The organism is Antrihabitans cavernicola (assembly GCF_008297975.1).
GTDB lineage: Bacteria > Actinomycetota > Actinomycetes > Mycobacteriales > Mycobacteriaceae > Antrihabitans > Antrihabitans cavernicola.
Genome location: NZ_VLNY01000008.1, coordinates 114170 through 170357 on the forward strand (window position 1 = coordinate 114170; position 56188 = coordinate 170357).

Here is a 56188-nt window from a genome sequence, read left to right on the forward strand (position 1 = left end):
GACTTACTGACGCATCGGCCGAGACGGCGCGCACAGAAACTCCGTGATCAGCGAGTGTGGGGTGGTGCGACCTGGCCGTTGGTGCTAAATTCTGACCATGCGGCCAGAAAATATGACGGATGGCCAGAAGGGGTCGTTCATCGAGGAAGCCAGGCGACGCCAGATCATCGCGTCAGCGGTGGAGGTGATTGCCGAAACCGGTTATGCCGGTGCGACTCTGGCGCGCATCGCGAAGCATGCAGGCATTTCGAAGGGTGTCATTTCCTACCATTTCGACGGTAAGGACGACCTGATGACCCAGTTGGTCGTCCAACTGTTCGTCTCGGGTGCCGAGTACATGGGACCGCTGATCGCGCAGGCCGAGGGCTCCCGGAACCAGCTGATGGTCTACATCCAGTCGAATCTCGACTTCATCGCCACCAACAAGAAGTACGTGGCTGCATTGAACAACGTCGTGCTGAACCTGCGCGTCCCCGACGGCAGGCTCAAGTTCGTGGCCGAGAGCGACGAGGCCGCGATCATCGGTCCGCTGATCGACATGCTGGAGCGTGGCCAGAAAGACGGCTCCTTCGGCGACTTCGACGCGCGGATCATGGCGATGCTCATCAGGGACGCGGTCGACGGCATCGCCCATCGGGTCTCGCGCGACCTCGGGTTCGATATCTCGCTTTACACCGAGCAGATGAAACGCGTCTTCGACTTCGCAACCAGGCGGGAGGCCTGACATGACCACGACTGTGGAAACAACTACCCGACAACATGATTCGACAAGCCTGCCACCCTTTGCAACAGCCGGGGTTTCGGTGATCGCGGCGGTGTCCGCGTTGGCATTGCTGCTCACCATGGGCAATTACGGGTATTTCGGCGACGAGCTGTACTTCCTCGCCGGTGGCCGCCGACTCGCGTTCGGCTACGCCGATCAGGGTCCGGCACTCCCGCTGATCGCGCATGTGATGGACCTGCTCGCGCCGGATTCGTACTTCGCGCTGCGTATTCCAGCAACGATCGCCACCATCGCCTGTGTGGTCGTCAGCGCGTTGATCGCCCGCGAGCTCGACGGTGGCCGCGGTGCCCAGCTGCTCACCGCGGGCGCGTACGCGACGTCGCCGTTCCTGCTCGTGCAAGGCACGTCCTTCGCGACCAATACCTTCGACACCGCGCTCTGGGTGCTGATCACCTGGCTGCTGATCCGCTGGGTGCGTACTCGATCGGACGTCCTGCTGATCTGGGCCGGCGTCGCTACCGCAGCGGACATGCAGGTCAAGTGGCTGATCCCGTTCCTCTGGATCTGTCTCGGCATCAGCGTGCTCGCCTTCGGTCCACGTGATCTGCTTCGACGGCCGCAGCTGTGGATCGGTGCGGCGATCGCCGTGGTGGTGACGATTCCCAGCCTGCTGTGGCAAGCCGACCACGACTGGCCACAGCTGGCGATGGCGGGAGTGGTGAGCGGCGAGCAGCAGTACACCGGCGGTCGTGGGGTCTTCGTTCCGCTCGCGATCGCGCTCGCCGGACTGCTCGGCGCGATTCTGCTGATCTACGGCACCTGGCGTCTGTTTCGCGCAGAAGCGTTGCGGCCGTATCGATTTCTCGGCTTGACGCTGATCCTGCTCGTCCTCGCGTTCATCGTGACGGGTGGGCGCGCGTACTACGCCGCAGGCATGTACGCGGCCATCATGGCGGCCGGAGCTGTCGAACTGACGCGACGCGACGCCAAGAGCTGGGCGAAGTGGCTACTGGCACCCGTTGCCGCGATCTCGGTTGCCATCGTCGTCTGGTCGCTGCCCTGGCAACCGGAGTCGAAGATCCCGCCGACCGCGGACACTGCCGAGGAGGCAGGCGCCGACCTCGTGCTGTACGGCCATTTCGGCTGGCCTGAGTTGGTATCCGGCGTCGCCGACGCCTACCGACAGCTCACGCCCGCGGAGCAGACGAAGGCCGTGATCGTCACGGACTCGTACTGGAAGGCCGCCGCCGTCGACCAACTCGGCGGTAAATACGATCTACCGCGCGTCTACAGCCCCATCCGTGGCTTCGGCTACTTCGGCACACCACCTGATTCGGCGACCACCGTCGTCTACGTCGGCGACAACCCCGGCGACATCTGCCGCACTGTGCAGAAGCTCGGCCGCGTGGATGCGCGGCTCGGATTTCCTGGCGCCACCAAGGGCGTCGATATCTGGAAGTGTTCGAACCTGACGGAGCCGTGGTCGCAGGCGTGGCCCGGCATGTTGAAAATGAGCTGAGGTCTGACCCTCTACTACTTCACGAATGTCGGGCACGTGCGAAAACTCTAGAGGACGTGCGTCGGAACCCTGGGCTTGCTGTCGGCGCGCTGGACGGTGACCAGCGATTCCGGCGCCTTGGCGGCGATGGCACCCGAGAGCGCCATCACGACCAGCGCGCCGAACGTAATCGTCATGGTGAGCATGATCTGCACTCCTTCTGTTGATGCGATAGGTCCAGTCTCGCGACCGGATGTGGCACCTTGCTGAGCGCAAAGCATGAAAACCCTGTGAATGTCAGCGCACCAGCCTGCCGAGTAGCGACGACGCCGTTGCGATCCCGATTCCCGCGGCAAGGACGAGCACGCCGAAGTCCAGCAGAAGGTGCGACGACGTGCCGATCAGCAGTCCGCGCAGCGCGTCAACCTCGTAGCTGAGTGGGTTGACGTGGCTGATCACCTTCAACCAACCGGGCATCAAATCGATCGGGTACAACGCGTTCGAGGCGAAGAACAGCGGCATGGTGATGGCCTGCCCGATGCCCATCAGCCGGTCACGCATGCGGACCAGTCCGGCGATCGTCATCGACAGGCAGGCGAAGAACGCCGCGCCGAGCATCACCGCAACGATTGCGGCGAGAATCTTCAGCGGATTCAACGTCATCCCGACACCCATCAGCAACGACACGACGACGATCACCAACACCTGCGCGATCGAACGCAGCCCTGCCGCAAACGATTTACCGGTGATCAGCGCAGAGCGTGGCGTGGGTGTCACCAACAGCTTGTTGAGGATGCCTGCGTCGCGATCCCAGATGATCTGGATGCCGTAGAAGATTGCGATGAACAGTGCGGACTGGGCGATGATGCCTGGCGCGAGGAAGTCGAGGTACGGCACCGAACCGGTGGGAATGGTGTGCAACCGCGAGAACGTGGTTCCGAAGATCACCATCCACAGCACGGGTTGCACTGCGCGCGTGACCAGTTCGGTGCGGTCGTGTCGCAACTTCTGTAGTTCGACGATCGAGAACGTGACGATTCGAGACGCAAGCGCTTTCGCGCGTTGGGCGCCTCGCGGCGCACGCATCAGCGGTGCGGGTTCAGCCCATGCGTTGGGCCGACCGGCGAGTGCTTCTGACACCGCGTAGACCTCCTTCGTTGCTCTGTTCGGCGAGGTCTGCGCCCGCGTAGTGGCGGAACACATCCTCGAGGCTGGCGTCGGGGCCGATTGCGGACTTCAATTCGCTTGGGGCACCGACTGTTTGCAGCACGCCCTTGTGCAGCAGTGCGACGCGGTCGCACAGGATGTCCGCTTCTTCCATGTAGTGCGTGGTGAGAAGCACTGTCATGCCATAGGTTTCACGCATGTCCTGCACGCGCTCCCACACGCTGTCGCGAGCGATCGGGTCAAGGCCGACGGTGGGCTCGTCGAGAACAAGCAGGGCAGGCCTGTTCACCAGCGCCTGCGCCAATTCGAGCCTGCGGACCATGCCCCCGGAGTACGTTCCGGCGAGTTCGTCGGCGACGTCGAGCAAGTTCATCGCACCGAGTGCGTCGTCGACGCGTGCCTTGCGTTCGTTGCGCGGGACGTCGAAGAGCCGAGCGAACCAGGCGACGTTCTGCCGACCGGTCAGAGCGGCCTCGATGGAAAGCTGTTGCGGCACATAGCCCAGGTTGTAGCGGACATCCATGGCCTGGGTGGTCACGTCGAATCCGAAGATCTGCACCGAGCCGGTCTGGACGGGCATCAGCGTGTTCAACAGGCGGATAGTGGTGGTCTTGCCCGCACCGTTCGGACCGAGCAGGCCGAACACTTCGCCGCGCTCGATGGTGAGGGTGAGATCGGCCACGACGGTGTGATCGCCGTAGGCGTGGGTGAGGTTGCGACACTCGACGGCCGGTGTCATTTTTCGCTCTCTTCCTGTTCGTGAAGGATGTCGGTCAGCTTGGCCAGCACGCGAACGCCGCGATCCAAGTCGGAGCGCTCGTCCTCGGACAGTGAGTTCAAGGCGAACGACAACAGTTCGTGGCGGCGTTGCCGTGTTTCGTCGGCGACGCGCTGGGCGTCGACGGTGAGGGTGAGGCGCCCCACCCGTCGGTCGTCCGGATCTTTCTGCCTGACAAGCAGATCGGCGCCTGCGAGGGTGGTCACGAAGGTGGACACACTGTTGGCGACGAGGCCCAACTCGGCGGCTGCCTCCTTCACGGAGATGCCGGGATTGCGACCGATCAGCCGCAGAAACTCGGCCTGCGAGCCACTGAGATTCGACTGTTCGAACGAGCCCCCGGCCAGTCTGCGCACCTGACGGCGAAACCGACCGAGCGATCCGAACAGATTGCTGATCAGATCGCCGTGCTGGAGTTCGGGCATGATTCGACAATAGCTCTGTTACAGAGGTAATTGCAACGAATGGGCTGCTACCTGTACGTTTTGCCCATGTCCCTCCTCGACTTTCTGCTCATTGTCGTCGCGGGATTCTTCGCAGGCCTGATCGGATTCATCACCGGAATGGCGTCGCTGGTGTCGTATCCGGCGCTGTTGGCGATCGGGCTCGGACCGGTCGCCGCAAACGTGACCAACACGGTCGGCATGGTTGCGGTCGGCCTCGGCGCGCTTGCCAACTCGGGTCGCGCCCTTGCCGACACCGGGCCCAAGCTCCGGCGCTGGGCCGCCGCCGCTGCACTGGGCGGCGTGGTGGGAGCCGTCCTGTTGCTGGTCGGTTCGGATGGCGCCTTCGAGGCGATCGTGCCGTACCTCGTCGCCATGGCGGCCATCGCCGTTCTGCTGCAACCGAAGCTCCGCGCGCTTGCGGGCGAAGCAGAGTTCGCTAGAGCGGTCCCCATCGGTGTGTTCGCGGTTGCGGTGTACGGCGGCTATTTCGGGGCAGGTGCAGGAGTGATCTTTCTGGCGCTGTTCCTGATCAGCACGTCCGAGAGCATGTGGCGCGCGTCGATCTTGAAGAGCTTTCTGCTCGGCATCGCCAATCTGGTTGCCGCGATCGGATTCGCGATATTCGGACCCGTGCACTGGTTGGCGGCGCTGGCCATGGCGATCGGGGCGTTCGCAGGTGGCTGGTGCGGGCCACCGACAGTCAAAGTGATTCCGCCACAAGTGCTCCGGATCAGCGTCGGCATCCTCGGCCTCGGGTTGGCCGGCTGGCTCGGCCTGCACTGACGGCTATCCTCGAACGGATGAGCCCGGCAGCAGATCCGACCAGCGCGCGTGTCGACGCGTGGACCTGGGCGGTCCGCTTGTTCAAGACCCGGTCCGCTGCCGCGACGGCGTGCCGCGCCGGTCATGTTCGGGTCAACGGGGTGTCGGTGAAGGCGGCTCATCCAGTGCGACCGGGCGACGAGATTCGCATGCGGATCGGCGGGCTGGAGCGGATCGTCGTTGTGGAGAAGCTGGTCACCAAACGCGTCGGGGCTGTGATCGCGGCCGGTTGCCTGATCGACAAGAGTCCGCCGCCGCCGTCCAAGGAGGTGCTCGCGTCGATTCCGCAGCGCGATCGTGGCGCAGGGCGGCCGACCAAGCGGGATCGGCGTGAGATCGATCGGTTGCGCGGAACGCTCGAGTGACTGTGCGCACGCACAAAGCGTGCGCACGCTTACGAGGGCAGCAGCTGCACCGCTCGCAGGCCGACGTACAGCTCGGCGGAATGCACCGGATCGGCGAAGTCGCGACCGGTCAGGTCATGGATCCGGCGCAGCCGATAGAGCACCGTGTTGCGGTGGAAATGCAGCTCGTCGGCCGCTGCAGCGGTCGATCCATGGCAGCGAAACCACGCGTCGAGGGTGGTCAGCAGGCTCTGCTGCTCGTCGGCCTGCAACGCGAGGACGGGCCCGAGGACCTGCTGGGCAGCCTGGCGTCCGGCCTCGCTCTGCTGAACGAGCAGCAGCGGCACGGGTGCCGTCTCGAACCGGGTGGCTCGGTTCGACCCTGGGGGCGCGCAGCGCAGCGCGAGCCGCGCTTGGTCGACGGCGGGCGCGGTGTCGACCGGTCTGCGAAAGATCGAACTGACCCCGATTCGCCCGACGTACAACTTGCCGAGCACCGCGATCGCGGTGGCGACGTCCATGGTTCCCGGCAGGCACAGCAATCCGATGTGCCCATCGATCTGGGTGTCCCACATCGATCGGATCCCAACGGCGAGCAGCGCATCACGCGTGTTGTCCGACAACGCCGTTCGCGGTGCCGATACTTCGGCAGACACCACGACGAAGGTGCCGTGCTCGGGAAGTTGAAAGGCGCGCAACGCATCCCGCACGCGGACGGCATCCGGTTTGTGATCCTCGAAGAGCGTGCGCACCAACTGGCGCAGCGATTCGGCGTCTTCGCGGGCGCGATTGTCGGCGGTTTCGCGGTACGACTCGGCCGCCACGTCCGAACACAGATCCACGAGGTCCCACAGCTCGGCGGCGGTGTCGAGGAGGGCATGAGTGCCGTTGCCGTCTGCCCGCTGCATCAGGTGTTCCCAGATCAGCCGTCCGCCCAGTCGAAAAGCATGCAGGAGAGCGGCCAGCGGAACGCCACGCTCGGCCTTCAACCGACCCGCCGCCTTAGCTGCGTCGAGTTGTAGCGGCACAGTTCCGGCCAGGCGGCCAAGCATGGCGGCGAGGTTGTCGTGGCAGGTCGTGTAAAGCTGCTCCTTGGTGAGCAGGGTCGATTTCAGGTACAGGCTCTCGGCGACGACGATGCGCTCGGTGAGCTCTTCGCTGAGCTCCGGCAACGATCGCAGCAGGTCGGCGGCCAGTTCGGCCGGTGAGAGCGCCTCGTGCTGGGCCGTCGTCGACATAGCCGAAGGATAGCCCACCTTCGGTGACCCACACCACAGCGCGATTGTGCCGCTGCACAACTATCGCGCGCGCATCGTCAGCGTGCGCCTATGGCTCAGCCCACTCGAATGCGACGAGAATCGAAAGTCACACCGATGTGTACCGAGTGGAGAAGACAGTGACTGCCAACGAAAAGTTCGCTCCCGCGACCGACGAACCAGCGACCAACGCCGAAGTCGACGCGGCTCTCGCCGACTTGGTCGAGGGCGAGAAGCGGTGGGCGGCCCTGCCACTGCCCGGCCGCATCGCGCTGCTGAACCAAGTGCACCAGTTGATCGTCGAGAATGCCCAGGCCTGGGTCGATGCCGCGATAGTTATCAAGCGGCTCGACAAGGATTCAGCGCTGGTGGGTGAGGAATGGATCTCGGGTCCGTACTCGACGGCCGGTGGTGCGGGCGCACTGTCCGCAAGCCTCGCGAAACTCGTTGCCGGTGAGAGCCCGCTCGGAAAAGCCCGCTTCGGCACGACGCCCAGCAACGGCACGTCCGTTCGGGTGCTGCCGTCCAACATCTTCGATTCGCTCCTGCTCAGCGGATTCACCGCCGATGTGTGGCTGCAACCGGGCATCGATTCGGCGACCGCCATCCGCGATGCCGGCTTGGGTCAGCGGGATCCGTCGGCGACGCAGGGCATCGGCGTCGTGCTCGGGGCCGGCAACATCACCTCGATCGCACCGCTCGACACCCTCTACGAGTTGTTCGCGCAGAACCGTGTTGTCGCGCTCAAGTTGAACCCGGTGACCGACCCGCTGCTGCCGGTGCTGACCAAGGTGTTCGCACCGTTCATTTCGATCGGAGCGGTGCGCATCCTCACCGGTGGCGCCGAGGTCGGCACCTATCTGGTGAATCACAAGCTGGTCGACCACGTTCACATGACCGGCAGCTCGATCACACACGACGCCATCGTTTTCGGGCCGGGTGAAGAGGGCGCGCGCCGCAAAGCCGCCAACCAGCCGATCCTCGACAAGCCGATGACCAGCGAACTCGGCGGCGTCTCGCCCGTCATCGTCGTCCCGGGCAAGTGGAGCGCCGCCGATATCAAGTTCCAGGCCGAACATGTTGCGACACAACGACTCCACAATGGCGGCTACAACTGCGTTGCGGCACAGGTTGCGGTGATCTCGTCGGACTGGGATCAGAAGCAGGAATTTCTCGACGCCCTCCGCAACGCGATCGACTCTGCGCCGGAACGGCCCGCGTATTACCCCGGCAGTGATCAGCGGGTGGCGAGTGCGCGCGATTCTTTCCCGGCCGCCGAACAGTTGGGTGCGCACGACGAGCGGGTACTGGTCTGCGGCCTGAACCCCGGTGAGTACGCGCCGCTGCTCGAGACCGAGTACTTCTCGCCCGTATTCGGCGTCATCGAGCTGCCGAACAGCGGCGCCGACTTCCTCGCCAAGGCCGTCGACGTTGCCAACGACGAGTTCGTCGGCACGCTGGGCGTCAACATCATCGCCCACCCGCGCACCATCAAGACCCTTGGCGGAGCACTGGATTCGGCGATCGAGAAGCTGCGCTACGGCACCGTTGCGGTCAACGCCTGGACAGCGGTCGGCTACCTCACACCGTCGGCTACCTGGGGTGCGTTCCCCGGCCACACCATCGACGACGTGCAGAGCGGAATCGGCGTGGTGCACAACGCGCTGCTGATCGATCGCCCGGAACGCACTGTGGTGCGTGGGCCGTTCCGGCCTGCTCCGCGCTCGGTGCTGAACGGCGAGATGACGCTGACGCCGAAACCGCCGTGGTTCGTCAACAACCGCACTGCCGCCAAGACCGGCAAGCTGCTGACCCGGTTCGCGGGCAAGCCGTCCTGGGCCAAGCTGCCCGCCATTTTCGCGTCCGCGCTGCGCGGCTGAAGGAAGCAACTTTCATGACAAACGATGTGACGGTCGCAGATTACGTTGTCGTCGGAACCGGTTCTGCTGGTTCGGTTCTCGCGGGCAGGCTCAGTGAGGACGCTTCGCAGGAAGTGGTGGTTCTCGAGGCCGGACCAGAGGACAAGAACAAGTTCGTCCACATCCCCGCGGGCTTTGCGCAGCTGTTCCGCAGCGACGTCGACTGGGACTACCTGACCGAGCCGCAAGCCCAACTCGGAGGACGTTCGATCTATTGGCCGCGGGGAAAGATGCTCGGCGGATCGTCGTCGATGAACGCGATGATGTGGGTGCGCGGTTACGCCGCCGACTACGACGAGTGGGCCGAGCACGCCGGCGAGGACTGGTCGTTTCCCGAGGTGGCAAAGTACTTCGCCAAGATCGAAACCATCGAGGGCGCAACAGAATCCGACGAAGGTACTTCCGGGCCGTTGCAGGTCAGTGCGCAGCGCAGCCCGCGCCGTATCACCGATCATTACCTCAAAGCCGCTGCCGAAGTGGGTTACCCGGGTGAGCGCGCCAACAAGCCGCAGCCCGAAGGCTTCACGCAGACAATGGTCACCCAGAAGCGCGGCTCCCGGTGGAGCGCCGCGGACGCGTACCTGAAGCCGGCCCGCAAGCGCTCCAATCTGACGGTCCTCACCGAAGCCCTTGCCACCCGGGTGATCTTCGAGGGCTCGCGGGCCGTCGGCGTCGAGTACCGCCGCAATGGCGCGGTGCATACGGTCCGCGCTCGCAAGGAGATCGTGCTTTCCGGTGGCGCGATCAATTCGCCGCAGTTGTTGATGCTCTCCGGTATCGGCGATCAGGAGCAGTTGAAGCAGCACGGAATCGCCGTGCAGCACCACCTGCCCGCCGTCGGTGAAAACCTGCTCGATCACTTGGTGTCGCTGCTGGGTTACAGCGTCGAATCCGACTCGCTCTTCGCTGCCGAGAAGATTCCGGAGCTGGTCAACTATCTGGCCCGGCGCCGCGGGATGCTGACGTCGAATGTCGGCGAGGCATACGGATTCGTCCGCAGCCGTGCGGATTTGGCGTTCCCCGACCTGGAATTGATCTTCGCGCCTGCCCCGTTCTTCGACGAAGGCCTGATTCCGCACCCGGCGCACGCGGTCGGATTGGGAACGATCCTGTTGAAGCCGGAGAGCACGGGCAAGATTTCGTTGCGATCGGCGGACCCAACCGACAAGCCGATCATCGACCCGCGCTACCTCAGCGATTCGGGTGGCGTCGACCGCGCTGCGATGTTGGAGGGGCTGCGAATCTGTACCACCATCGCGTCGGCTCCCTCGTTGAAGAAAGAGCTGGGAGATCTTGTGCGCCCGGCTGTCTCGCCGCAGACGTCCGCCGAAGACATGCTGGCCGAGGCGTTGGAGAAGTTGTCGCACACGCTCTATCACCCGGTCGGAACCTGCCGAATGGGCACCGACCCCGCCAGCGTCGTCACGCCCGAGTTGCGGGTACGCGGAGTGGAAGGTCTTCGCGTCGCGGATGCCTCCGTGATGCCGACGATCATCCGCGGCCACACCCATGCGCCGTCGATGGTGATCGGAGCCAAGGCGGCAGATCTGATCGCCCGCTCGCGTTAGAGTTGTCGGCGATGACCGCCGATCAGAATCTCGTCACTGTGCAGCGGACGATCGCTGCGCCGCCGGACGCCATCTTCGCTCTGCTGGTCGATCCACGACGGCATCGCGAGTTCGATGGCTCCGGCGCTGTGCGCTCGCCCAAGGGCGCCTCGACGCCGCTCACGCTCGGCAGCCGCTTCGGCATGTCGATGTACGCCGGTGTGCCCTACTCGATGGTGAGCACCGTGGTGGAGTTCGAGCTGGACCGCACCATCGCCTGGCAAACCAACGGACCGACTGCGTTCGGTAAATTCGTTGCAGGTCGCATCTGGCGGTATCGGCTGGAGCCTGTCGCGGGTGGCACCGCGGTCAGTGAAACTTGGGACATCTCGCAGGAATCACGGCTGACCAAGCCGATCATCAGAGGTCAGGGGCCTCAGCGCGCCAAAGATATGGCCGCCACGCTGGAGCGAATCGAATCAATCGTGACGCGCTGACCGCGTCGTTGTCGCTCGACTGCGCCATCCGCGATCAATCAGCTATCATCAAAACCAACCACGAGTTCGATTAAACGGTTGCTTTCCACATGGATGATTGTTTAGGCTTCCAGAACAGGTTGCCTGGTTTTAAAGGAAAGTAGCTCATCAGTTGAAATATCAACTTTTTGAGTGCCAGGCAATCGGCTGATCGGCTGTCAACTGTTCTCCAACAAGGATATTCGCGGGAGGGGTACACCATTTCGTCGGAATCTTGGCCACGACGTCGACTGCTGGCGCTCCTGCGTGGAGCTGATCATCCGCTCGGCGCACAAGAACTGGCCGAATTGACAGGTCAGCACGTCACCACCGTTCGGTTCCACCTGGACGTGCTGACGAAGGACTCGCTGGTCCGCCAGCTCCAGCAACCACCGCGCGGTCGTGGTCGACCGCGTATCGGTTACACGGCGATTCAGCGGTCCGTCGGGTACCAAGAACTCGCTCAGGTACTCGCGGAGCGCCTCGGTGCCGATCCGCGCCGTCGCCTCGACGCTTCTGTCACCGCAGGTCGGGCGTGGGGAGCGAAGGTAGACGATTGCGAACGTCCGGTCGAGACGCTCGACGACGCCCGCGAAGTGGCGACGACGCTGTCCGCGGAACTTGGCTTCGCGCCGGAGCAGGGCGGCATCACGTCCGACGAGGACGAGACCGCCACCATTCGGTTCACCGCGTGCCCGCTGCGCGAGTTGGCCCGGACGCACTCCGAAGTGGTGTGCGGTGTGCACCTCGGCATGCTGCGCGAGGTGCTGGATCGTTCGGGTAAGCCGGGCGCCATCACGGCAAGCCTGCACCCGTTCGTCGAACCGGAACTCTGTCTTGCACGCCTCAGCACAACGGCGACCATCCGGGAACGGACGCCGACCGCCGCAACCGGTTAGCCGATCGACACCAATTCGGTGACATCGTCCTTGGGGAGTTCGCCATCGACGGTCGCCTGCACCCACGCGTAATTCATGAAGATGCCGCCGCCATGGTTGTCGAGGAAGGCGGTATCCGCCGCGTCGCGACCGGTGGCAATGCGGACCAGTGTCGAACGCGGCGCGAGCGCGGTGGAATCGACCACGCGCCACTGGCCGTCGACGAATGCCTCGGCGACGGCGTGAAAGTCCATCGGCCTGCAGCCGGGCGCGTACACCGCCACCATCCGTGCGGGCACCTTGACCGCGCGCAGCAGCGCGACGACGAGGTGGGTGTAGTCGCGGCACACGCCGGTGCCCGCCAGCAGAGTGTCGGTGGCGCCGTCGATGGGATCGCTGCTCCCCGGTAGGTAGCGCAATCGCGACCCCACCCACGAGCTGACCTTCTCGAGCAGCAGCGGCCCGCCGACATAGCTGCCGAATTCCGTTGCAGCGAAACCGAAGAACTTGTCCGACTCGGCGTATCGGCTGGGCCGCAGATACTGCGACTGGTCCTGCTCTGTCACAGGGGCGGGTTCGGCCCGGCCCACGACGGTGGCCTTGTAATCGACCTTCACCATGCCCTTGTCGACGTCGAGAAGGTGAATGCGAGTGCCGTGGCTGCCGCTGATCTCCCGGGCTTCGACCGGCTTACCGTCCAGCTCCACGGACAGGGTCTCGGTTACCTCGGCACCCGGATGCGGTGCGACGGCGATCTGGAATTCGAGTCGCGTCGCCGCCAGCACGTTGACACCGATCTGGCATGCCACATCACGCTTCATCTATTTGCCTTCAGGTTGTTCGATCCGAGGATTGCGGGCGACCCCACTTCGGGCCGAAGGCCTCACGCGGGAAAATGCCCGATTTCATGATCGTGCCACCGATCGGTCGGTACAGCTCCGCGAGCCGTCGCAGACCGTCGTCGCCCAGTTCCGACCACGGTGCCAAGGCGAGATCGTCGGTGAGGTCTTCGGCGGCGTTGCGGATCTCCGTGCCGAGCTCGGTCAGCGAGCCCGAGCCGTCGAGGATGTCGCGGTCGCGCAATCCCGCCACTGCATCGTTCCACTGCTCGTCCGACCAGCCCCGCAGGGTCTTTGCGGTTTGTTCGGTGAAGCCGGCGCCTGTCGCGGAGTGCGTGATAAGTGCTTCGATCCCGCCCAGCCCGACGGCGAGTAGGGCTGCGAGGTGACCGTCGCCGCGGAATTCCCGCAGCAGGGTGAACGAATGCCACAGCGACATGTGCGGTTCGGACGGCCTGGGAAGCTGGGCGTGAGCCGCGTAGAGCGATCGTCCCTCGGGGGTGGCGGCGTCCGCCGCGATGGCCGCGATCTCCGCGGCTTCGGCGAGGTCCGGAGACGCGATGTGGTCCGGTCCGAGCACTCGGCGCAGGGCGGCATCGATACCGGCGTAGCGGGCTTCGGTAATTGCCTGCGGTGTCGCGAAGGTCCAGGCATCGGGTATCGACTTCGCGACGAGATCCGGGTTGAAGTTGTAGAAGGTCGCTGCAACGACGCCGGCACCCACCGCGCCCATCGGTGCCGAACGCGATGCGAAATAGCACATTCGGCTGCCGCGCAATCCCGCCGCGATCAAGTGCTCCGCGACCTCGGGCGCAAAATAGCCGAGCGCGTGATACGACTCGAAGGCTCGGGCATGCTTGCCTGCGTACTGAGCGTCCATGCACCGCACGGTACCGCGACCGGGTATTCGGCACTCGCTCACAGCCTCTCGGTACACAGAGTGTGCGCGTAGTGTTCGACGAAACCGACCCCGGAGGTGCGATGATCGAGGCAGTTCGAGCGTTGTACCGCCCCGTGCGCAACTACTTCGTCGCAGCTCCGGCCACCCTCGTCTACCTCTTTTCGCTGCTGGTCAACTGGGTGACGCTGCGCGGCGCCGACCAGCGGGTGACTCACCGGCTGATCGTCAGCGCGTCGACCAACCTCGACAACATGCGCAAGGAACCGTTGCAGGTACTCATCGCCTCGGCATTCTGGTCCGACTCCACCGCGTTTCCGTGGCTGCTGATCCTGGAATTCTTGGTGGTGCTCGCTGCGGCCGAGCGCGCGTTGGGAACGCGACGTGCGATAGCGATCTTCGCTGCTGGCCATGTCGGTGCGACGCTGATCACCGTCACCGGAATCGCCTACGCGGTGAAGCACGAGATGATTCCCGAGCGGATCGCGCGGACATCCGATGTCGGCACCAGCTACGGATTCTTCGCTGTCACCGCAGCTTTCGTCTCGACGATGCCCAAAGTTCCTCGGGTGGTGCTGAGCGCCGGGTTGGTGATCTATCTGGTGATCGCTGCGTGGCGAGGGCAGGGATTCACCGACTACGGCCACTTGGCCGCATTGGCAATCGGTTTCTCCGCATATCCTGTGGGAAGGCTGGCAGTCCGGCTGTTTCGGCGTCGGTCCACGGAAGCGGTGCACACGGTGGAGGCAGTGGGATGAATTCGATCGTGGAGCGGGTGCTCGACGTATCGCCGATATGGGTGTTCCTCGTCGTCGGCGCGATCGTGTTCGCCGAGGACGCGCTGTTCGTCGGCTTCGTGCTGCCGGGTGAGACGGCCGCGATCATCGGCGGTGTCGACGCGTCCCGCGGGCATGTCAACCTGATCGCGATGATCGTGGTGGTGGTCGCGGCGGCGATCATCGGCGATACCGTCGGATACGAGGTCGGTAAGCACGGCGGGCCTCGGATCATGGAGATGTCGGTGTTGGACAAACACCGTGACCGCCTGGAGAAGGCGCAGGACATGCTCGCTCGACGCGGCGGAATCGCTGTATTCCTGGGCAGATTCACCGCGTTCTTCCGTGCCGTGATGCCTGCATTGGCCGGTCTGTCCCGCATGCCATATCGGCGGTTCGTCACCTACAACGCGCTCGGCGGACTGACCTGGGGCATCGGTTGCGTGCTGCTGGGATTCGCCGCAGGCAACTCCTACGAGGCCGTTGCGAAGACCGCAGGGCGAGTCAGCGCACTGGTGGTCGCCGCCATCGTGGTGATCGGGATCGTGATCTGGCAGGTGCGCAAGCGGAGAAGCGACACCGAGTCCGTCTAGCGGATCGGCGTTGCAGGGGGGCATGTGGTTGCGGTAACCGGTCTGTACTACTACCCGGTGAAAGGGTGTGTGGCAGTAGCGGCGTCGTCGCTCGCGGTGTCGGCGACAGGACCGCGGCACGATCGCTCGTTCATGGTGGTCGATCGCGACGGCGTGTTCCGGAGCCAGCGCGGACTACCGGCGCTGGCCGTGATCGAACCCGAGATCGGTTCGGCTGGTGACCGATTGGTGCTTCGTGCGCCGGGCGCCACGGACCTGGCGATCGATGTTCGGTCCGATGGCGACACCTGTGGTGTCGAACTGTTCGGCGCACCGTTTCCCGCGATCGATCAGGGTGACGATGTTGCCGACTGGCTCACCGACGTTCTCGGCGAACCGAGCAGATTGGTGCGTGTGCCACCGGATCATCACCGCGTGTCTGCTGGTTACGTCTCCGGCAGTGCGGGATTCGCCGACAGCGGGGCACTCACGCTGCTGTCGGAGTCGTCACTCGCGCTGCTGGATCGGCAAATCCGGGCGGGCAATGGCGAGCCGGTGCCGATGAATCGATTCCGCGGAAACATCGTGGTCGAGGGTTGGCCGGAGGCGCATGCGGAGGACCGAATCCGCGAACTGACGATCGGCGACGCGCGATTGGGCTTTCTGAAGCTCGATATCCGTTGTGCCGTAACGGTTGTGGATCAGCGGACGGGTCGACGATCCGGTCCGGAACCGCTGAAGACGCTGGCGCGATATCGACGCGTCGAGCAGGGCGGTGTAACGTTCGGGATCAAGCTGTCGGTGATCGCAGGCGGGACCATCTCGGTGGGCGACGAATTGCTGGTGGAGCAGTGGGAGTCAGTCAGCGGGTAGTTCGGTACCGTCCGTGGCCGACTTTTCCGCAACTGCCTCGGGAAAGATGTTGCGGTACAAGAAGAGATCGCGTCCCAGATTCCAGTCGGGTGCCAGTTCGACCGCGTAGCGCTCGAAGTAGCCGATCTGCTTGCCCAGCAGTACCAGTGCCTCGGGGCTGGACATGTTCCATTGCCGACCGATCTCGATCAGCCCCATGATCAGCCCGGTGATCTTCATGCTCGCCAGATCGCTTGCGATCAGCGGGGCGAGCGCCGCTTGCAGGTCGTTGCCGAATCGGTCGTCGCCGATGTCGATACCCCTCGCGTAGCCGAGGTCGCGCATGCCTTTCGCGACCCGACTGAAGTCGCCGTCGATCGCGTTGGCGTAGAACAGGTCCCGCATGATTTTGCGCCACACCTGCGGCAGTTCGCCGACGATGCCGAAGTCCAGGAGGGCGAGTCTGCCGTCGTCGAGCACCCACAGATTGCCTGCATGGACGTCACCGTGGAACGGGCCGTGCACGATCACCGATTCGAGCCACGCCTTCACACCACGCCTGATCAACATCTCGGTATCGAGGTCGCGGCCGATCAGTTCCTCGAACCGATCGAGCGGAATGCCGAACATGCGCTCCATGCAAATCGTGCGCGGACCGCAGTAGTCCCAATAGATTTCAGGTGCCGTGACGCCGGTGTTGTCGCCGAAGACGCCGAAGTTGGCGCGGATCTGGTCTTGTCGCGTTGCCTCGACCGCACTGTTCAGCTCGGTCATGGTTGCGTGGTGCAGATCGCGAATGATGGCGGTGGCATTGGCAATTCGGAAGAACTCGAAGTGGCGCTCCAACGACCTGGCGATCCGATAGGCGGCGCGTAGGTCGACCACCATGCGGCGCGCGATGTCGGGTCGTTGCACCTTGATCACGGCTTGGCGGCCGTCGTCGAGCACGCACGCATGCACCTGTGCAACCGATGCGGCGGAGAGTGGAACGTCGTCGAATTCCTTGAACAGCTTCGATATCGGGTGTCCGAGGTCGGCTTCGATCATCTTTCGCGCTTGCGCCGCGCGGAACGGCGGCACCTCGTCGAGACATCGCAGACACGCGTCGGCCAATGGGCGCGGGAAGACGCCAGACGACGAGGCCATCAACTGACCCATCTTGACGAAGGTGGGCCCGAGCCTCATCAGGCCGTCCACCACGCCCTCGGACGCCGCGTCCGCAATGCCGCGATCGCCGCGGCGGAAGATCCACTTCGCGGTCGACAGAGCCGTTGTGGTTGTCAGGGTCGCGCAGGCGACGGCCACGCGGGTGAGTTCGGTGAGCCCGAAGACTGCCAGCGCCGGTTCGCGTACCACCAAGGCTTCCGGCGGTGGACCTCCAGCGAACGGTCCGAGAGCGCGTGGGACGAGCTGGATCGGTCGGGTGCGGCGTCCGGACCGCGTGGCGGAACCCCGCGGCGACATTGCCGAAGATGGGGACTCGCTCATCTACTCTCCCGTGACGTCCTGGTTGTCAGGTCGGTCCTGCCCACCATCGTGACAGATTCAACGAGATTGCTACAGACCAGGTTTCCGGTTTGCAGAGCCGTGCAACTACTACTGCTTGTCGTTTACGACGCCGTCTGCGACAAGTCCAGCGTAGATGGCCTCGCTGACAGTGGTGACGGCCGACAGTGGCCGAATCATCACCGTGAAGGTGGAGATCTTTCCCGCGTCGTCGAGCTGGATCAGGTCCATGCCCTCCACCGCCTTGCCGTTGACCTTGGTCCGGAAATGCAGCATGTGACTCTCCGTCACGGGCCCGCCGTCGCCCTCTTCGCCCGTGCCTGCGAGCTGCCCGACGTAGCGAAAACCCTCGAACGTGCGCAGCAGCACCCGAAACACCGCGGCCGTGACCGCCTTGCCTTCGAACGGTCGGAACTTCACCGGGCTGTAGAAGCGAACGTCGTCGGCGAACAGCGCGGTGATGGCGTCGTGATCGACGGTTTCGACGGCGGTGCGGAACTCGTCGGCGGTGCTCATCAGCGGAGTCCCGGATGTTGCTTGGCGAGCACCGGAATGAGCAGCTTGTTCGGCACGAATTGCACCAACTTCGATGCGGCTCGGTTGACCAACCCGGGGATGGCGACCAGCTGCCCCTTGTCCAGGCCGTCGATGCCGACCTTGGCTACCGCTTCCGGCGTCAACCACATGACGCTGGGCAGGGCCGCTTCGGCGTCCTCCTTGGCGAAGCCGGCGCGCTCACCGAATCCGGTGTCGACCGGACCCGGGCACAGCACGGTCGTCGATACGCCGGTGCCGCGCAGCTCGCCAGCCAGGCTCTGCGTGTACGAGAGCACGAACGCCTTGCCCGCGCCGTAGCCCGCCTGACCGGGCAGCGGCTGGAATGCACCGGTGGACCCCACGTTGAGGACCGCTCCCGAGCGGCGCGCGACCATCCCCGGGAGGAAGCGGCTGCACAGGTCGGCGACCGCAACCACGTCCACCTCGATCATGTTGATCTCGGCCTCGGGATCCGATTTGTGGACCGGTCCGAGCGTCGACAGGCCTGCGCAGTTGACCAGGATGCTCGGCGTCAAGCTCAGGTCTTCGACGCGTCGCAGCAGGTCGGCGCGCTCGGTCCGGTCGGACAGGTCCGCGGCAAGCACATCCGCACGGACGCCGGATGCGTTGATCTCGTCCGCGAGATCCGTCAGTTTCTCGGCGTTGCGTGACACCAGGGTCACCTGCTGTCGACGGCTCGCGAGTTCGCGTGCGATAGCAACGCCGATCCCGGACGAGGCTCCGGTGACGACGGCGGTGCGGCCGGGTGCTGCGGCTGGAAGGCTCATGCCGCCAGCCTAAGCGGAAGCTCGGTCAGCGGCTGCGTACGACCGCCTTGTAGAGCACCAACAAGATCACCGCGCCGACGATCGCACCGAGGAAGGCGTGCTGCACCGGCGGATGAACGCTGAACTTGTGTGGCGCGAAGACCAGACTCCCCAGAGTGCCGCCGACGTATCCGCCGACGACACCCAGCACGATCGTCCATATCCATCCGAAGTTCTCTTTGCCGGGCACCAATAGCCGGGCGATGGCTCCTGCGATGATGCCGATGACCAGCATCGAAATGATCCCCATGACCTGATGATCCCTTCGTGTCGACGGTGTATGGATTCAGCGTAGGGCGTCGAAGGCCGACTTAGGAGCTTCCGGTGAAGGGCATCGGTGCGGGTGGCGGTGGAGGCGGCAGCGGGTGGCAGCGAGGACGCCACCATTCGTGGCGCACCTGGCAGTGCCAGTAGTACCAGGCGTCGTAGCCGGCGAGGTGAGTCGTCGACCCGTCGAGCGGACTCACCGCGGACACGGACGGGGCCGCCACCGGATCAGCGGCTGCTGTGCCCGCTGCGACGACCGGTGCGGCGACGACCGCCGCGGCAAGGATCGTGCGTATCGCAATCCGCCGAATGGGTGTTCCAACATCAGGTTTCATTTCCTAGCTCCTTTCAGGGCTGATTCGAGTCAACTCCCACCGGTCAGCGTGCGGTAGTGGTCGGCGGCCATCTTCAGGCGATCTTCAGTCGTCGGCGACCGGCTACCATCGCCGCATGGCCGACCCCTATGCGCGCGTGTATTTCGGTGATCGTTTCGTCGACGCAGCCGAGGCAAATCTCGGCGTCGCAACGTCGGCAGTGCTCTACGGACTCAGCGTGTACACCGTCTTTCCTGTGCACGTGGACGGTGATCAGCGCACCGCGTTCCGCCTGGCCGATCACTTCCAGCGCATGATCGAATCGTGCAAGATCATCGGTCTCGATCACTTCGCGCGCGAGTGGGACTTCGACAGGTTCGTCGAGGTCGCGCGGCAGCTGGTCGCGGAGAACGCCCCGACGTCCGATGTGTTCGTCCGCGCGACGGTGCATGTGGATGCCTCCATCCCCGGCACCCGCGTGCGGGGGCTGCACACGACGGTCAGCATGTTCGTCTACGACGCCGTGCCGATCGTGCCGCAGGACGGCATGCGGCTGAAGACCAGCACGTGGCGGCGCATCCCGGACGACGCGATTCCATCGCGCGCGAAGGTGAACGGGGCGTACGTCAACTCGGTGTTGGCTAAGCAGGACGCCATCGACAGCGGCTACGACGACTGCATCTTCCTCGACGGCAGCGGGCACGTCTGTGAACTGAGTGCCGCCAACATCTTCCTGGTTCGCAACGGCACGCTGATCACCCCCGACGCGTCCTGCGACATCCTCGACGGGATCAACCGCCGCACCGTCCTGACGCTCGCCGAGGAAGACGGCATCCCGATCGATCAGCGGACGGTCGACCTCACCGAGCTCTACATCGCGGACGAAGTGTTCGTCACCGGCACCTCGGCAGGCGTCGCGCCGGTCACCGAGGTGGATGGTCGGCTGGTCGGCGACGGCGTTCCCGGTCCGATCGGCGATGGGTTGCGGAAGCGCCACGACGCTGCACTGCGCACCGACGACTTGCGGGGCTGGGTTACTCGGCTGGTCTAGCCCTTCGATCGAGCCGAATTGCGTCGCGCGGGCGCAATTGTGGTCGCAGCGCGCAAATTCGGCCGCAGCGCAGAGATAGACCGTCCCCATGCCTGCTGCGAAACCTAGACTTGCCACATGATTCTGGTGACGGGTGCGACCGGTCAGGCGGGCGGTGCGGTGGTGCGGGGGCTCCTCGACCGCGGGCTGGAAGTTCGGGCGGTGGCGTCGGCCCGTAGTGCCGCGAAGGTGGACCCGCGCGCCGAGGTAGCGGTAGCCGACCTCGGTGACGCCGACAGCGTGCAGGCATGCCTCGACGGTGTCACCGCCGCGTTCCTGCACAGCGGCTACGCCGGGATCGACGAATCCCAGGCCGCGATGCGTGAGCGCGGTGTGCAGCGTGTCGTGCTGCTCTCGTCGTCGGCCGTGCCGTCCGGCGATCTGACCAATGCCGTTGGGGCATATCACATCCGATCCGAACAGGCCGTCCGCGACCACGGTCCGAGCTGGACGTTTCTGCGGCCCTACAGCCTGATGAGCAACACGCTGCGGTGGCTCGACCAGTTGGCGGACGGCGAGATCGTTCGGCTCCCCTTCCCCGACGTTGCCGTTGCAACGCTGCACCCGGACGATCTCGCTGCCGTTGCCGCGGTGTGCCTGACGAGCGACGACCACACCGGCCGCGCGTACCCGGTGTCCGGACCGGCGGCGTTACGGCCGGCCGAGCAGGTAGAGATCGTGGCCGCCGCGACGGGACGTGCCATGCGTTTCGACGGTATCCCCGACGATCAAGCACGCGCCCAACTCGGCAAATCCATGCCGCCGCAGTACGTCGACGCGTTCTACCGCCTGTTCGTCGAGGGAGACGCGGACGAGACGACGGTCGTGCCGACGGTGCGCGAGCTCACCGGTGCCGAGCCGCGCACGCTCGCGGACTGGGCGACCACGCATGCGTCGGCGTTCGCCCTACCCAGCTGACTGCGCCCTGATCGGATGGCGGCTCAGAATCGATACCCGATTGAATGCGTTGATGGTCACGGCAGCCCAAATGGCAACCGACAGTTGATCTTCGGTCAGATCCTTCGCGGCCGTGCTGTACGCGTCGTCGTCGATGTGTTCGCCGTCGACGGTGGTGACGGCTTCGGCGAGCACCAGCGCGGCCCGCTCGTCGGCGTCGAACAGCGTGGTCTCGCGCCAGGCCGGTAGCACCATCAGCCGCTGCATGGTGTCGCCCGCCTCCAATGCCCGCTGGCTGTGCAGGTTCAGGCAGAATACGCACCGGTTGATCTGGGACACCCGAACGTTGATGAGCTCCAACAGGATTCGGCTCAGCCCTGCGTCGTCGGCGGCCGAACGTACCGCGACGGCTACCGAATTCATCGCCTTGTAGACGTCCGGGGTCTGCTTGTCGATGAAGATTCGTCGGGCGTCGAGCTGCTGCTGCTCCATCGGTAAGACCCTAGGCCATCTGCGCGTTGGTGATCTTGGCCGTACGATCCGGACAGTCGATCGAGTCGAGTGAGCAGGGGACACAGTGAGCGGTACCAAAGTATTGGTGGCGGGCGCGAGCATCGCGGGACCGGCGTTGGCGCACTGGCTCGATCGCCGCGGGGCCGAGGTGACCGTGGTGGAGCGGACTCCCGGATTGCGTCCCGGTGGGCAGGCGGTGGACGCGCGCGGTATAGCCAAAGAGGCCATCGTCCGGATGGGGCTGGACGCGCAGGTGCGCGCGGCTCGCACCGACACGGCAGGTGCGTACAACGTCGACGCCGACGGGAACGTGCTCGAGACATTCCGCGCCGACGACGACGGTGGCGACGGCTACATCTCGGAGATCGAGATCTTGCGCGGAGACTTGTCCCGCGTGTTGCACGACGACACCAGAGACGGCGTCGAATACGTCTTCGGCGATCGGATCGTCGAACTCACCCAGGATGCCGATGGCGTCGACGTGGTCTTCGACGGCGGCGACCGCAGGCGCTTCGATCTGGTGATCGGGGCCGACGGGCTGCACTCGGCAACGCGAGCGATGGTCTTCGGGCCGCGGGAGCAGTTCATTCGCCACCTGGGAATGGTGCTGGCTTTCTACACCGTGCCCAACGAGTTCGGGGTGGACCGTTGGCTGCTCGACTACCAGGAGGCCGGGCGCTCGGCCGGTCTGCGGCCCATCGGGGACGACGCCAAAGCAATGGCTATGTTGTCTTTCCCCGCAGCCGACTTCGAGGTCGACTACCGCGATATCGAGGCCCAGAAGCGCCTGCTGCGTGAGCAGATGGCCGACTTCGGCTGGTTGACCCCGCGCATCCTTGCGCACCTCGACGACGCCCCCGATTTCTACCTCGACCAGGTGGCCCAGGTGGTGATGGACCGCTGGTCGAGCGGGCGTGTCGGTCTGATCGGAGATGCCGCGTTCAGTGCGTCGCCGATGTCCGGCGCGGGTACCGGATTGGCCCTCGTCGGCGCATACCTGCTGGCAGGCGAGCTGGCCGCTGCCAACTGGGACCCGGAGGTCGGGTTCGCCGCCTACGAGGCGCAGATGCGCCCGTACGTCGAGGCAAATCAGGAGATCGGCCGGTTGCACGTGCACAGCCGTGAGGCCTCCGAACCGGACGCCGAACCGACCGTCGATTTCGAGAGCCCCTATTTCACCGAACTGATCGGCCGCGCGATCAACGGAGTCGAGTTGCCCGACTATGCAGGGGTGCCCGATTCCCGGTCGAGGGTCTAGCCCAGATCCAGTTCCGGTTTAGTGCAGGGCGTCCCCGCGGGGACGTGAGTGTGTCGGACCCCGTCGATATGATTCGAACAATCATTCGATAGTCGGGGGGCGATTGTGGGTAACGAATCCGAGAGCAGTGAAGTGCAGAGCAGTGAACTCGGGTCCAGCGCGGTCGAGCGAGCAGCGCTCGAGGCGATGGAAGTGGAGATCTGTTCGCTGGCGGGCCAGATCGCGGCGGCGACTGCACGATTTCTGCAGGTGCTTGCGAAGTTCGACGAACTGGGCGGGTGGGCAGGCCCAGGGATACATTCGTGCGCGCATTGGTTGTCGTGGAAATGCGGGATGAGTCTGCACACCGGCCGCGAGCACGTCCGTGTCGCGCGGGCGCTGAAGCCGCTACCCGTTGTGCGGTCAGCGTTCGAGAAGGGCCGTGTGTCGTATTCGAAGGTCCGCTCACTGACTCGGGTGGCAACGCCCGAGAACGAGCAGCGGCTCGTCGATATTGCCTTGACGGCGCCCGCCGCTCACCTGGATCGGCTCGTCGCCGGGATGAAGAAGGTCACGAGCGAACCGGCGCCGAAGGAGTCGCGATTCGTGGTGCGTTGGCGGTGGGACGTGGCGACTGGGGACTTCGTCTTGTCCGGTCGACTGTCTGCGCAGGACGGCGCACTGCTGCTTGCAGGCTTGGAACGTGCTGAACGGGAACGCAATCGAACCATCGCCGATGGTGCGGACAACGAGGTTCCACGTCCCCTCGGGGACGTCGGCCCCGCGATGGTCGCCATGGCCGAGATAGCCAACGGCGCCGAGTCGCCAGTCGTCGGTAGGCCCTCGGAGGTGATCTTCCTGCACGAGGACGGCGCGACTCGCGTGCACCAAGGGCCCGCTCTCGAGGACGCCGGTGCGGCCGAAACGTTGTGCGATACGCAGGTGCGCCGGGGTAAGACCAGGAAGGGCGCTGTCCTCGACTTCGGACGCACGCGGCGCATCACTACTCCGAAGCAGATGTTGGCCTTGATCACGCGGGACAAATGCTGTCGGACGCCGGATGCGGGCGAACGAGGTTCCTGCATGCCCATCACGTCAAGTTCTGGGGTGCCGGCGGGAAGACGGATCTGGACAACTTGATCTTGCTCTGCGGAACGTGTCATCGGGCCCTGCACAAGGGCTGGTTTCGCGTCGTCGCGCTGGGGGATCAGCAATTCGAGTTCCGAGACTCGCGCGACAGGGTGATGGAGCCTGCACCGTCGATACATGGGCGCGCGGACAAGATGTGGGATCCGCTGATCGCGCCGAACGCCATAGTGCCGGGATGGGACGGCGACCCACTCCGCACCGAGTACGCGGTATCGCTCCTGCTCGACGAGAGCCACCGAACGGCCGCGTGACCGAACTGGCCGGCCCCGAGCAGCGAACGGCGCTGATGGCGTTGGTGCGAGCTCCGCGCCAGGCGACTGGTCGACGCACTCGGTAGCGATGCTAAATTCGGACAGCGCATCGCGCCGGTCCTTAGGGGGAACATGTCGAAACAGCTTGTTGCCGCTGTTGCCGCGGTCCTGATAGGCGCATCCGTCGTGGTGTTCTCCGACGGTGCCGACGCAGGTGCGGCGCCCAACGCCCCTGCTCCCGTCGCCGGCACCGGCCCCTGTTCGACCGAGCCTGCGCCGACGCACGAAGGTCTGGCCCCGAAGACACCCGAGTTCTCGGTTCCCTATCCGGCCATCACCGTGGTTCCGAATCCGCCACCCGCGCCGCCGGCACCGGTGCGGACCACGCAGAAGCTGCCCGACAATCCGTGCTCGGATCCGTGCCCCGACCTCACCGACGAGCAGCCGAGCGGTGGCAGCGGATCGTCGAGCGTGCTGCCGAAGCTGATCATCCGGCCGCAGCCGTTCTACTTCGGCATCCCCGTCCCAGGGCAGAATCCAGCCCCGACGCCGCCCAAGCCGCAGGCGGTCAATCCGCCGATCGAGCCTGCGCCGGTATCGGCGAAGCACGCGACGCCGAACGTCAGCAACGTCACCGAGGTGTCCAAGCAGACCGGTGCACATTCGATCAACCGGACCGACAAGCGGTGGCAGGTGCAAGGCACCGATCTGGGCATCATGTGGGAAAGCGCGCCGGGCGAGATCGCGACCGCGTTCGGCGACACGATTGGCAAGAACCTGCATCCGCCGGGCGGCATGGGCGACGACTGGCGCAGCAACGTCCTCGCATTCAGTACCGACAAGAACCTGGCCGACGGCACCACCTACGACAGCATGGTGCAGGACAGTCGTTGCCACGCAGCGGAATTGCTGAGCAGCCAGAAGCTGGACAACATCGAGATCACCACGATCCCCACCTCCGGCTTCGCGATCGGCAAGCGTCAGTACATGAGCTACATGTCGATCAGGACGTGGAACAGCGTGCCCGGCACCTGGTTCACCAACTACGGCGGCATCGCATACTCCGACGATCACGGCCAGACATGGACCAAGGATCCGAATGCCAAATGGGACAACATCTTCGGACTCGCCAACTTCCAGGTGACGGCGATGGTTCCGCAGGGCGACTACGTCTACATGTTCGGTACCCGCAACACACGGCTCGGTGACATCGGTCTTGCACGCGTTCCGAAAGACAAGGTGCTCAACAAGACCGCGTACCAGTACTGGGCGAACGGCAGTTGGACGGCTGTCGGTGGCGAGGGCTCCGCATCACCTATCGTTCCGGGCACCGCCGCCGAACTGTCGGTCCGGTACAACGCCGATCGCAAGGTCTGGCAGATGAGCTACCTGGACACCACCAAGGCGGCAATCGTTCTCCGCGAATCGGATTCGCCGCAGGGTGTGTGGTCCGAGGGCGCGCCGCTGGTGGGTGTCGACAAGTACCCGGAGCTCTACGGCGGCTTCATGCATCCGTGGTCGACGGGTGACGACCTGTACTTCAACATCAGTACGTGGTCCGACTACAACGTCTATCAGATGCACGCGAAGGTCAACTGACGTTCTGGTTGAGCCGGAACATGTTCGACGGGTCGTAAGCGGACTTCAGTTCGACCAGCCGGTCGTAGTCGTCGTAGGCGTCGTCGATCGGATCCTTGACGGGGTCGCCACGGTAGACGAAGTTGATGTTGCGCCCGAGCGTCCACGGCGCGAGCGCGGTGAACAAGGAGCGATGCAAGGCGCGTGCCTCGTCGATGTCGTCGTCGACCATCGAGATGACCCGCACGACGAACTCGGCATCGCGATGACCGACTGCACTGGGCGCCTGCGGTTTCCGTGCCATCGCTCCGCCCAGGTGACGGATCTCGACCACGCAGTCGATCGGTGCTTCGGGCCCGACGATCTCGAACACATCCGCGATGGCCGCGGGATCGAGTTCGCGCAGCATCGCGTTGTTGCCGGTGTAGGAATGCGGAAACGGCGGATCGCTGTAGATGGAACCGCAATCGGTGTAAGGCATTTCGGCGAGAGTATCGAGCAATATCGGCCCGACCTCGCGGAGCGGGCGCACCAATTGCTCGCCCTCGGCCGCCGATCCCGTGTACGCAATCCGCACGTGCGCAACGTATTTGCCACGGATCGGCTCGGGAAATGCCGGAATGTCAGGAATGGGAATCAGCGCGACTGCCGAGGTGAGCTCGTCCGGCACCGTCGCGGTCCAGGTGCGATAGGTCTCGAGCAGCTCGGGAATCAGGTCGATGTCGAAGTACAGTCCGCCGCCGTAAAGCCTTGTGATTTCGAGTAACTCGATCTCGATCGCGGTGACGATGCCGAAGTTGTCGCGCCCACCCCGTAGCGCCCAGAACAGGTCGGGATCGCTTTCGGCCGTGACGTGGTGGAATTCGCCGTCGGCGGTCACCACATCGATGCTGCGCACCAGATCGCATGCGTAGCCGAACTCGCGCGACAGAATCCCGAAGCCGCCGCCGAGCGTGTAGCCGACGACGCCGACGCCCGGAGCGCTGCCGGACAACGGTGCCAAACCATGTTCCGCGGCGGCCGTGATGACGTCTTTCCACAGGGCGCCCGCACCGGCCGTGACCGTGCGCGTTGTGGGGTCGATGCGCACGTCGGCCATCGCGCCGGTGGCGATGAGCACCCCACCGTCCGCCGCCGTCGCCAAGCCGTGGCCGCTGGATTGGACGGCGACAGGAAGGCCGTCGGCGGCGGCGAATCGAACCGCCGACTGAACATCGGTGCTGTTGCGTGCTTCGACGATCACGTCCGGTCGATGCGGCCTGTACGTCTGGAATCCAGTACGGACGGCGTCGTAGCGATCGTCGTCGGGCGTGAGGACGGGAAGGTCGAGGTCTTTCGTTGCTGCGGTCATGTTTCGAGCTTTGCCTTCATCAACTTAGAAGTCCAAGTAATACTTGGTCTTACTTCTATACGATGTAGTTATGGAACTACGTCAGCTCGAGTATTTTGTCGCGGTCGCCGAAGAATCGAGTTTCACCAAGGGAGCGGCCCGTGTGCATGTCGCTCAGCCCGGCGTGAGCGCGCAGATCCGCAGATTGGAACGTGAACTCGGCCAACCGTTGTTCGACCGGTCCGAGCGAACAGTCCGGCTCACCTCTGTGGGTGCCGCTGTACTTCCCCGCGCACGGGCAGCTCTGGCAGCGGTCGGCACGGTGCAGTCGACGGTCGACGATTTCACCGGCCTGATCAGGGGGCATGTGACGGTCGGGACGGTGTCGTCCACGACGTCGGGCGATGTGGATCTGCCCGAATTGCTAGCCGACTTCCATCGCGAGCACCCCGGCATCGCGATCGCCCTTGCCGAAGACAAGGCTGCTGGGCTGATCGATGCGTTGCTGGCGGGTCGTATCGACGTGGCATTCGTGGCCGTCGGTGCCGACGATCCGATCGGGCTCGGCACGGCGACCGTCCGCAACGAAGTGCTGGTGGCTGCCGTCGCGCTCGACGATCCGCTCGCGGACGCCGCGACGATCACCCTCGCCGAACTGGTGGAGCGAGCCTTGATCACCCTGCCGCGCGGTTCCGGAATTCGGGCGATCCTCGACGACGCATGTGCCGCCGCCGGGCTCACCCCGAAGGTGGCGTTCGAGGCGAGCAATCCGCTGGTGGTCGCACAACTCGCCGCGGGTGGGCTCGGCGTTGCCGTGGTGCCTGGGACGGCCGTCGAAGACGATCCGAACGTGCACGTCCTCGAGCTGATCGAACCGTGCATGACCGGACGGATCGTCTTGGCGTGGCGGACCGGCGCCGACACCAGCCCGGCCGCCAGAGCGTTCCTCGCCCGCGCCCGTCTCGCGCATTCCTAGCGATGTCTAGGGTTTTCGAAAGAGTCGCATAGATCGGCATACGATCCCGCGGCGATAGCCGTCGATAGCGATCTCTAGGACACGCCCTAGATGAGCCGAGAATTCGCTATGGACGCTGTTATCTTCGATTTCCATGGACCCCGTGCGTAATCCCTACGCCCCCGGCGCAGGCCAGCGCCCGCCCGAATTGGCAGGCCGCGACAAGCAACTCGACGCATTCGACGTGGTTCTCGAACGTGTCGCGCGCAGCCGTCCGGAGCGCAGCGTCATGCTCACCGGGCTGCGTGGCGTCGGAAAGACGGTGCTGCTCAACCAACTTCGCTCGGCTGCGGTCAGTCGCGGTTGGGGCACAGGCAAAATCGAGGCGCGCCCCGATCAAGAGCTGCGCCGCCCGTTGTCGTCGGCGTTGCACATGGCGATCCGGGCGATAGCGAGCGCGCACCGCGATCCCGAACGAGTCGACGACTTCCTCGGCGTACTCAAGGCTTTCGCGCTGCGGGCGTCGGCGGACAAGGGTATGCGCGAGCGCTGGCAACCGGGCATCGATGTCCCTGCCGTGACCGGTCGCGCCGATTCCGGCGACATCGAGATCGATCTGGTCGAGCTGCTGTTGGACGCGTCGTCGTTGGCGCGCGATGTCGGTGTGGGGCTGGCGATCTTCATCGACGAGATGCAGGACATCGGGCCTGCCGACATCTCGGCGATCTGCGGTGCCTGCCATGAGCTGAGTCAGGACGGCGCACCGCTGATCGTGGTCGGCGCCGGTCTCCCCCATCTGCCTGCGGTGTTGTCCGCGTCAAAGAGCTACTCGGAGCGGCTGTTCAGCTATCACCGCATCGATCGGTTGGACCGGGACGCCGCCGATCAAGCACTGATCGCGCCGGCCGAGCGGGAGGACGTGAAGTTCACCGACCAAGCGCTCGACGCGCTGTACACGGCGGCCGACGGCTACCCGTATTTCGTGCAGGCCTACGGCAAGGCGACCTGGGATCTGGCGCCGGAAAGTCCGATCACCGCCGAGGATGTCCGGGTCGCGGCACCGACTGCGGAAGAGGAGTTGGCGGTCGGCTTCTTCGGGTCACGCTACGAGCGTGCGACACCGGCCGAGCGCGAATACATGCGCGCGATGGCCGATCTGTCCGGCGACGACGGCCCGGTTGCCACGTCTGCTGTCGCTACCGAGCTGGCGCGCAAACCCGCGTCGCTGTCGCCTGCGCGCGACGGGCTGATCAAGAAGGGTCTTATCTACTCGGCGGAACGCGGGACCATCGGTTTCACGGTTCCCCACTTCGGCAGATACCTTCGCTCCCAAACGGATTGACGGTTCGGGTCAACGCTCACGTAGTTCGCGCTTGAGGATCTTGCCGGTCGCGTTCTTCGGCAACTCGTAGAGGAAGATCACGTCGCGTGGTTTCTTGAACGAGGCGAGTCGGTCTCGGCAGTGCTGGATCAGCTGGTCGGGCGTCACCTGATCGGCGACGACGAAGGCCCGGATCGATTCGCCCCATTCCGGATCGGGCATGCCGACGACGGCGGCTTCGTGGACCGCGGGGTGGGTCAGCAGCACCTCTTCGACCTCGCGGGGGTAGACGTTCGATCCGCCGGTGACGATCACGTCCTTGGCGCGATCGGTGAGATACAGGTACCCGTCGGCAAGGTGACCGATGTCGCCGGTGTGCAGCCAGCCATCGACCAGCGTGGTCGCGGTGGCGTCGGGGTTCTCCCAATAGCCCTGCATGACAACGTCACTGCGGACGAGGATTTCACCGTCGGCGTCGTCGGCAACAGGTCGACCACTGCTGTCTGCGATGCGGATCTCGACGCCGTGAAACGCCCGACCGCACGAGCCGGGATGATCGAGTGCCTCGCCGGCAGGCATCACGGCGATGGTCATCGGGGTCTCCCCCTGTCCGTACATCTCGGACACGATCGGTCCGAACACCTCGATGGCCGCGCGCAGATCCCCCGGGTAGAGCGCTGCTCCGCCGATGACGATGCTGCGTAGGTGCGGAAGGCTGCGACCGCGGGCAGCGTCGACCACGCGCCGCAGCATCGTCGGCGCGAGAAAGGCGGCGTGTGTCACCTGATGCCGGTCGAGCAGCTCGACGAAATCCGTTGCCGAGAAACTGATTCCGGGCGCGATGATCTGGGTCGCGCACCGCGCGGTCGAGGGCAGCAGATACAGGCCGCTGCCGTGGGTGAGCGGTGCGGCATGGAGGTAAATGCTGTCGGGCGCAACCGGATCGACATCGTCGAAATAGGCCTGTGTCATCGCCGCAAGGTTGCGGTGGGTCAGCTTGGCGCCCTTGGGTTTTCCGGTGGTACCGGAGGTGTAGAACAGCCATGCGGGGTCGTCGAGTGCGGTCTCGATCATCGGCGCCGGGGCGTCGGCGAGCAGCTGATCGAGTTGTTCCACGTGCAGCACCTGGACGGTCGTGGGCAGGTTGCGCGCGGCAGCGGCGGTGTCGTCGCTGACGGCGATGGCGCTCGCACCGCTGTGGTCGACGATGTAGGCGATCTCGTCGGGGTGGAGATGCCAGTTGACCGGGACGGCAACGAACCCGCCGTGAAAGGCCGCCCACAGCAACTCGACCAGCTCGGACCTGTTGGGCACGACATGCACGATGCGATCACCGGGGCGCAACCCGAGGTCGGTGAGCCCCGCCGCGAGCCGACCGACCCGATCGCCCAGTTCTCGGTAGCTGAGTTCGCGGGCGCCATCCATCAGGGCGGGCCTGTCACGGGCACGATCGACCGCGCCGGTGAGCAGGCCTGCGATGTTCACCCTTCTTCGACCTTGGGCAGGATCTCCTCCTTGATCCGTTTCAGGTCGTCGATGGTCTTCGCGACCGGCACGTCGTTGAACGGCGGCCAGATCATCGGCATGGTGAGCCCGGCCTCCTTGTACGCCTTGAGCCGATCGGTGACCTGCCCGGCGGTGCCGACCAACAGGTTGGTGACCTTGCCCGCAGGCGACTGATCGACCTCCTCGTCGGTGATGACGGTCCAGATCATAGAGCTGATCTCGAGGTCGTCGACCGACTTGGGTGTATCGAGCTGATCGAGTTCCTGCTGGATGGCCGTCCGCCAGTTCTTGATGTCCTCGGGTGAGTCCTGGATGCCGATCCAGCCCGACAGGTTGTATTTCGCGATGCGCGCCGCCGACCGTTTCGGGTCCTTGAGACCGGAGAAGAAGATCGGTGGGCCGGGCTTCTGGAGGGGTTTGACGCCGAATCCGCACTTGTCGAAATCGGCGAACTCGCCGTGGAACTCGAAGTGCTCGTTCTCCCAGATGCCCTGCATGATCTCGATCGTCTCGCGCACGTGCTTGTGACGCCGCGGGAAGATGTCGGTCGCGCTGGCAGCGGCGAATTCCTCAGGCATCCAGCCGGAGCCGACGCCGACGTTGAGTCGCCCCTTCGAGAGATGATCGATGGTGGCCAACTCGGTGGCGAGGACGCCCGGCGATCGGAACGGGGTGTCGATGATGCTCATGCCGATCCGCACCTTCGACGTCTTCGCCGCCAGCCACGGAATCAGCGGATAGCCTGGAACCATTCGCCGTTCGATGCCACCGGCAGGGCCTTCGGCAGGTCCGCCATCATGCCGAACGAGTACTGCAACTCCGCACGATCGGACGCCTCGGGCACGACGATCCGATCGAGGGTCCAGACGGAATCGAAGTCGAGATTCTCCGCGAGCTCGGTGAGATCTTCCAGCTCCTGGAGCGTGACCTTGGTGCGAAAGTTCGGCAGGTACAGGGCAAGTTTCATACCTGCGACGCTAGGCGCGATGACCTGTGGTGCAGAAGCGTTCGCTGCACCAGCGACGACTGGTGCATTCGCACCATCTCTTGCCCTGTTCGACCACCTACCGTGCTGATAGGAGAAAGGTTTGCGTGATGGACGTGATTGCCGTGGACGACGACGATGCGGGCCGCGAGTTGCTACGCATGGTGCTGGAGTCTGCCGGGCATCGGGTTCGCACGAGCGGCGACGTCGCGGGCGGCCTGCGGCTGATGGCCGAACAGCCCGCGCCTGCCGCCGTCGTCACCGATCTGCTGATGGGCCTCGATCGGGCAGGTGGCTACCGGTTGATCAGCAAGATTCGCTCCGATCCCGCGCACGACGCCGTCGCAGTTGTTGCGCTGACTGGTGTGACCAGTGCCGAGGATCTGGAACGCGCTCGGTCGGCGGGCGCCGATGCCTGCCTGACCAAACCGATCGACGTTGCGGAGTTCCTCGAGGTCCTGACGCAGGTCAGCTCGGCGCGGGCACAGCCAACTGCCGACTGATCGCCCCGAGGACCTCCTCGATCACCAACGGCTTGCCGAAGACCTCCACGCAGAAAAGGTCGGGTGGAGCAACTTGCGAGCCTGCTGTCACAACGATTGCCCGGTGCTGCCGATCGGCCAACTCGCGCAACAGTTCCCAGCCGTTGCCGTCGGGAAGCTCGACGTCGATCACCAGCAGATCGGCCGGCCGCTCGGCGAGCAGTGAACGCGCCTGCGCGCACGTCTGCGCGAGGTCGAGCGACACCGCGGGCCAGCGGGAGAGCGCCGCGGACAGCAGCTGCCTGCTCGCCGGATCGTCTTCGATGTACAGCACGCGGCCGCCAGGCATTGCCGCCGGGACATCGGCGGCGGCCTGCGATGTATCCGGTGCGGGCGCACACGCCGCCAGCTCCACGCGGAAGCTGCTGCCGATGCCCACCTCGCTCGACACCGTGAGCTGCCCACCCATGGCGGTGGTAAGCCGTTGCGACAGAGCAAGACCCAGCCCCGACCCTTCGGCACCGGTGTCGCTGGCCCGGTGAAACGGAGTGAAGAGTGTGCCGAGCTGATCGGAGTCGATGCCGGGGCCGGTGTCGGTCACCACCACCGCTCCCCGCTCGATGCCGACGTTCACCGTTCCGCCTGCGGGCGTGAACTTGATGCCGTTCCCGATCAGGTTGAGCAGCACCTGCAGCAGCCGTTGCCGATCGGCGAGTACCCACTCGCCCGCGGTGTCGTCGGGTGTGTGCAAGGCGACGAGTCGCTCCTGCGCCAAGCCGTCGACGATCTGCAGTGCCTCGCCGACGACCTCGGACAGTGCGACACGCGCGGTCGCGAGTCGCAGCTGCCCGGTCTCCGCGCCGGTCAGGTCGATCAGGTCGTTGATCAGGCGCAGCAGATGACGACCGGCACCGAGGATGTGGTCGATGCCGTCATGTTGCTGCTGTTCGGTGAGTTGCGCAGTGCCGAGCAACTGAGCGAAGCCGATGACGGCGTTGAGCGGTGTCCGCAGCTCGTGACTGACCAACGCGAGCAGGTCGCTCTTGGCGTAGTTGGCGGCTTCCGCTACCGCCCGCTCACGTCTGGCCTGCGCAACCCGTCGTCGCTCGGTCAGGTCGAACAGCTCGATACAGAAGTGGCGGGGATCGCCGTCGCGGCCGCGAATCAGTGACCCACTCAGCTCGGCCCACAACGGTTCGACACGGCCTGCGACCCACACCCGAACCTCGGACGGCGGCAGCCGGTCGATGGCTGCCGACATCGCCGTCTCGAGTTCGCGCGCATCGTCGGGATCGACGACGTCGGTCAGCCGCAGGCCGGTCACACGCCGTCCGGCCATGACCGCGACGGCGGCGTTCGCCTGCTGGATGCGACCATCCAGGTCGACCAGTGCAATCCCCATCCCGGTGTTGTCGAACGTGCTGCGAAATCGCGCTTCGCTCTCGACGAGCTGCTCGTGCAGTTCGGCCGTCCCGATCGCAACCGCCGCGATGTGTGTCAGGCGTTGCACCAGCTCGATCGCCGGCGTGTCGGGCGACCAGCTCGTAGCGTGGTACACGGCGAAGGTGCCGACGACGATTCCGCGGTCGACGTCCAAAATCGGTGTGGACCAACATGATCCGAGCCCGTGATGCAGAGCGACGTCACGGTAGTCGGCCCAGCGTAGATCGGTGGTGATGTCTGTTGCGATCACCTCGCTGCGCGTGAATGCGGCAGTGCCGCACGATCCGGCAAACGGTCCGATACGCACACCGTCGATGGCTGCGCGGTAGAGCTGCGGCAGGTGCTGCCCGGCGCCGTGACGCAGCGTCGCGCCTTCCTGATCGAGCAACAGGATCGAGCAGATACTGCCCGGCAGGCGTTGCTCCATCGCGGTGACTAGCGCTTCGAGACTTCGGTCGAGCGGGTCGCGCCGCGCGATGCCTTCGAGAATTCGGGCGATCAACCAGTCGGCCTGCGGAATTGGATCGGTTTGCGGTGCGCGCACGGCTGCAGCGGGCAGCTGCATCCGAACCAGGCAGCCCGGAGTGTCGGTCCGGGACTCGATCGTCAGCGAGCCGCCGTGATCGTCTGCGAATTCGGCAGCCTCGGTCAGTCGTAGGCCATCGCCTGCCACCGCCCATCCGGTGGTGAACGGTCGCAGCGCCGCGCCCGACTCCCAGCTTTCGGGCAGACCGTGACCGTTGTCGGTGACCGTAATCTCGACCAGTCCCGGAAGATCGCGGATCACCACGGTGATCGATGTGCTGCCCGCTCGGCGCGCGTTGTCCAACACGCTGGTCACCGACCGTGCGAACCGCACCCGGTCGACCACCGCGTAGGCCTCGACGCACTCGTCCTCGACGATCGGCACCACATCGCCGGATCGTGTGCCGCGGCAGACCGCTCGCACCGCCGTGACAACATCCAGCGGTTCCAACGGTCCGCTACCCGAACGCGCGGCACGTCCTGCGCGCCAAGCCAATTCGGCTCCCTGCGCTGCCAACGACTGCAGTTGCCCGGATCGTCGTGGCTCTGCGGCGGCAAGCAGTTGAGCCGCCATGGCCACCGCCGAGGCATTGCCCGCGACCTCGTGCGCGGCGCGTCGGGTCTCTTCACGCGCAACCGCGGCACGACCGGCCAGCACCCGCGCCGCGGCACATGCGGCGGCCAGATTCTCCTGCGACGGCGTCTGCCCGTCGGTGCACGGCAACACCACGTCGGCGCCCGCCAGCTGCGCCGAGATGATGTCCTCCGGAGCGCTCGACCGAGCAAGTGCGACGATGGCACGATCGGGTGAAGACCGACGCACGGATGCGACCTCACCCGCCCCCACTATCCGGACCCCGTCCAGGTCGGGGCCGAGGACTTCGTGCATCGCATTCCACCTCGTCGTGAAAGGCACAGCGTGTCGCAGATGGGCCCGCCGACCACTCACGTCAACCTAACACCGGCCGCCGCGCCCACGGTCCTGATCGTCGACGACCATCACATCTTCAGCGAGCTCCTCGGCGATGCCTTGGCTGCCAACGGGATGCATGTGGTCGGCCGGTGCGCCACCCTCGCCGCTGCGTTGGAATCCGTCGCGGCCTTCCGACCCGACGTGGTCGTTCTCGATCACAATCTGCCCGCGGGCAACGGAATCGGCGGCGTCGCGACAATAAAAAGGACATCGCCCCACACCCGGGTGTTGATGCTCACCGCGATCGAACAGCGCAGCGTCGTGCAGGAGGCCATGGACGCAGGCTGCGATGGGTTCGTGACGAAGCGGCACAGCTTGGCCGACGTCATCGCAGCCGTCGAATCCGTTGTGCGCGGCGAGACCCCGATCTCGCCCGACGTGGCCGGTAGCTTGCTCGGCAGGCGCTCGCCCGTCGTCGGCGGCGACCTGAGCCGTCGTGAAGCCGACATTTTGCAGTTGATCGGTGCAGGCTTGACCAACAACGACATTGCAGGCCAGCTACGAATCAGCGTCAACACCGTTCGCAACCACGTGCAGCACGTATTGACCAAGCTCGACGCCCACTCCAAGCTCGAAGCGGTCGCAATCGCCGCCCGCCATGGACTGCTGACATCCGATCGGGCAAATCCTGGGCCACAGTGAAACTGTCCGCCCCCAGAATTCGGGGTGCGGCGGGTGCTGTCCCGCAGGTCGTCGATGCGGCAGTATTAAAAGGAATGGGTAGAAAAACCCCATAGGGCCGGGGGCCGAGGATCGATCGAAGAACGGAAAGGCACCACGTGACTTACCAACGCACGGCGGCCAAAGCGGTCATGGCACTTGCGATCACGATTCCCCTCACCACTCTGGCGGCACCGATCGCCAACGCCGACACCGGATCTGGCACCGGCTCCGCAACCGGATCTGCCAGTGGGTCTGCTGCGACGGCGAATACGCTGCTCTGCCAATTCTCGTGGGGACTGTTTCGTCTGCTGAACCCCACCGCGCCGACGCCGACCAGTTGCCCGCAGATCGGAAGTTAGGCCAGCGGTCGCCACAGTTGAGTGCACAACTGTACACTCAACACCGTGACTGACGTAGATGCTCGACGCCGTGCCGAGGCTCGCGCTCTTGCTGAATTGGCATTGGTGGAACTGGGCGGCGCGGTCGGCGGTATCCATAACGTGCACCGCGCGGTCTCGGATCGAATTTTCAAGGGCGTCGGACTTGGACTTCCTCGCGCTGCGCGGCCGGCGAAGCTCATCCACGACACGATTGCCGACGGCATCTACAAGGCGGTCGGCACCACGGCCAAGGGTGCCGGGCAGGTCGCTGGGCAGACCGTCGACGTGCGGCTCGACGGTGGAAAGCTTTTGTCGGAAACCTCACGCGGCGCGGCGCTGATGTCGATCGTTGCCGGGCTGCGCGGCGACGTTCTGGAGACCGAAGGCTCTCCCCTGGTAAGTCCGATGGCGGTACGGGTCGACGGTGTGGTCGTGCCGCCGGAATCGACGGCGCTGGCCGCCGCATTCCCGCAAGCCACCGGTCGGCTTGTCGTGTTTCTGCACGGTTTGATGGAAACCGAGATGGCATGGCGGCTGGGTGGCCGCGCGTCGTACGGCGAACTGCTCATCGACGAGTTGGGCGTCACCCCCGTTTTCCTTCGCTACAACTCCGGTCGGCGGGTGTCGGCGAACGGCCGGTCGTTGAGCGAGTTGCTCGAGCAGCTTGTCGCGGCGTGGCCCGTTCCGGTGGAAGAGATTGCGCTGGTTGGTCATTCGATGGGTGGCCTGATCTCGCGCAGTGCGGCTTATCAGGCCGATTCCGACGGCAAGTACTGGGTGCGCCGGGTGCACCATCTGATCTGCCTCGCCTCGCCGCACATGGGCGCGCCACTCGAGCAGTTGGTCCACTTCGCCAGCGCGGGGCTGAACGTGCTGCCGGAGACTCGTCCGTTCGGCCGGCTGCTGCGGCGTCGCAGCGTTGGAATCCGCGATTTGCGGCAGGGCTCCCTGGTCGACGGCGACTGGGACGGCCGCGAGGTCGACGCGTTGAGCAAGGCAGTGCTGCAGGATGTTCCGCTGCTCGACGGTGTGATGCACTGCTTTGTCACCGCGCAGATCAGCCGAAGCCCGAGCCGTCCGCTCGGCAAGCTGATCGGCGACGGGTTGGTCCTGATGCCCAGCGGATCCGGGCGCAGCAAACGGCGCATCATCGGCTTCCGTGAAGAGGACGGGTTGCACGTATCGTCGGCCAATCACTTGTCGTTGCTGAACCATCCAGCGGTCTACGACAAGCTGGTCGTATGGCTGTCGACAGCTCCGATAGCAATATCTAAGTAACTCTACTGTTATCGCTAGTCATCGATAGATCGCCCTAGCGGCCGCCAAACGACGGGTGAATGCCACTTTCGTTCGATCTGAGCGAACGAATGTGCCATTCACCCAGGCTACTTCTTGGGTGGACGGGGGAGGAAGTAGCTGGTTCGCTTTTGGTATTCGGGATAGCCCGGACGCTGGGACATCGATTTCTCCAGTAGCCGCGCGCCTGTTGCGAATACCAGGAAATAGGTCATCACGACTGGCGAAAGCACCGTCAGAATTCCTGGCCACGCACTTGCCGCTATCAGCCACAGGCCCCACCAGACGCTGGCATCGCCGAAGTAGTTGGGATGACGGGTCCACGCCCATAGGCCGACGTCCATCACCTTGCCCTTGTTGGCAGGGTTCGCCTTGAAGGCGGCGAGCTGACGATCGCCGATCGTCTCGAACGCGATCCCGACCAGTGCCAGCAGCACGCCCACCAACAGGATCAGCTGCGGAAAGCCGTGTGTTGGATGCGTTGCCGCGGACACCTGAAGCGGCAACGAGACGAACCATTGCGCAATGCCCTGTGTCAGAAAGATTTTGCGCAGCACCAGGGCGGCCGACGGGTCGGGGCCGAGCAACTCGTCGTAGCGCGGGTCTTCGCCCTTGCCCTTCGACTTCTGCACCATGTGCCAGCTCAGTCGCAGCCCCCACACCGCGACCAACACCAGGATCAGCGTCGACCTGACGCTGCCGCCCAGCACGGCTGCGACCAGTGCGACGAGCACGAAACCGAGACCCCAGATCACATCGACCACGTTGAAGCGACCGATCCGCTTGCCCACCGCGTACGTGACGATCTGCAGAATGCCGAGCACGACGGCGCTGGTGATGCTGACGGCCGCGAATGTGCCCCAATCGAATCCGGTCATCGGAGCGCCGCGGTCGGAACCGTGCTGACCCGCAGCGACGCTCTTCCCCCCAGTGACGCAGCGCCGACGCTCGACGGCTTCACCGACAGAATCTGATCGACGCCCATTCGACCTTGCTCGAAGCTGAGTCCGCCGCCCACCAGGTACAGCCGCCACACGCGAGCCATCTCCGCGCCGACCATCGAAACCACGTCGTCCCAACGGGATTCGAACGTCTGCAGCCATGCCTCGACTGTCCACACGTAGTGCTCGCGCATCGCCTGCACGTCGCGCACCTCGAGCCCGGCGCGCTCGAGGTAGTTCACCGTCTCGCCGACGGGCCGCATCGTCATGTCGGGAACGATGAACGATTCGATGAACGGCCCGCCGCCGGGATGCTTACCCGAGCGCGACATCTGCTGAATCAACACGCCTGCTCCGGGTGCGGCGTTGTCGAACAACGCCTGTGCATAGACGGCGTAGTTCTTCTCCCCGACATGCTCGCCCATCTCCAACGACGCGACGGCATCGAAGGGACCGTCGGTGATCTCGCGGTAATCCTGCAGCCGGATCTCGACGCGGTCGGCGAGGCCGCGCTCTGCGATGCGGGCGTCGATGAACTTCTTCTGCTCCGCCGAAATGGTGATACCCACGACCTGCGCGCCGAAATGTTCGGCCGCATGCAAACTCAAAGAGCCCCAACCACATCCGACGTCGAGGAATCGCATCCCCGGTCTGCCGAGGCCCACCTTGCGGCACACCAGGTCCAGCTTGTCGCGCTGTGCATCGACGATGCCGTAGTCGGCGTCGTCCGGCGTCCCGGGCACACCGCGCGTGAAATACGCACACGAGTACGCCATCTGCGGATCGAGGATCATCGCGTAGAAATCGTTGGACAGGTCGTAGTGGTGGCTGATCACGGCGCGGTCGCGCAGCATGCTGTGCAGCCGACCCCGCACGTTCGACTGAGTCGCCGGTGCCGGTAACGGCCGCCCGATCGCCCCCAGCTTCCGGGCAACGCGAACCAAGCGCGCGATGGTGGCTGGACGTGGTCGAACAGCCGAGAGCTGCCGATCGTGGACCACCTGCCACACGTGCTTCAGCGCCGCGTCCAGATCGCCCTCGACGTCCAACTCGCCCGTCACGTACGCCTGTGCCGCTCCGAGTTCGCCGGGGCTCCAGAGGATTCGGCGCAGCGCGTTCGGACTGCGCAATACGACGCGCGGCGCATCGACGGGGCCGGCAACGCTCCCGTCCCACCCGGTCAGGTGCACCGGCAACTCGCCGCGGACCAGCGGTCGCAACGCCCGCTCTAGTTCGGCGGCGACGGTCATACTGTGTCCCTTCCCAAGATGTCCTTTGCCAAGATGTCCCCGCGGTCGAGAACCAGCTGTTGCACATCGATGTACCCAGCGCGGAAGCCGGCTTCGGAGTACGCAAGGTAGAACTGCCACATCCGGCAGAAGGTCTCGTCGAATCCCAGTTCCAGTGCATCTGCGCGGCGGCTGCCGAAGCGTTCCTGCCACAGCCGCAAGGTCTCGGCGTAGTGCGATCCCATGCTGAGGCGCTCACGCACCCGCATCGTCGTCTTTCGGGCGGTGATGGATTCGATCGCTTCCGCCGACGGTAGGAACCCGCCGGGGAAGATGTACTTCTGCACCCACGTATAGGTGTTGCGCGTCTTCAACATTCGATCGTGCGGCATGGTGATCGCCTGCAGTGACACTTGGCCGCCCGGCGCCAGCAGGCTGTCGATCTTCTCGAAATACGTTTGCCAGTACTTGTGCCCGACGGCCTCGATCATCTCGACGGACACGATCGCGTCGTATTCGCCCTCGACGGCACGGTAATCGAGCAGATCGATCTGCACGGTATCGGCGAACCCGGCTGCCGCGACACGGCGCCGGGCGAGCTCCTGCTGCTCGCTCGACAGTGTGACCGAGCGGACGATCGCGCCGCGTTCCGCGGCCCTGATGCACAGTTCGCCCCACCCCGTGCCGATCTCCAACAGCCGAGTACCACGGCGAACTCCCGCTGCGTCCAGGAGCCGATCGATCTTGCTCTGTTGTGCGCCGGCCAGCTGTTCCCACCGGGCAGGCGGGTTCGGATGATCGGCGACCAGGATTGACGATCGCGCGGGTTGCTGTGCGGGAGAACGTGGTTCGGTGAACAACGCGCTCGAGTACGTCATGGTCTCGTCGAGGAACAGCTCGAACAAATCGTTGGACAGGTCGTAGTGCCGCGAGATGTTGGAGCGGGTGTTCTCCTCACTGCCCCGCTCACTGGCCGGCGGGCGAGTGACGAACGTCCCGCGGAATCGTTGCAGCGATCGAGGCACCAGATTCGCCATCTTGGTCGCGAACACGGTGAGCACGGCAGCGGGATCGGGAGAGGTCCAATCACCGGCCATGTAAGCCTCGCCGAAACCGATCAGCCCATGGGTGCCGAGCCGCCGAACGTACGCCTCCGGTCGGCGAATGATCATGCGAGGCAGGATGTCCGAGCCTTTACCGGATCCGATCACCGTGCCGTCGGGGTATTCGACGCGCACGTCGAGCTTGCGTGCGGCTCGGCGAAACAGCCGGTCGACACCCGCTGCCAAGATGCGGCTGCGAAGGCCGGTGGGGACGGTCGACAAGTCGGCCCAAGCGGGCGACGCGGCGTCCGACGACTGCGGTGTGGTCCCGTCGATGCTGGGACTGCTCATGTGTGGACCTCCTGACGATCGATGGTCTTGGGGCGCGGCATGATCGGTAAACCTCTCGCCCACAGGGCGATCGCCTGTCGTCGGATGCGCGCCGAGACCATGAGTGGCGCCAGCGGCATCCGTAGTTGGGCGCGGAGAACGTTCGCGTTGGTTGCTGGACTGCGTTGGCCGCGCATCGACGCCGTGAACGGCGCATGGCCTTCGCGGTGCAGGACGATGGTCGCCGTCAACGACTCGCCCGGTTCGGGAAACGACATCGCGTAACGGCCGTCCACCTCGTTGAACGGCGAGACGTAGAACTTCTTGTCCGTTGTCGCCCGGCCTCTGGCATCGGTGTGGACGAGGTAGCTGTGCCGCTGGCCGTAGGTGTTGTGCACCTCCGCGATCACGCACTGCAATGCGCCGGCGCTGTCGTAGCACCAGTAGAGGCTCAGCGGATTGAACACGTATCCGAGTACCCGTGCGCTGAGCAACGCAATCACCCGGCCGCCGTCGAGGTCGACGCCGTGCCCGTCGAGAAACCCATCGACGCGACCGCGCAGATCAGGTGCGGGACCGTCGAAATGGTCACGAGCCTGGAAGCGGGCGAACGGGCGTAGCAGTGCAGGCAGCCGTGGCAGATCGTCGATGTCGATCAGCCAGGAGTAACTGCGGTATTCGAACGAGTTCGCCACCGGCTCGGTGCGCACGTGTCGAATGCGGGTCGCGTACAGCGCGGGCGTGATCATGTCGCCGGTTCCAATACTGCGCCGACGTCCCAGGTCGCGCCGAGCCGCTCCGCAGCACGAAGCCCGGACCGAGCGCCGTCCTCGTGGAATCCCCAACCGTGATACGCACCGGCGAACGCGACGACGTCCGACCCCAACTCCGGCAGCCGACGCTGTGCTGCAACCGATTCCGGGGTGTAGATGGGATGCTCGTAGGTCATCTCGGCGATGACCGTCGCTGGATCGACCAGGCCGTCGCCGCCGAGTGTGACGAGGTAGCGGCGATCGTCGCCCGCCTGCAAACGCATCAGGCGCGTCATGTCGTAGGTGACGATCACGCCGTCCGATTCGTGGGCCGGTATCAAGTAGTTCCAGGACGCTCGCGCGCGCGGCGCGCGCGGCAACAACGACTGGTCGGTGTGCAGTTTCGCCTTGTTCACCGAGTACGGCATCGCCGACAGCACAGCCGATTCCAGCTCTGACGGTGCGCCGAGCATGGCCAAGGCGTGGCGCGGATGAACGGCGATGACCACAGCGCCGAATCGGCGCGTGGCGCCGGAGGTTTCGACAACGTCGACGCCGTCGGAGGTGCGGTCGATGCGGTGCACCGGGCTGCCGACGCGAACCTCGTGGAGTGTCTGCGCCACCTTCTCGACATAGCGGGCCGAACCACCGGTTACGGTGCGCCAGGTGGGTGAGCCGGTGACCGACAGCATTCCGTGGTGATCGAGGAACGCGAACAGATAGCGCGCGGGATAGTCCGACGCCAAACGCGGATCGCACGACCACACCGCCGCAACCAGCGGGGTCATGAAGTGATCGACGAAGAACTCGCTGAAGTTGTTGCGAGCCAAAAAGTCTGCCAGTGGTTCGTCGGCCGCCGAGTCGGTGGCATCGAGCACGGCCCGAGCAGCTCGGTGAAAGCGCGTCACTTCGCCGAGCATCTTGAGATAGCGGGGGCGCCCGAGCATGCGCAGCCGGGGAAACAGCCCCGGCAGACCCTTTGCGCCCGCGTACTCGAGATCGTCGACATCGGAACGGACCGACATCGACATGTCCGATTCCTGGGTGGCAACACCCAGTTCGCCGAACAGCCGCAACAGCGTCGGGTACGTGCGGTCGTTGTGAACGATGAAACCGGTGTCTACATCGAGGGAAATACCGTTGTCCTGCACGACGTGATGCGTGTGCGCGTGACCGCCGAGGCGAGTGTCCGCTTCGTAGAGCGTCACGGCGTCGCGCTTGCTGAGGACGTAGGCGGCGGTCAGACCGGCAACACCACTGCCGATGACGGCGACGGTGCGGCGCTGGTCGTCGGTGCTCAGCTCACGCAAGTCCCGCTCCTCGCAGCAGTTTTGCATCGTTTTTCATAACAATACTTCGGGGCGAACGCGGTTCAGGACTGGTCTCGACACGCCGAGCCCGACTAGCGATCTCTAGCGAAGTCTAGGAAATGTGCAACGACGGTGAATATTGCCCGATGGAACAAGCCGCTCGCCATCAGTTCTACGGCGGCGCGGTAAAGAGCGGGCAACCCGGTGCAGGTCAGCGCCTCAACACTTCGTGACGGATTGCCTGTAGGTGTGGGCTGTGAATCGGGCATCGGTTCTACGTCGGCGCGGTAACGGGTCGGCAACGCGACGCAGGTCAGAGGCTCGAGAGGCCCGATGCGGCCGAAAAAGCGATGTGGCGCAGGTAACACCGGACCGTCTGGTTCCGAATACTCGTCAAGCACCCAGAGTCGGGAGAGCCAGATGACACTTTATCGAAATGCCGCAGACGAAGCGGGACATCGCGTGACCGTGTCTGCCGACGATGGTGTCCCCCTTGCGGTTCGCGAGTTCGGCGAGCGGACCGCGGCCCTGACCGTCGTGTTCGTACACGGTCATTGCCTGCGCGCCGACTCCTGGGCCTACCTTCGTGATCACCTCGGCCGCGACTGGGGTTCCGACGTCCGCATGGTCTTCTACGACCACCGCGGTCACGGTGAATCGGGTGAGGCGCCGACCGAGACGTACACGATCGATCAGCTGGCCCGCGATCTGGATGCCGTTCTGCGCGTGATGGTTCCGACCGGGCCGATCGTGCTGGTCGGGCATTCGATGGGTGCCATGGCCGCGATGGTCTATGCGCGGCAGAACCCGGAGACCGTCGGATCGCGAATCGTCGGGATCGGCCTGTTGGCATCTGCCGCACGCGGTCTCACCGAAGGCGGCATGGGCCGGTGCCTACGTCGCCCTGCGGTGTCGATGTTGCAAGCCGCGGTGCGCCGCGCGCCGGGAGCCATGCATGCGGGCAAGCGGTGGAGCCGATCGGTGTGCGAGCCGATCGTGCGCAACGCCGGCTTCGGCAGGCGCAAGGTGAGTCCGCGCATGGTGGCCTTCGCGGCGGCAATGCTCAACGACACGTCGATCGTCACGATGTCGAGTTTCCTCGACGAATTCATCGCCTTCGACGAGTCCGAGACGCTCGCGATGTTCGCCGCGATTCCTGCTTTGGTACTCGGCGGATCCGACGATTTGATGACGCCCTTCGCACGGTCCGTCGAGATGGCAGAGCGCCTTCCGGGCGCAGAGTTGGTGTGTCTCGCGGGTGCCGGGCACGGCGTGATCCTCGATCGTGCGGCAGAGGTCGCGCTCTCGCTCACCGCGCTGATCGACCGCGCCCGCGCTGGGCTTGTCAGCAACGGTCTGGCGGCCGTCAGCTGAGCCGAAACGGACAATTCACCATAAACGGAATACTACGAACAATTCACTGTTCTGCGCCGAAATCACCGGCCGATCCGGGCGTTGAAAACAACTTGTGCGTGACATGCTCCTTCTATGGCACCTGACAAGGCGCGACAGGAGACGAGCGAGGATCGACCATGACCTTTGCGCAAGGCGCATCCCTGTTTCTGCTGGCCGCGGCGTTGGTTGGTGCAATCTGGCAACGCGTCAACATCGGTGTGCTCGCACTCGCTGCGGCCTTTCCGGTCTTGGCGCTCTCGGGTCTCGATCCCAAGAAAATGTACGAGACATTTCCCGGTGACCTTTTCGTTCTCATTGTCGGAGTTTCGCTGCTTTTTGTACATCTCGAACGCAGCGGTGCACTGAAATGGATTGTCGAAAAGATATTCGGGATCGTCGGTGAACGTACGGCTCTGCTGCCGTGGGCGGCTTTCGTTCTAGCTGGGGCACTCACCTCTGCAGGCGCATTCTCCACCGCGGTGATCGCGTTCCTCGTCCCGATGATTGCCTACGTCATGGTTCGCTACCGAGACCGGTTTCTGCACTGTGAGCTCGCGGTGGTCATCGCCGCGAACTGTGGTGGACTGTCGCCGCTCAACCCCACCGGAACCCTGGTGCGCGAAACCGCCGACAAGGTCGGGGTGCACTACTCCACGTGGGGGCTGTGGGCGGCGTCGATGGTGGTGGCCGTCGTCGTCGTGCTCGCTCTGCAAGGGTTGGACGCGATCCGGCGCCGACGTGGGCGGGCGCCGTGGGCAACTCCCGCTGCCACCGTCGAGAGCGAAACCCCCACCGAGAAAACGTCGCTCGCCTATCAGTGGTCGGCGGGACTGGCGATGATCGCCTTCCTTGTCGCGGTCGTCGGCTTCAAGACCGATGTCGGTGTCACAGCCGTCTTTCTGGTCGCGGTGCTGCAACTCGTGTTCCGTCCCGCGGAGAAGGCGCTGCTGACCCGCGTCCCGTGGAGCAGCGTGCTGCTGCTGTGCGGGCTGCTCACGTACCTCGGCGTGATGAAGGCGATCGGCACGATGACGTCGATCCAGCACGGCCTCGACCACATCGACAGCCGGTGGCTGCTCATCCTGGTGATGGCCTACATGACCGCGCTGCTGTGCAACATCGAGAGCTCGACACTCGGCGTGCTCGGGTTGATCACCCCGCTCTTGTTCGACGCGTTCGGCACGTCGACGCAAACCTTCTGGGTCGTTGTGGCCGTTGCGGTTCCAGCGGCTCTGATGGTGATGAACCCGATCCACGTCGCGGGAACGCTGATCATCGGCAGCAGCGCGGAACAGGATCGGGATCGGCTTTTCCCGAAGCTGTTGACGATTGCGGGGTCGCTTGCGGTGATCACACCGGGCCTGTTGGCGATCGTTCCGATCGCGATCGGATAGATCGTTCTGCTAATAACCTGCATCGCCGCACGCTTTTCCGTACTGTGGTGAGCGTCACACAGCCCTCGGAGGTAGAACATGCCAGCCACCGAAATCAACGAACTCCGCCAGACCATCGGTCAGTTGCGGCAGTGCATCGGTGCACTACGTTCCCGATACGGCGATGCCAGCGCCGTTCGCCGACTCGCGAACGATCTGGAACGCCTCGACATAGACACGGTCGACATCGAACAGTCGCCGCCACCGCAGATTCCGCACGCATCGGCGCGGTCGGATGTCATCTACGTGCCTGACAGCAAGTCGGACGAGTCCGCTTGGATGGGCGCCCAGGACGAGGGTCTCGGCTTTCATTCGCGCGAGCGGACTAGGTGAGCGCCCCGACCGACAGGGCGAACAGCGGCACCGGGGTCCACTCTCCTACCCGAGCGCGGATCTCGGCGCGCACGCTGCGTAACGACAGATGGTGGCTACCCCCGCTTCTCACGACTCTGGGGTTAGCCACCTTTGTCATCTACGCGGGCGTTCGCTCGTATGTCCGCGCTGCCTATTGGGTCGAGGACTATCACTATCTGACGCCGTTCTATTCGCCGTGTGTCAGTGCGTCGTGTGTGCCGGGATCCAGCCATTTCGGCGTCTGGTTCGGCCATCTCCCGGTGATCATTCCGCTCGGCTTCCTTGTGCTGCCGTTTCTGCTCGGCTTCCGGCTGACGTGCTACTACTACCGCAAGGCCTACTACCGTTCGGTGTGGTTCTCACCGCCCGCATGCGCAGTGGCCGAACCGCATGCCAAGTACACAGGTGAGACCCGGCTGCCGCTGATCATTCAGAACGCCCACCGCTATTTCTTCTACTTCGCGGTGATCGTGTCGTTGATCAACACCTACGACGCGATCATGGCGTTCCACGGCAAAGGCGGCGGCTTCGGCTTCGGGCTCGGCAACGTCATTCTGCTGGTGAACGTAATTCTGTTGTGGGCGTACACGTTGTCGTGCCATTCCTGCAGACACATCACCGGCGGTCGGCTCAAGCATTTCTCCGCGCATCCGGTGCGGTATTGGATCTGGACGCAGGTGTCCAAGCTCAACACCCGCCACATGGCATTGGCCTGGACAACGTTGGCCACGCTGGCGATCACCGATTTCTACGTGATGCTCGTGGCGAGCGGAACACTGTCGGATTTGCGGTTCGTCAATTAACTAGCCGGCGCGCGAGGCGCAGCCTCGCGTCGGTCTTCGGGGAGCAATAGGTACATGACTGAGATCGAACGACACAAATACGACGTCGTCGTCATCGGTGCCGGTGGCGCCGGGCTACGCGCGGTGATCGAGGCGCGCGAACGCGGCTTTTCCGTTGCGGTGGTGTGCAAGTCGCTGTTCGGCAAGGCCCACACCGTGATGGCCGAGGGCGGCTGCGCGGCCTCGATGGGCAACGCCAACGAGAAGGACAATTGGCAGACCCACTTCATGGACACCATGCGTGGCGGCAAGTTCCTGAACAACTGGCGGATGGCCGAACTGCATGCGCGGGAGGCTCCCGACCGGGTGTGGGAGTTGGAAACCTATGGCGCACTGTTCGATCGGACGCCAGACGGCAAGATCAGCCAACGCAACTTCGGCGGGCACACCTACCCTCGACTCGCGCACGTCGGCGACCGGACCGGCTTGGAATTGATCCGCACCATGCAGCAGAAGATCGTGTCGCTGCAGCAGGAGGACTTCAAAGAGACCGGCGACTACGAGGCCCGCATCAAGGTGTTCGCCGAGTGCACGATCACGGAGCTGTTGAAAGACGACGGGGCGAGCGGAGCGACGGGGGATGGGCAGAGCTGTGTCTCCGGCGCCTTCGGCTACTGGCGTGAGTCAGGCCGTTTCGTCCTTTTCGAAAGTCCCGCAGTGGTTCTCGCGACAGGCGGAATCGGCAAGTCGTTCAAGGTGACGTCGAATTCCTGGGAGTACACCGGCGACGGGCACGCACTCGCACTGCGTGCAGGCGCCAACCTGATCAACATGGAGTTCATCCAGTTCCACCCCACGGGCATGGTGTGGCCGCCGAGTGTCAAAGGGATTCTGGTCACAGAGGGCGTGCGCGGCGACGGCGGAGTGTTGAAGAACTCAGAGGGCAAGCGCTTCATGTTCGACTACATCCCGCCCGTCTTCAAGGGGCAGTACGCGGAGACCGAAGAAGAGGCGGACGCCTGGCTGAAGGACAACAACTCCAGCAGGCGCACACCCGATCTGCTACCGCGCGACGAGGTGGCGCGCGCTATCAACTCGGAAGTCAAGGAGGGCAGGGGATCTCCGCACGGCGGGGTGTACCTGGACATCGCGTCGCGGCTGCCCACCGAGGAGATCCTGCGACGACTCCCCTCGATGCATCACCAGTTCCTCGAGCTGGCGGATGTGGACATCACCAAGGAGCCGATGGAGGTCGGGCCGACCTGTCACTACGTGATGGGCGGCATCGAGGTGGACCCGGACACCGGGTCATCTACCGTGCCAGGGCTTTTCGCGGCAGGCGAGTGTTCGGGCGGAATGCACGGGTCCAATCGGCTCGGCGGTAACTCCCTGTCCGATCTGCTGGTGTTCGGTCGTCGTGCGGGTCTGGGTGCCGCGTCGTACATCGAGTCGTTGCCGGCGCGCCCGTCGATCGCCGACGCCGATGTCGATGCCGCCGCGAAATTCGCGCTGTCGCCGTTCGATCCACCGTCGCAAGGTGTCGGTGAGAACCCGTACACGCTGCACACGGACCTGCAGCAGAACATGAACGACCTGGTCGGCATCATCCGCAAGCCCGACGAGGTGGAGCAGGCGCTGGTGAAGCTCGACGAAATTCGAGAGCGCATGAAGCAGATGACCGTCGAAGGCCATCGACAGTTCAATCCCGGCTGGCACCTGGCCGTCGACATGCGAAACATGTTGGTGGTCAGCGAATGTGTGGCCAAGGCGGCCTTGCTGCGGACCGAGAGTCGAGGTGGGCACACTCGCGACGACCACCCGGCGATGGACTCGAACTGGCGCAACACGTTGCTGGTCTGCACGGCTGATCGGTCGACCGGTGACGCATTGGTACCGGGTGTGACGGTGGTAGAGAAGGAGCAGATCCCGATGCGCGAGGAACTGCTGGATCTCTTCGACATCGGCGAGCTCGAAAAGTATTACACCGAGCGCGAACTCACGGGGCACTCGTCCAGGAAGGACTGACATGACCTACGACGCGAAGTTCAGAGTGTGGCGCGGCGACATCGACGGTGGCGATCTGCAGGACTACATGGTCGCGGTGAACGAGGGCGAGGTGGTCCTCGACATCATCCATCGATTGCAGGCAACCCAGACCCCGGACCTCGCGGTGCGCTGGAACTGCAAGGCGGGCAAGTGCGGTTCGTGTTCGGCCGAGGTGAACGGACGCCCCCGCCTGCTCTGTATGACCCGAATGTCCACCTTCACCGAGGCCGAAGTCATCACCGTCACCCCGATGCGCACGTTCCCGGTGATCCGCGACCTGGTGACCGACGTGTCGTTCAATTATCAGAAGGCGCGCGAGATCCCGTCGTTCACGCCCCCAGCAGATCTGAAGCCGGGCGACTACCGGATGCAGCAGATCGACGTGGAGCGCTCGCAGGAGTTCCGCAAGTGCATCGAATGCTTCCTCTGCAACAACACCTGCCATGTGGTGCGCGATCACGAGGACAACAAAGAGGCCTTTGCGGGTCCGCGGTACCTGATGCGCATCGCGGAGCTGGAGATGCACCCTCTCGACGTCGCCGATCGCCGCGATCAGGCGCAGGAGGAGCACGGTCTTGGCCTGTGCAACATCACCAAGTGCTGCACCGAGGTGTGCCCCGAGCACATCAAAATCACCGACAACGCATTGATCCCCATGAAAGAGCGAGTGGCGGACAGAAAGTACGACCCCATCGTCTGGTTGGGTAACAAGCTCTTCAGACGATGAGCTAGCAGTCGGCGGCGAAACGAACTATCGATATTCGCCTCGAAACAGCACGATGGTTTGCGTTTAGCGCTGCCTCCAGTCGGGTACCCCGGTTCGAACAATTGGAGGTCGCTATGCGATTGGGAACGTTGATACTTCTGGTGTGGTTGATCGTCGGCGCGGTTGCCGCCGGACAGCGCGACTATTTTCACAGCGGCGACAAGAATTGCGCCGGTTTAGGAACTATTGCATTGACCATAGTTGCGGGCCCGTTGAATTATCTGGGCCTGAATCCAAAAGTTTCCGATTGCGACCTACCCGAGCCGAGCAAGTAGAGCTCATATTTATATGGGCAGTTGGTAAACGTGATGGACGTGGCTACAGCAGGGCAACTACAACGCTGCATGCGCACAACAGGATGCCACCGGCTACGACGCCGGGGAGCACCGATCCTGACAGCAGGGACACACCGAATGCGGCGAACGCGCAAAGTAGCGCAATGATCAACCATTCGACCCAGTCCGTGCCCAGGAGGGAGAATTTGAACCTGGGCTCGCGATCTTTCAGTGCGCGATCCATGGTGACATTTACCCATCTATTGGGGGTGTTGAAACATTTGTACCAGACGGGCGAGATGGTTTGAATGGCAATCGAACTTATTTCTCGCTATCCGTCTTCCGTTATATCCCCAATGTGATGGATCGGCCAGAGAATATTTCGAGCTCTACTTCGCTACTGAACTACTGGGCGGCCGCGCGGGCGGCCGCGACGAGCGCGACCGATGCTGCCCGAATTTCCGAGCCGTTGTTGCATTCGCTCGGCCAGGGCACCCGCACCCGTCCGGCGCCGCGATCGCCGCGAGCGAGTAGATCCAGGCCGTACCTGTCGAGCCCCAGCGCCGTCGCGCTGGTCGCATCGGTCCGACCGCCTGTCACCTGCGCGATCAGCAGCAGAGAATCCGCGTGGTCGGCGTTGAGGTGGTCGATCGCCCCCGCGGAGTCGTTGGTGATCGGGTCCGGTCGGGCAGTGCGCCATGCGTCGGCACTCACCCACGACATCCGGCCGTAGCCGCCGACAAATCGAATAGATTCCACATTCATCCGCCACAAATGGAAATCGCCGAAATCGATGTAATACGACGCATGCGGATTGCCTGCTAGATGAATCACCCTTGCGGCGTCACGTTCGGTATCGCTCACGACGGCCGCGGTCCCCAGCAGGGTGACGCGTCCGGCCGCGAGCGGGTCTGCGCCGTCGTCGACGACCTCGCTGATCAGCAGCGAGCAGCGGAGGTCCTGACGCAGGTTCTGGGTGTGCTCGGCCATCTCGGAGATGCACAGCACCGGCCGTCCCTCCTCGTCGATGCCGAACGGTGCCACGGAGGCGAACGGTGTTCCGGCAGGTTCGCGGGCGAGCGTGGCCAAAGTGGCATTGACCCGGCCGGCAGCGAGCGTACGTGCGCGCTCCGCGTCGTCGGGTTCGCGACCCAGAACCACCGGATCGGGCGAGGTGCGTGGTTGTGCTGCTGCGCCGACGGGTTGATGGCCCTGCTGTGTCATCCCTGCAGCCTACGGTGCAGTGTCGCGGGCAGCCTACGCTGTGTCGGGCGCCAATCGGAGGAACAATCCAGCGCAGTGATCGACCAATTCCGTTCGCGGAACGCTCATCCCACCCGCGATCCACGCCGCCAGCACCTGCGCGAATCCGCCTACGACGAACGTGGCTGTCAGCTCGAGTTCTTTCGACACTGTCTTCGCCGACACGTTCGCGCGCGCACGCTCGGCAAGGAGTCCGGCGAACAAGGTCGACGACTGGAGGCGTCGCTCGGCGAGCCGAGATTCGGCGAGATCTGTTGCAAACAGCAGCGCGCCGAGGCGGCGATCGTCCCCGACGACGTCGACGATGTTCGCGATCCCGGCGCGAATCTGTTGCGCGGGAACGGGTCCGGCCGAGGCAACGGCGACGAGGGTCGAGGTGGCGATGCGTTCGACCATCGAGTCGAAGACGGCATCGACCAACGCGTCGCGATCGGTGAAGTTCTCGTAGAAATAACGCGCCACCAATCCGGCTCGACGGCAGACACTGCGAACCGCGACCGTCGCGGTTGGGTCCGTGAGTAGATCGAGGCCGGCGTCCATCAGTATCCGGCGCCGTTCACTCGCTCGCTCGGCGGCGTCTCGGCCTCCGTACGAACGAGCGGTTTGGGTTGCCACCTCGCCATTTTGGCATGCTCTTGCGGGCAAGACCACTATCTGAGAACATATGTGATCAGATAAGACGAACGAAGGAATTGCCGATGGCGAAACAGGTGACCATCGTGGACCTGACGGCGGGGGCAGGACTGCTCGCGGCCAATGCGAACGTCATCATGCAGTTGGCGCGCCCCGGAGTCGGCTACGGCGTTGTCGAGAGCACGGTCGAAAGCGGTCAGGTGATGCGCCATCCGTGGAAACGATTGCGCACCACGGTCACTTACCTCGCCGTCGCGACCGCCGGGACCGACGAGGAACGCGCAGCCTTTCGCAGGGCCGTCAACGGGCAACATCGCGCGGTGAAGTCGGGCGCCGACAGTCCGGTCGCCTACAACGCGTTCGACGTCGATCTCCAACTGTGGGTTGCGGCTTGTCTGTATCGCGGCGTGATGGATGTGGGGCGCTTTCTGTATCCGAACGCCGACGTGACCGCCGACGACGAGATCTACCAGGATGCGGCGCGGCTCGGCACCACGCTGCAGGTGCCGCAGGACCGGTGGCCCGCCGACCGCGCGGAATTCGAGCGGTACTGGAAGGAGTCGCTGGATCGGATCTTGATCGACGAACCGGTGCGCACCTACCTCGACGGCCTGACTCGCCAGGCCTTTCTGCCGTGGCCATTGCGGGTGGTGGGCGGTCGGATCAATCGGTTCTTCACCATCGGGTTTCTGCCCGAGGAATTCCGTGAGCAGATGCGTTACGAGTGGTCACCGCAGCAGCAGCGTCGTTTCGACGCGGCGTTGCGCGCGGTCGCGCTGGTCAACCGGGTGCTGCCACGTCCGATCCGGATGTTCCCCGGCAATGCATTCTTGTGGGATATGCGGAAGCGACTGAAATCCAACCGCCCGCTCGTGTGAAAGACCGGAGAAAGTAGTTGGCAAGTACCCAGCGGTCTGCAATTCTTAACCGGTGACTACACCTCCGCATACGGGCGACCAAGCAGAGATCGCCCCCGACGACGACAAGCTCGACGCGGCAGTCTTCAAGATCGCCGGCGTCGTTGTGCTCGGCGCGATCATGTCGATCCTCGACATGACGGTCGTGAGCGTCGCTCTTCCGACGTTCATCGACGTTTTCCACACCACTTATGCCATCGCCGCCTGGACGATGACCGGCTACACGCTCGCCCTGGCGACGGTGATTCCGCTGACGGGCTGGGCGGCCGATCGGTTCGGCACCAAACGTCTCTACATTCTTGCGCTCGTGCTGTTCGTGCTCGGCTCGGTGTTGTGCAGCTTCGCCTGGGACATCCAGTCGCTGATCGCATTCCGCGTGATCCAGGGCTTGGGTGGCGGCATGCTGATGCCGCTCGGCATGACGATCATCACGCACGCGGCGGGCCCACACCGGGTCGGTCGAGTGATGGCCGTTCTCGGCGTTCCGATGTTGCTCGGCCCGATCAGCGGCCCGATCCTCGGCGGCTGGCTGATCGAGGCCGCGAGCTGGCACTGGATATTCCTGATCAACGTCCCGATCGGCGCCATCGCACTGGCAGCGGCGTTCATCCTGCTGCCGTCCGACAAGCCGTCGCCGTCCGAGTCGTTCGACTTCCTCGGGATGCTGTTGCTGTCGCCCGGTCTCGCATTGTTCCTGTTCGGTGTGTCGTCCATTCCCGAGATGGGCACCATCGCCTCGGCGCGCGTGCTGATTTCGGCGGCGATCGGACTCGCCCTCGTCGTCGCCTTCATCTTCCACGCACTGCGCGCTACGCATCCGTTGATCGATCTGCACCTGTTCCGAAACCGGGCGCTGACCATCGCGGTGGTCACGTCGACGCTGTTCGCGATCGCGTTCTTCGGTGCCGGACTGCTCTTCCCGAGCTACTTCCTGCAGGTGCGCGGCGAAACCACGCTGCACGCCGGTCTGCTGCTGGCGCCACAGGGCATCGGTGCGATGTTGACCATGCCTGTTGCGGGCAAGTTGGTCGACAAGATCGGCCCCGGCAAGGTGGTGCTCGTCGGCATCGTGCTCATCGGTATCGGCATGGCGGCGTTCACACAGGTCGGCGCGGACACGTCGTACGTGCTGTTGCTCGGCTCGCTGTTCGTGATGGGCCTCGGCATGGGTGCCACGATGATGCCGATCATGACCGCCGCCTTGCAGACGCTGACACACAGCGAGGTGGCTCGTGGATCGACGCTGATGAACATCATGCAGCAGATCGCGGGCTCCATCGGTACCGCGACCATGTCGGTCGTGCTGACCAACATGATCAAGGGGCGTGAGCTCGCAGGTCCCGCGATCGGGTCGCTGAGCGATCCGTCGATCGCGGGCAAGCTTCCGCCGGGCGCGCTCCAAACGGGGTTCGAGCAGGCGGGCCAGGCGTACGGCCACACGTTCATGGTGGCGTTGGTGCTGATCATCCTGACACTTATCCCGGCGTACTTCCTGCCGCGCACCAAGGCGGTTGCGCCGGACGGGTCGGACGTGGCGGCTCCGCCGATCGTCGTGCATTGATCACCGTGCATTGATCACCGTGCATTGATCGTTGTGCACTAGCGGTATTCGCCGATCGCGCTAGGGTCGAAACGACAGACCATCGACCCGACTGCCGAGGTGCGCATGCCCCTGGAAGATTCGTCACGAAGTCAGGTAGAGCCGCGAAGCGGGGCCGAACAGTCCTCGCCGAGCGGGCACGAACACACGGATGACGGTCATCTGGTCGAGTCGCAGGCTGCGGACTTCGCGCACGCGAAACCGCTTCAGGTGGACCATCAGTGGTTCAAGACGGCCGTGTTCTACGAGGTGCTGGTTCGCGCATTCTCCGATTCGTCCAACGACGGCACCGGAGATTTGCGCGGCCTCACCGACAAGCTCGATTACCTGTCGTGGTTGGGGGTCGACTGCCTGTGGCTGCCGCCGTTCTGCGACTCGCCGTTGCGTGACGGCGGCTACGACATCCGCGATTTCCGTGTGGTGCTCCCCGAGTTCGGCACCGTCGAAGATTTCGTGGAACTGTTGGAGCAGGCGCACCGACGCGGTATCAGGATCATCACCGATCTGGTCATGAACCACACCTCGGACGAGCACGCGTGGTTCCAGGAGTCGCGCTCCGACCCGGACGGGCCCTACGGCGACTTCTACGTCTGGTCCGACACCGACGACCGGTACCCCGATGCGCGAATCATCTTCGTGGACACCGAGATATCGAACTGGACGTGGGATCCGGTGCGGCGTCAGTACTACTGGCATCGCTTCTTCAGCCACCAGCCGGACCTGAACTACGACAACCCGGCCGTGCAGGACGCGATGATCGACGTGCTGCGCTTCTGGCTGGATCTGGGCATCGACGGATTTCGCCTCGACGCGGTGCCGTACCTGTTCGAACGCGACGGCACCAACTGCGAGAACCTGCCGGAGACGCACGCGTTCCTGAAGAAGTGTCGCGGCGTGGTCGAGGCCGAGTATCCGGGCCGCGTGCTGCTTGCCGAAGCCAACCAATGGCCGGCCGACGTGGTCGAGTACTTCGGCGAGCCCGAACATGGCGACGAGTGCCACATGGCATTCCACTTCCCTTTGATGCCAAGGATTTTCATGGCGGTGCGCCGCCAGAATCGCATCCCGATATCGGAGATCTTGGCGCAGACTCCGGCGATCCCCAGCTCGGCGCAGTGGGGCATCTTCCTGCGCAACCATGACGAACTCACGCTCGAGATGGTCACCGACGACGAGCGCGACTACATGTATGCCGAATACGCCCGCGACCCTCGGATGAAGGCGAACATCGGGATTCGGCGCAGGCTGGCACCACTGTTGGAG

At 64.5% G+C, this 56188-nt stretch carries 59 protein-coding genes (1 of these 59 only partly in view); 33 read left to right on the plus strand and 26 right to left on the minus strand.

The window, feature by feature from the left end; translation table 11 throughout:
* Positions 1-97: 97 nt before the first annotated feature.
* Both FOY51_RS17565 and FOY51_RS17570 read left to right on the plus strand, forming a co-directional pair.
* Positions 98-724: a TetR/AcrR family transcriptional regulator gene (locus FOY51_RS17565; RefSeq protein ID WP_149431559.1), complete on the plus strand. Its 627-nt coding sequence runs from the start codon at positions 98-100 to the stop codon at positions 722-724.
* Position 725: 1 nt separating this feature from the next.
* Entirely contained in the window at positions 726-2243 is a 1518-nt protein-coding gene (locus FOY51_RS17570) for a glycosyltransferase family 39 protein (RefSeq protein ID WP_149431560.1), read from the plus strand.
* A gap of 47 nt (positions 2244-2290) precedes the next feature.
* Here the strand turns inward: FOY51_RS17570 and FOY51_RS27280 are convergent, their stop codons facing one another.
* From FOY51_RS27280 to FOY51_RS17585, 4 genes are all read right to left on the minus strand, one after another.
* Complete coding sequence (locus FOY51_RS27280; protein ID WP_187776376.1) at positions 2291-2428, minus strand: hypothetical protein; 138 nt, start codon at positions 2426-2428, stop codon at positions 2291-2293.
* Between the two features lie 91 nt (positions 2429-2519).
* Complete coding sequence (locus FOY51_RS17575; protein ID WP_371830458.1) at positions 2520-3362, minus strand: ABC transporter permease; 843 nt, start codon at positions 3360-3362, stop codon at positions 2520-2522.
* On the minus strand, positions 3322-4128 hold the full coding sequence (locus FOY51_RS17580; RefSeq protein WP_149431561.1) for an ABC transporter ATP-binding protein: 807 nt from the start codon (positions 4126-4128) through the stop codon (positions 3322-3324). The genes FOY51_RS17575 and FOY51_RS17580 overlap by 41 nt, the downstream gene beginning before the upstream one ends.
* Entirely contained in the window at positions 4125-4592 is a 468-nt protein-coding gene (locus tag FOY51_RS17585) for a MarR family winged helix-turn-helix transcriptional regulator (protein ID WP_149431562.1), read from the minus strand. Before FOY51_RS17585 ends, FOY51_RS17580 begins: the two co-directional genes overlap by 4 nt.
* Positions 4593-4658: 66 nt before the next feature.
* Here FOY51_RS17585 and FOY51_RS17590 point away from each other — a divergent pair, with 66 nt between their 5' ends.
* Entirely contained in the window at positions 4659-5396 is a 738-nt protein-coding gene (locus tag FOY51_RS17590) for a sulfite exporter TauE/SafE family protein (RefSeq protein WP_149431563.1), read from the plus strand.
* Positions 5397-5413: 17 nt separating this feature from the next.
* Complete coding sequence (locus FOY51_RS17595) at positions 5414-5800, plus strand: RNA-binding S4 domain-containing protein (protein WP_149431564.1); 387 nt, start codon at positions 5414-5416, stop codon at positions 5798-5800.
* Between the two features lie 29 nt (positions 5801-5829).
* Here FOY51_RS17595 and FOY51_RS17600 read toward each other — a convergent pair whose 3' ends face one another.
* Complete coding sequence (locus FOY51_RS17600) at positions 5830-7017, minus strand: PucR family transcriptional regulator (protein ID WP_149431565.1); 1188 nt, start codon at positions 7015-7017, stop codon at positions 5830-5832.
* Positions 7018-7175: 158 nt separating this feature from the next.
* Here FOY51_RS17600 and FOY51_RS17605 point away from each other — a divergent pair, with 158 nt between their 5' ends.
* From FOY51_RS17605 to FOY51_RS17620, 4 genes are all read left to right on the plus strand, one after another.
* Complete coding sequence (locus tag FOY51_RS17605) at positions 7176-8915, plus strand: aldehyde dehydrogenase family protein (RefSeq protein WP_149431566.1); 1740 nt, start codon at positions 7176-7178, stop codon at positions 8913-8915.
* A gap of 14 nt (positions 8916-8929) precedes the next feature.
* Positions 8930-10522, plus strand: a complete 1593-nt coding sequence (locus tag FOY51_RS17610) for a GMC family oxidoreductase (RefSeq protein WP_149431567.1) — start codon at positions 8930-8932, stop codon at positions 10520-10522.
* Between the two features lie 11 nt (positions 10523-10533).
* Complete coding sequence (locus FOY51_RS17615) at positions 10534-10998, plus strand: SRPBCC family protein (RefSeq protein WP_149431568.1); 465 nt, start codon at positions 10534-10536, stop codon at positions 10996-10998.
* A gap of 326 nt (positions 10999-11324) precedes the next feature.
* Positions 11325-11915 carry a helix-turn-helix transcriptional regulator gene (locus FOY51_RS17620; protein WP_187776377.1) on the plus strand — a complete coding sequence of 197 codons (591 nt, stop codon included), beginning with the start codon at positions 11325-11327 and terminating at the stop codon, positions 11913-11915.
* Here FOY51_RS17620 and FOY51_RS17625 read toward each other — a convergent pair.
* Together FOY51_RS17625 and FOY51_RS17630 are read right to left on the minus strand one after the other, a co-directional pair.
* A complete protein-coding gene (locus FOY51_RS17625) occupies positions 11912-12715 on the minus strand; it encodes a transglutaminase-like domain-containing protein (protein ID WP_149431569.1) in 804 nt (267 codons plus the stop codon). The two genes, FOY51_RS17620 and FOY51_RS17625, sit on opposite strands and share 4 nt — an antisense overlap.
* 10 nt (positions 12716-12725) lie before the next feature.
* Entirely contained in the window at positions 12726-13613 is an 888-nt protein-coding gene (locus tag FOY51_RS17630) for an SCO6745 family protein (RefSeq protein ID WP_149431570.1), read from the minus strand.
* A 101-nt stretch (positions 13614-13714) separates the two neighbouring features.
* Between FOY51_RS17630 and FOY51_RS17635 the strand changes: the two genes are divergently transcribed.
* Genes FOY51_RS17635 through FOY51_RS17645 form a run of 3 tightly spaced genes read left to right on the plus strand, consistent with a single transcriptional unit; the run spans position 13715 to position 15852 of the window.
* A complete protein-coding gene (locus FOY51_RS17635) occupies positions 13715-14389 on the plus strand; it encodes a rhomboid-like protein (RefSeq protein WP_149431571.1) in 675 nt (224 codons plus the stop codon).
* The gene (locus FOY51_RS17640; protein WP_149431572.1) at positions 14386-15000 is read left to right on the plus strand and encodes a DedA family protein; all 615 of its coding nucleotides are present in this window, start codon (positions 14386-14388) and stop codon (positions 14998-15000) included. The genes FOY51_RS17635 and FOY51_RS17640 overlap by 4 nt, the downstream gene beginning before the upstream one ends.
* Positions 15001-15024: 24 nt before the next feature.
* Positions 15025-15852: an MOSC domain-containing protein gene (locus FOY51_RS17645; protein ID WP_149431573.1), complete on the plus strand. Its 828-nt coding sequence runs from the start codon at positions 15025-15027 to the stop codon at positions 15850-15852.
* On the opposite strand, the gene FOY51_RS17650 is transcribed toward FOY51_RS17645, so the two are convergent.
* From FOY51_RS17650 to FOY51_RS17670, 5 genes are all read right to left on the minus strand, one after another.
* Positions 15838-17295, minus strand: a complete 1458-nt coding sequence (locus FOY51_RS17650; RefSeq protein WP_149431665.1) for an ABC1 kinase family protein — start codon at positions 17293-17295, stop codon at positions 15838-15840. The two genes, FOY51_RS17645 and FOY51_RS17650, sit on opposite strands and share 15 nt — an antisense overlap.
* Before the next feature lie 132 nt (positions 17296-17427).
* Positions 17428-17853 carry a nuclear transport factor 2 family protein gene (locus FOY51_RS17655; RefSeq protein WP_149431574.1) on the minus strand — a complete coding sequence of 142 codons (426 nt, stop codon included), beginning with the start codon at positions 17851-17853 and terminating at the stop codon, positions 17428-17430.
* A complete protein-coding gene (locus FOY51_RS17660) occupies positions 17853-18662 on the minus strand; it encodes an SDR family NAD(P)-dependent oxidoreductase (protein WP_149431575.1) in 810 nt (269 codons plus the stop codon). Before FOY51_RS17660 ends, FOY51_RS17655 begins: the two co-directional genes overlap by 1 nt.
* A gap of 25 nt (positions 18663-18687) precedes the next feature.
* Complete coding sequence (locus tag FOY51_RS17665) at positions 18688-18951, minus strand: GlsB/YeaQ/YmgE family stress response membrane protein (RefSeq protein WP_149431576.1); 264 nt, start codon at positions 18949-18951, stop codon at positions 18688-18690.
* 61 nt (positions 18952-19012) lie between these two features.
* Positions 19013-19303 carry a hypothetical protein gene (locus FOY51_RS17670; RefSeq protein WP_149431577.1) on the minus strand — a complete coding sequence of 97 codons (291 nt, stop codon included), beginning with the start codon at positions 19301-19303 and terminating at the stop codon, positions 19013-19015.
* Between the two features lie 115 nt (positions 19304-19418).
* Between FOY51_RS17670 and FOY51_RS17675 the strand changes: the two genes are divergently transcribed.
* A complete protein-coding gene (locus FOY51_RS17675; protein WP_149431578.1) occupies positions 19419-20333 on the plus strand; it encodes an aminotransferase class IV in 915 nt (304 codons plus the stop codon).
* A 117-nt stretch (positions 20334-20450) separates the two neighbouring features.
* Positions 20451-21290 carry an SDR family oxidoreductase gene (locus tag FOY51_RS17680; RefSeq protein WP_149431579.1) on the plus strand — a complete coding sequence of 280 codons (840 nt, stop codon included), beginning with the start codon at positions 20451-20453 and terminating at the stop codon, positions 21288-21290.
* Here FOY51_RS17680 and FOY51_RS17685 read toward each other — a convergent pair.
* Entirely contained in the window at positions 21279-21761 is a 483-nt protein-coding gene (locus tag FOY51_RS17685; RefSeq protein WP_149431580.1) for a carboxymuconolactone decarboxylase family protein, read from the minus strand. The two genes, FOY51_RS17680 and FOY51_RS17685, sit on opposite strands and share 12 nt — an antisense overlap.
* 85 nt (positions 21762-21846) lie before the next feature.
* Between FOY51_RS17685 and FOY51_RS17690 the strand changes: the two genes are divergently transcribed.
* From FOY51_RS17690 to FOY51_RS17705, 4 genes are all read left to right on the plus strand, one after another.
* On the plus strand, positions 21847-23040 hold the full coding sequence (locus FOY51_RS17690) for an FAD-dependent monooxygenase (protein ID WP_187776378.1): 1194 nt from the start codon (positions 21847-21849) through the stop codon (positions 23038-23040).
* Positions 23041-23145: 105 nt separating this feature from the next.
* Positions 23146-24159 (plus strand): DUF222 domain-containing protein, encoded by a 1014-nt coding sequence (locus FOY51_RS17695; RefSeq protein WP_149431581.1) that lies wholly within the window; start codon positions 23146-23148, stop codon positions 24157-24159.
* Positions 24063-24419 (plus strand): HNH endonuclease signature motif containing protein, encoded by a 357-nt coding sequence (locus FOY51_RS17700; protein WP_149431582.1) that lies wholly within the window; start codon positions 24063-24065, stop codon positions 24417-24419. Before FOY51_RS17695 ends, FOY51_RS17700 begins: the two co-directional genes overlap by 97 nt.
* A gap of 132 nt (positions 24420-24551) precedes the next feature.
* On the plus strand, positions 24552-26018 hold the full coding sequence (locus FOY51_RS17705) for a glycoside hydrolase family 183 protein (protein ID WP_149431583.1): 1467 nt from the start codon (positions 24552-24554) through the stop codon (positions 26016-26018).
* Here FOY51_RS17705 and FOY51_RS17710 read toward each other — a convergent pair.
* Positions 26011-27348: an FAD-binding oxidoreductase gene (locus FOY51_RS17710; protein WP_149431584.1), complete on the minus strand. Its 1338-nt coding sequence runs from the start codon at positions 27346-27348 to the stop codon at positions 26011-26013. The genes FOY51_RS17705 and FOY51_RS17710 overlap by 8 nt on opposite strands.
* 70 nt (positions 27349-27418) lie before the next feature.
* Here FOY51_RS17710 and FOY51_RS17715 point away from each other — a divergent pair, with 70 nt between their 5' ends.
* Together FOY51_RS17715 and FOY51_RS17720 are read left to right on the plus strand one after the other, a co-directional pair.
* A complete protein-coding gene (locus FOY51_RS17715) occupies positions 27419-28303 on the plus strand; it encodes a LysR family transcriptional regulator (RefSeq protein ID WP_149431585.1) in 885 nt (294 codons plus the stop codon).
* A 133-nt stretch (positions 28304-28436) separates the two neighbouring features.
* Positions 28437-29624 (plus strand): ATP-binding protein, encoded by a 1188-nt coding sequence (locus FOY51_RS17720; protein WP_149431586.1) that lies wholly within the window; start codon positions 28437-28439, stop codon positions 29622-29624.
* A 9-nt stretch (positions 29625-29633) separates the two neighbouring features.
* On the opposite strand, the gene FOY51_RS17725 is transcribed toward FOY51_RS17720, so the two are convergent.
* The 3 genes from FOY51_RS17725 to FOY51_RS27650 are packed head-to-tail and all read right to left on the minus strand — an operon-like array spanning position 29634 to position 32076.
* Entirely contained in the window at positions 29634-31088 is a 1455-nt protein-coding gene (locus FOY51_RS17725; protein WP_149431587.1) for a class I adenylate-forming enzyme family protein, read from the minus strand.
* Positions 31085-31861 carry an LLM class flavin-dependent oxidoreductase gene (locus tag FOY51_RS17730; protein ID WP_235916447.1) on the minus strand — a complete coding sequence of 259 codons (777 nt, stop codon included), beginning with the start codon at positions 31859-31861 and terminating at the stop codon, positions 31085-31087. Before FOY51_RS17730 ends, FOY51_RS17725 begins: the two co-directional genes overlap by 4 nt.
* Entirely contained in the window at positions 31840-32076 is a 237-nt protein-coding gene (locus FOY51_RS27650) for a hypothetical protein (RefSeq protein ID WP_235916449.1), read from the minus strand. Before FOY51_RS27650 ends, FOY51_RS17730 begins: the two co-directional genes overlap by 22 nt.
* 128 nt (positions 32077-32204) lie before the next feature.
* On the opposite strand from FOY51_RS27650, the gene FOY51_RS17735 reads away from it, so the two are divergent.
* Positions 32205-32597: a response regulator gene (locus FOY51_RS17735; protein ID WP_149431588.1), complete on the plus strand. Its 393-nt coding sequence runs from the start codon at positions 32205-32207 to the stop codon at positions 32595-32597.
* On the opposite strand, the gene FOY51_RS17740 is transcribed toward FOY51_RS17735, so the two are convergent.
* The gene (locus tag FOY51_RS17740; RefSeq protein ID WP_149431589.1) at positions 32563-35433 is read right to left on the minus strand and encodes an ATP-binding protein; all 2871 of its coding nucleotides are present in this window, start codon (positions 35431-35433) and stop codon (positions 32563-32565) included. The genes FOY51_RS17735 and FOY51_RS17740 overlap by 35 nt on opposite strands.
* A 39-nt stretch (positions 35434-35472) precedes the next feature.
* On the opposite strand from FOY51_RS17740, the gene FOY51_RS17745 reads away from it, so the two are divergent.
* The 3 genes from FOY51_RS17745 to FOY51_RS17755 all read left to right on the plus strand — a co-directional run bounded on the left by FOY51_RS17745 (position 35473) and on the right by FOY51_RS17755 (position 37838).
* Positions 35473-36159 carry a response regulator gene (locus tag FOY51_RS17745; protein ID WP_149431590.1) on the plus strand — a complete coding sequence of 229 codons (687 nt, stop codon included), beginning with the start codon at positions 35473-35475 and terminating at the stop codon, positions 36157-36159.
* Between the two features lie 137 nt (positions 36160-36296).
* A complete protein-coding gene (locus tag FOY51_RS17750) occupies positions 36297-36539 on the plus strand; it encodes a hypothetical protein (protein WP_149431591.1) in 243 nt (80 codons plus the stop codon).
* A gap of 45 nt (positions 36540-36584) precedes the next feature.
* Positions 36585-37838, plus strand: a complete 1254-nt coding sequence (locus FOY51_RS17755; RefSeq protein WP_149431592.1) for an esterase/lipase family protein — start codon at positions 36585-36587, stop codon at positions 37836-37838.
* 107 nt (positions 37839-37945) lie between these two features.
* Here FOY51_RS17755 and FOY51_RS17760 read toward each other — a convergent pair whose 3' ends face one another.
* From FOY51_RS17760 to FOY51_RS17780, 5 genes are read right to left on the minus strand one after another with little or no spacing between them, the layout of a single operon-like run.
* Complete coding sequence (locus FOY51_RS17760) at positions 37946-38734, minus strand: DUF1295 domain-containing protein (protein ID WP_149431593.1); 789 nt, start codon at positions 38732-38734, stop codon at positions 37946-37948.
* Positions 38731-40047, minus strand: a complete 1317-nt coding sequence (locus tag FOY51_RS17765; RefSeq protein ID WP_149431594.1) for an SAM-dependent methyltransferase — start codon at positions 40045-40047, stop codon at positions 38731-38733. Before FOY51_RS17765 ends, FOY51_RS17760 begins: the two co-directional genes overlap by 4 nt.
* On the minus strand, positions 40044-41420 hold the full coding sequence (locus FOY51_RS17770) for a class I SAM-dependent methyltransferase (protein WP_149431595.1): 1377 nt from the start codon (positions 41418-41420) through the stop codon (positions 40044-40046). The genes FOY51_RS17765 and FOY51_RS17770 overlap by 4 nt, the downstream gene beginning before the upstream one ends.
* A complete protein-coding gene (locus tag FOY51_RS17775; RefSeq protein ID WP_149431596.1) occupies positions 41417-42148 on the minus strand; it encodes a DUF1365 domain-containing protein in 732 nt (243 codons plus the stop codon). Before FOY51_RS17775 ends, FOY51_RS17770 begins: the two co-directional genes overlap by 4 nt.
* Complete coding sequence (locus FOY51_RS17780) at positions 42145-43452, minus strand: NAD(P)/FAD-dependent oxidoreductase (protein ID WP_235916468.1); 1308 nt, start codon at positions 43450-43452, stop codon at positions 42145-42147. The genes FOY51_RS17775 and FOY51_RS17780 overlap by 4 nt, the downstream gene beginning before the upstream one ends.
* 429 nt (positions 43453-43881) lie before the next feature.
* Here FOY51_RS17780 and FOY51_RS17785 point away from each other — a divergent pair, with 429 nt between their 5' ends.
* The 7 genes from FOY51_RS17785 to FOY51_RS17815 all read left to right on the plus strand — a co-directional run bounded on the left by FOY51_RS17785 (position 43882) and on the right by FOY51_RS17815 (position 50512).
* On the plus strand, positions 43882-44835 hold the full coding sequence (locus FOY51_RS17785) for an alpha/beta fold hydrolase (RefSeq protein ID WP_149431598.1): 954 nt from the start codon (positions 43882-43884) through the stop codon (positions 44833-44835).
* A gap of 158 nt (positions 44836-44993) precedes the next feature.
* On the plus strand, positions 44994-46250 hold the full coding sequence (locus tag FOY51_RS17790) for an SLC13 family permease (RefSeq protein ID WP_149431599.1): 1257 nt from the start codon (positions 44994-44996) through the stop codon (positions 46248-46250).
* Between the two features lie 78 nt (positions 46251-46328).
* Entirely contained in the window at positions 46329-46622 is a 294-nt protein-coding gene (locus FOY51_RS17795) for an Rv0250c family protein (RefSeq protein ID WP_149431600.1), read from the plus strand.
* A complete protein-coding gene (gene sdhC / locus FOY51_RS17800) occupies positions 46619-47446 on the plus strand; it encodes a succinate dehydrogenase subunit SdhC (RefSeq protein WP_149431601.1) in 828 nt (275 codons plus the stop codon). The genes FOY51_RS17795 and sdhC overlap by 4 nt, the downstream gene beginning before the upstream one ends.
* Positions 47447-47500: 54 nt before the next feature.
* Entirely contained in the window at positions 47501-49450 is a 1950-nt protein-coding gene (locus tag FOY51_RS17805) for a fumarate reductase/succinate dehydrogenase flavoprotein subunit (protein WP_149431602.1), read from the plus strand.
* Position 49451: 1 nt separating this feature from the next.
* Positions 49452-50198 carry a succinate dehydrogenase/fumarate reductase iron-sulfur subunit gene (locus tag FOY51_RS17810; protein WP_149431603.1) on the plus strand — a complete coding sequence of 249 codons (747 nt, stop codon included), beginning with the start codon at positions 49452-49454 and terminating at the stop codon, positions 50196-50198.
* A gap of 113 nt (positions 50199-50311) precedes the next feature.
* The gene (locus FOY51_RS17815; RefSeq protein WP_149431604.1) at positions 50312-50512 is read left to right on the plus strand and encodes a hypothetical protein; all 201 of its coding nucleotides are present in this window, start codon (positions 50312-50314) and stop codon (positions 50510-50512) included.
* Positions 50513-50555: 43 nt separating this feature from the next.
* On the opposite strand, the gene FOY51_RS17820 is transcribed toward FOY51_RS17815, so the two are convergent.
* The 3 genes from FOY51_RS17820 to FOY51_RS17830 all read right to left on the minus strand — a co-directional run bounded on the left by FOY51_RS17820 (position 50556) and on the right by FOY51_RS17830 (position 52390).
* On the minus strand, positions 50556-50756 hold the full coding sequence (locus tag FOY51_RS17820) for a hypothetical protein (RefSeq protein WP_149431605.1): 201 nt from the start codon (positions 50754-50756) through the stop codon (positions 50556-50558).
* Between the two features lie 161 nt (positions 50757-50917).
* Positions 50918-51736 (minus strand): HugZ family pyridoxamine 5'-phosphate oxidase, encoded by an 819-nt coding sequence (locus FOY51_RS17825; protein WP_149431606.1) that lies wholly within the window; start codon positions 51734-51736, stop codon positions 50918-50920.
* A gap of 33 nt (positions 51737-51769) precedes the next feature.
* Entirely contained in the window at positions 51770-52390 is a 621-nt protein-coding gene (locus FOY51_RS17830; RefSeq protein ID WP_149431607.1) for a TetR/AcrR family transcriptional regulator, read from the minus strand.
* 83 nt (positions 52391-52473) lie between these two features.
* Here FOY51_RS17830 and FOY51_RS17835 point away from each other — a divergent pair, with 83 nt between their 5' ends.
* The 3 genes from FOY51_RS17835 to treS all read left to right on the plus strand — a co-directional run.
* Entirely contained in the window at positions 52474-53286 is an 813-nt protein-coding gene (locus tag FOY51_RS17835; protein WP_149431608.1) for an oxygenase MpaB family protein, read from the plus strand.
* Positions 53287-53338: 52 nt separating this feature from the next.
* A complete protein-coding gene (locus tag FOY51_RS17840; RefSeq protein ID WP_235916451.1) occupies positions 53339-54886 on the plus strand; it encodes a DHA2 family efflux MFS transporter permease subunit in 1548 nt (515 codons plus the stop codon).
* Between the two features lie 105 nt (positions 54887-54991).
* On the plus strand, positions 54992-56188 hold the 5' portion of the coding sequence (gene treS, locus FOY51_RS17845; protein ID WP_149431609.1) for a maltose alpha-D-glucosyltransferase. It continues 675 nt past the right edge of the window; only the first 1197 of its 1872 coding nucleotides appear in the window; its start codon is at positions 54992-54994; its stop codon lies off the right edge, out of view.

Coding starts and splice junctions, on each gene's coding strand:
- FOY51_RS17565 (WP_149431559.1), top strand. CDS start 98: ATGCGGCCAGAAAATATGACGGATGGCCAGAAGGGGTCGTTCATCGAG.
- FOY51_RS17570 (WP_149431560.1), top strand. CDS start 726: ATGACCACGACTGTGGAAACAACTACCCGACAACATGATTCGACAAGC.
- FOY51_RS27280 (WP_187776376.1), bottom strand. CDS start 2,428: ATGCTCACCATGACGATTACGTTCGGCGCGCTGGTCGTGATGGCGCTC.
- FOY51_RS17580 (WP_149431561.1), bottom strand. CDS start 4,128: ATGACACCGGCCGTCGAGTGTCGCAACCTCACCCACGCCTACGGCGAT.
- FOY51_RS17585 (WP_149431562.1), bottom strand. CDS start 4,592: ATGCCCGAACTCCAGCACGGCGATCTGATCAGCAATCTGTTCGGATCG.
- FOY51_RS17590 (WP_149431563.1), top strand. CDS start 4,659: ATGTCCCTCCTCGACTTTCTGCTCATTGTCGTCGCGGGATTCTTCGCA.
- FOY51_RS17595 (WP_149431564.1), top strand. CDS start 5,414: ATGAGCCCGGCAGCAGATCCGACCAGCGCGCGTGTCGACGCGTGGACC.
- FOY51_RS17600 (WP_149431565.1), bottom strand. CDS start 7,017: ATGTCGACGACGGCCCAGCACGAGGCGCTCTCACCGGCCGAACTGGCC.
- FOY51_RS17610 (WP_149431567.1), top strand. CDS start 8,930: ATGACAAACGATGTGACGGTCGCAGATTACGTTGTCGTCGGAACCGGT.
- FOY51_RS17615 (WP_149431568.1), top strand. CDS start 10,534: ATGACCGCCGATCAGAATCTCGTCACTGTGCAGCGGACGATCGCTGCG.
- FOY51_RS17625 (WP_149431569.1), bottom strand. CDS start 12,715: ATGAAGCGTGATGTGGCATGCCAGATCGGTGTCAACGTGCTGGCGGCG.
- FOY51_RS17630 (WP_149431570.1), bottom strand. CDS start 13,613: ATGGACGCTCAGTACGCAGGCAAGCATGCCCGAGCCTTCGAGTCGTAT.
- FOY51_RS17635 (WP_149431571.1), top strand. CDS start 13,715: ATGATCGAGGCAGTTCGAGCGTTGTACCGCCCCGTGCGCAACTACTTC.
- FOY51_RS17640 (WP_149431572.1), top strand. CDS start 14,386: ATGAATTCGATCGTGGAGCGGGTGCTCGACGTATCGCCGATATGGGTG.
- FOY51_RS17650 (WP_149431665.1), bottom strand. CDS start 17,295: ATGTCGCCGCGGGGTTCCGCCACGCGGTCCGGACGCCGCACCCGACCG.
- FOY51_RS17655 (WP_149431574.1), bottom strand. CDS start 17,853: ATGAGCACCGCCGACGAGTTCCGCACCGCCGTCGAAACCGTCGATCAC.
- FOY51_RS17660 (WP_149431575.1), bottom strand. CDS start 18,662: ATGAGCCTTCCAGCCGCAGCACCCGGCCGCACCGCCGTCGTCACCGGA.
- FOY51_RS17665 (WP_149431576.1), bottom strand. CDS start 18,951: ATGGGGATCATTTCGATGCTGGTCATCGGCATCATCGCAGGAGCCATC.
- FOY51_RS17670 (WP_149431577.1), bottom strand. CDS start 19,303: ATGAAACCTGATGTTGGAACACCCATTCGGCGGATTGCGATACGCACG.
- FOY51_RS17675 (WP_149431578.1), top strand. CDS start 19,419: ATGGCCGACCCCTATGCGCGCGTGTATTTCGGTGATCGTTTCGTCGAC.
- FOY51_RS17680 (WP_149431579.1), top strand. CDS start 20,451: ATGATTCTGGTGACGGGTGCGACCGGTCAGGCGGGCGGTGCGGTGGTG.
- FOY51_RS17685 (WP_149431580.1), bottom strand. CDS start 21,761: ATGGAGCAGCAGCAGCTCGACGCCCGACGAATCTTCATCGACAAGCAG.
- FOY51_RS17700 (WP_149431582.1), top strand. CDS start 24,063: ATGCTGTCGGACGCCGGATGCGGGCGAACGAGGTTCCTGCATGCCCAT.
- FOY51_RS17705 (WP_149431583.1), top strand. CDS start 24,552: ATGTCGAAACAGCTTGTTGCCGCTGTTGCCGCGGTCCTGATAGGCGCA.
- FOY51_RS17710 (WP_149431584.1), bottom strand. CDS start 27,348: ATGACCGCAGCAACGAAAGACCTCGACCTTCCCGTCCTCACGCCCGAC.
- FOY51_RS17715 (WP_149431585.1), top strand. CDS start 27,419: ATGGAACTACGTCAGCTCGAGTATTTTGTCGCGGTCGCCGAAGAATCG.
- FOY51_RS17720 (WP_149431586.1), top strand. CDS start 28,437: ATGGACCCCGTGCGTAATCCCTACGCCCCCGGCGCAGGCCAGCGCCCG.
- FOY51_RS17730 (WP_235916447.1), bottom strand. CDS start 31,861: ATGGTTCCAGGCTATCCGCTGATTCCGTGGCTGGCGGCGAAGACGTCG.
- FOY51_RS27650 (WP_235916449.1), bottom strand. CDS start 32,076: ATGAAACTTGCCCTGTACCTGCCGAACTTTCGCACCAAGGTCACGCTC.
- FOY51_RS17735 (WP_149431588.1), top strand. CDS start 32,205: ATGGACGTGATTGCCGTGGACGACGACGATGCGGGCCGCGAGTTGCTA.
- FOY51_RS17740 (WP_149431589.1), bottom strand. CDS start 35,433: ATGCACGAAGTCCTCGGCCCCGACCTGGACGGGGTCCGGATAGTGGGG.
- FOY51_RS17745 (WP_149431590.1), top strand. CDS start 35,473: ATGGGCCCGCCGACCACTCACGTCAACCTAACACCGGCCGCCGCGCCC.
- FOY51_RS17760 (WP_149431593.1), bottom strand. CDS start 38,734: ATGACCGGATTCGATTGGGGCACATTCGCGGCCGTCAGCATCACCAGC.
- FOY51_RS17765 (WP_149431594.1), bottom strand. CDS start 40,047: ATGACCGTCGCCGCCGAACTAGAGCGGGCGTTGCGACCGCTGGTCCGC.
- FOY51_RS17770 (WP_149431595.1), bottom strand. CDS start 41,420: ATGAGCAGTCCCAGCATCGACGGGACCACACCGCAGTCGTCGGACGCC.
- FOY51_RS17775 (WP_149431596.1), bottom strand. CDS start 42,148: ATGATCACGCCCGCGCTGTACGCGACCCGCATTCGACACGTGCGCACC.
- FOY51_RS17785 (WP_149431598.1), top strand. CDS start 43,882: ATGACACTTTATCGAAATGCCGCAGACGAAGCGGGACATCGCGTGACC.
- FOY51_RS17790 (WP_149431599.1), top strand. CDS start 44,994: ATGACCTTTGCGCAAGGCGCATCCCTGTTTCTGCTGGCCGCGGCGTTG.
- FOY51_RS17795 (WP_149431600.1), top strand. CDS start 46,329: ATGCCAGCCACCGAAATCAACGAACTCCGCCAGACCATCGGTCAGTTG.
- FOY51_RS17805 (WP_149431602.1), top strand. CDS start 47,501: ATGACTGAGATCGAACGACACAAATACGACGTCGTCGTCATCGGTGCC.
- FOY51_RS17810 (WP_149431603.1), top strand. CDS start 49,452: ATGACCTACGACGCGAAGTTCAGAGTGTGGCGCGGCGACATCGACGGT.
- FOY51_RS17815 (WP_149431604.1), top strand. CDS start 50,312: ATGCGATTGGGAACGTTGATACTTCTGGTGTGGTTGATCGTCGGCGCG.
- FOY51_RS17820 (WP_149431605.1), bottom strand. CDS start 50,756: ATGGATCGCGCACTGAAAGATCGCGAGCCCAGGTTCAAATTCTCCCTC.
- FOY51_RS17825 (WP_149431606.1), bottom strand. CDS start 51,736: ATGACACAGCAGGGCCATCAACCCGTCGGCGCAGCAGCACAACCACGC.
- FOY51_RS17835 (WP_149431608.1), top strand. CDS start 52,474: ATGGCGAAACAGGTGACCATCGTGGACCTGACGGCGGGGGCAGGACTG.